This is a genomic window from Streptomyces sp. NPDC058307 (assembly GCF_042880295.1).
Taxonomy (GTDB): Bacteria; Actinomycetota; Actinomycetes; order Streptomycetales; family Streptomycetaceae; genus Streptomyces.
Map to the genome: position 1 here is coordinate 87629 of NZ_JBHVYZ010000017.1, position 50284 is coordinate 137912.

The window sequence follows — 50284 nt, forward strand, 5'->3', positions numbered from 1 at the left end:
GGGTGGTGTGTTTGGGGGGGCACGGCCCGCCACCATGTTGCTTCCGGGCCTGGTTTTGACCGCCTTTGTCGCTACCATGTGTGGGGGCGGGTGGGGTTGGGGGCCCCCCCGGCCGCGGGTACACCATGACCGTCGCAGAATCCCGATCACACTGGCAATGGATTAATCCACCGGTGAATTGGACTAATCGATCACCGGCAGGTCACTGGCAGGTTCACCGGGAGAGCACCGAGAAGACGAACGAGAACTCCGCCGGCTCGGCCCGCAGGTGGTACTGCGGGAGCGGGCCCGGACCGCAGGACGCGGTCCCGATGCCGTGGTGGTCGTGGTCGAGGTTGACCCACACCGTGTCACCGGCCCTCAGATCCGTCAGATGCGTCGCCGCGTCCAGCTGCTCGGTCGTCCAGCGCCGGGCGGTGAAGGAGAACTCCGGGTCGCCCTCGATCCGCAGCCCGCCGAGCTCCACCCAGCGGACGTCGGCGCGGGCGCCGTTCTCCTGCGGGCGCAGATACGGCGTCTGCAGCGCGTCCACCGACGAGTCCCAGCGGCCGACCATCGAGGCCTTCCGGGTGTCCGGGTAGGCCTCGCCGGGCCCGCCGCCGAACCACTTCACCTGGTCGGCCTCGCCAAGTCCGAGCCGGACGCCGAGCCGCGGCAGCGGCACCGTCCACTCGCCTTCCGGGGCCACGGACACCGTCAGCCGCAGCCGGTCGCCGTCGGACGTCCAGCGGTAGACCACACCCAGGCCCACCTCACGGGCCGCGGGTGCCACCCGGGTACGGACCGTCAGCGCGTCCTCACCCAGCTCCACCGAGCCGAGCCGGTGCCGCATCCGGTGCAGACCCAGGGTGCGCCACAGCGCGCTGTACTGGATGCCCGACTGCCACTCGGTGCCGTTGTCGTTGTCGGTCGTCGCCCGCCACACGTCCAGCCGCGGGGCCTCGACGGCGACCTCGCCGATGGCCTTGAGCGCGCCGGTACGGGCGTCGAAGGACGCCGGGCCCAGGGTGATCAGCTTCTCGCCGCGCACCGGCCGGTCGGTGGGCGCGACGGAGGGCCGTACGGGCGCGGTCGCCGGGAACTGGCCCCACGCGACGACGTGGTCCTTCGGCGCCCAGGCCGTGTCGGACGCCAGCAGCGCCCGCACCGTCCACTGCGCCTCCGCACCCTCGTGGGCGGGCGGCTCCGGCAGCTTCAGGTCCGCCGACTCACCGGGTGCCAGCGCCGGCACCGACAGCGTGCCCGCCTCGACCCTCTCGCCGTCCACCTGGTACGACCACTCGAAGGCGAGCTCGGACAGGTCGGCGAAGTCGTACTTGTTGGTGACCCGTACGGTGCCGTCGGCGCCGTCGATGCGGACCGGCTCGACGACCTTCTTGTACTCGATCAGGCCGGGGGAGGGCGTGCGGTCCGGGAAGATCAGGCCGTCGCAGACGAAGTTGCCGTCGTGCAGCTCCTCGCCGAAGTCGCCGCCGTAGGCGTAGCCCAGCTCGGCGTGCTGGACGCCGTGGTCGATCCACTCCCAGATGAAGCCGCCCTGGAGACGGTCGTACTTCTCGAAGAGCTCCTGGTAGTCGGCGAGGCCGCCGGGGCCGTTGCCCATGGCGTGGGCGTACTCGCACTGGATGAAGGGGAGTCCGCGGCGCCCCAGGGTGCCGCCGTCGAGCTCCTTGCCGATCTGCTCGACCTCGGCGTGGTTCGCGTACATCCGCGAGTACACGTCGGTGTCCCGGCAGTTCCAGTCGCCCTCGTAGTGCACCAGGCGCGAGGAGTCACGGCCGTGGATCCACTCGGCCATCGCGGTCAGGCCGCGGCCGGTGCCGGCCTCGTTGCCCAGCGACCAGAAGACGATCGAGGGGTGGTTCTTGTCCCGCTCGACCATGCGGGCCGCGCGGTCCAGGAGGGCCGGGGTCCAGCGGTCGTCGTCGACGGGGTTGTCCCGCCAGTCCTGCTCGGTGAAGCCGTGGGTCTCCAGGTCGCACTCGTCGACGACCCACAGGCCGTACTCGTCGCACAGATCCAGGAAGGCCGGGTGCGGCGGGTAGTGCGAGGTGCGCACGGCGTTGATGTTGTGCCGCTTCATCAGCAGCACGTCCTCGCGCATGGTCTCCAGGTCGAGGGTGCGGCCCTTCTCGGGGTGCCACTCGTGCCGGTTGACGCCCTTGAACAGGACCGCCTTGCCGTTGACCTTGATCAGACCGTCTTCGAGGGCGACCGTACGGAAGCCGATCCTGAGCGGGACCCGCTCGCCCTCGGTGACCAGCTCGCCGTCGTAGAGCCGGGGGCTCTCGGCGCTCCACGGTGCCACCAGGGTGGTGGCGGACTCACCGGTGGCGACATCGATGTCCAGGGCGGGCACGAGCACCCGCCCGTCGACGTCGGAGTCGACACGCAGGGTGCCCTCGCCCGTGAGGTGGTCGTAGGAGGCGTGCACGAAGAAGTCCAGGACAGCGCCCGCCGGGCGGTGCAGCAGGGTCACCTCGCGGAAGATGCCCGGCAGCCACCACTGGTCCTGGTCCTCCAGGTAGGACCCGGCCGACCACTGGTGCACGCGGACCGCGAGGACGTTGCCCTTCGGCTTCAGCAACTGGCCGACGGCGAACTCGTGCGCGAGGCGGGAGCCCTTGAACTCGCCGATGTCCGTGCCGTTGAGCCAGACCCGGGCACAGGACTCGACACCGTCGAAACGGATGACCGCGCCGCCGTCCGAGGGCCAGTCCTCGGGCAGGTCGAAGACGCGCAGGTGGTCGCCGGTCGGGTTCTCGGTGGGGACGTGCGGTGGGTCCACCGGGAACGGGTAGAGGTGGTTGGTGTAGATGGGCAGCCCGAAGGCGCCGTCGCCCTGGAGGACCCAGTGCCCGGGGACCGTGACCTCGGCCCAGCCGTCGGCGTCGTATCCCTCCTCGGCGAAGGAGTCGTCCTCGGCGTCGGCGGTCGCCGAGAGCCTGAAGCGCCAGGCGCCGTCGAGGGACAGGGCCTTCGCGTCGGAGGACGCGTACCAGGCGCGGGGCGGGAGGGCCCCGCTGCCCGGAGAAACGTCCTCTACATAGGCCGTGGTCGTGCGGAAAGACATCGGTCTCCAGGTCCTGAGAGAGAGGTGTCAGCCCTTGATGCCGGTCTGCGCGATCCCCTGGACCAGCCAGCGCTGGAGGAAGAGGAACACGAACACCAGGGGCAGGATGGAAATGGCCGTGGCCATGAAGATCAGGTGGAAGTTGACGGTCTGGTTGGTGATGAACGAGGAGAGCGCCACCTGCACGGTCCACGAGCTGGGGTCCTGCCCGATGACCAGCGGCCACAGGAAGGCGTTCCAGCCGCTGATGAACGTGATCGTGGCGATCGCCGCGAAGAAGTTCAGCGAGTTGGGTACGACGATCCGCCAGTACGCGCCCCAGTAACCGAGCCCGTCCACGCGTGCCGCCTCCTCCAGCTCCTTGGGGAACCCGAGGAAGTACTGCCGGAAAAGGAAGCAGGTGAAACCGCTGAACAGGCCCGGGACGATCATTCCCCGGTAGGTGTCGATCCAGCCGAGGGACGAGACCAGCACGAAGCTGGGCACGAAGGTCACGGCCGTCGGCACCATCAGGGTCGCCAGGACGGCGTAGAAGACCTTGTTGGCGTGCTTGTAGGGGATACGGGCGAGGCCGTATCCCGCCATGGAACAGAACAGCAGGGTGCCGACGGTGCTCAGGACGGCGATCACGGTGGAGTTCCACAGGGAGCGCCCGAACTCGACGGTGGGATCGTCGAAGAGCTCGGAGATGTTGCCCCACTGGAAGGAGGGCAGCACCTTCCAGTTCGGGCCCGTGATCTCCAGGTCGGTGGAGAGCGAGTTGCGGACGATCAGGTAGAAGGGGATCAGGAAGAGAAAGGCAGCGACACTGACGGCGATGTACAGACCGGCGTTGCCGAGGACGCCTCCGCGCTTCCTGCGCTTGCCGGCGTGCGGTGTGGTGGTGGTCATTTCTCCCCCCCTCCGAAGCCCATGATCTTGCCCTGGGCCAGGGTGACGATACAGATCAACAGTGACAGGATGACCGCGCCCGCGCTGCCGGCGCCGTAGTCCTGGTCGGTGCCGAGGGCCGTCTTGTAGAGCTCCATGAGCGGTGTCTGAGCCCAGGTCGCCTTGGTCCCGATGATGTTGTAAAACTCGTCGAACGCCTGGTACGCGGCGATGAGCAGCAGCAGGATCACCGCGGTCGAGGTGGCCCGCAGCTGCGGCAGCGTGATGTACCGGAAGGTCTGCCAGCCCTTCTTGGCGCCGTCGATGGCGGCGGCCTCGTACAGCTCCCCGGGGATGTTCTGCAGCGCCGCCATGAAAAGGATCATGTAGAAGCCGGCCTGGATCCACAGCCGGAGGGTCACGATGACCAGCCAGTACCAGGGCGGTGTCGGGTTGGAGATCCAGGTGGTGTTGTCGACGCCGAACCAGCTCATGACGGTGTTCGCCAGGCCGAAGCGGACGCCGTTGAAGATGGACATCTTCCAGATCAGTGCGGCGGCGACGTAGGAGACGGCGGTCGGCAGGAAGAACACCGACCGGAAGAACGCCCGCATGAACCGCAGCCGGTGCACCAGCATCGCCAGGCCCAGGGACAGGGCCCAGGTGGTCGGCACGATGAACGCGGCGAACACGGAAAACGTCAGCAGCGAGGCAGGGAAGTTGCTGTTGGTCAGGATCTGCTTGTAGTTGTCCAAGCCGATGAAGTGGCTCGGCGTGACGGTGTAGCGGGCGTCGAAGAAGCTGAGCCAGATACTCCATCCGATGGGGACGAAGACGAAGATCACCAGGCCGATGAGGAAGGGCCCGGTGAAGAGCCAGAAGTTCAGCGTGGGGTTTCCCCCCAGGCCCCGCCGCGGCCGGGCCGGGGAGGCCTTGGCCGAGGCGGGCTGGGCGACCCCGCGTGCGGTGGTGGTCGACATGTCGTGGTATCCCCGCCGGTCTATCCGAAGAGCTTCTTGAGCTCGACGTTGACCTTCTTGTCGCAGGCGTCGAGCGCGGCCTCGGGGTTGCCGTTCTTGCGGACGGAGGAAGCGATCACGTCGTTGAAGGCGGTGATCATGGTCTGGTCGAAACCGATGTTGTCGAAGTGGCCGTAGTCGGTGAAGAGCTTGACGCCCTCGGCGGGCAGGCCCGACTTGAGCTTGGTGGCCGACTGGGCTATCGAGGTACGCGGCGGGATGTGGAAGCCGTAGGAGGTGGCCCAGTCCTCCTGGTACTGCTTCTGGTCGATCCACAGCCACTTGACGTATTCCTTGGCCGCCTCGACGTTCTTGCCCTTGGCGTTGACGAAGATCGACCAGCCGCCGTTGTAGACGGACTGCTTGCCGGCGCTGCCGATCTTCGGGAACGGGAAGATCCCGAGGTCGTCGCCGAGCGCCTTCTGCATGGCCGGCATGGACCACATGCCGCCCCACTGGATGGCGCACAGGCCCTGGTTGAGCGAGGAGGGGTCCCAGAAGTCGGTCGGCGCGTCCTGCAGCACATTCCCGCTGGTGAACAGGGTCCGGAGCTTCTTCAGGCCCTCGATGACGCCGTCCGTGTGGTAGGCGATCTGGTTCTTCGCGTCGAGGGTGTCGGCGCCGGCCGACCAGATCAGGTTGTTCTGGATCGCGGTGAAGTCGTTGCCGAGGAAGATGCCCTTGACCTTGCTGGTGGTGAGCTTGGCGGCGGCCTCGATCAGCTCGTCGAGCGTGGTCGGCACGGAGACGTTCGCCTTCTCCAGCATCGACTTGCGGTAGTAGAAGAACTGCGGGTCGTCGATCATCCGGATCCCGTAGATCTTCCCGTCGACCGTGTGGGACTTGATGTCGTTCGGGTTGAAGTCGTCCTTGACCGGGTCGATCAGGTCGGTCAGGTCCGCCACCTGGCCGCTCTTGACGAGCTGGAGCTGCGGGTGGAACTCGAAGACGTCGGGCGCCTTCTTGGTGAGCAGGGCCGCGAAGAGCGCGGACTCGAAGTTGTTGCCCGTGATCCAGTTGGTGCTCACGTCGGCCTTCTTGTACGCGGCCGCGTACTTCTTGATGGCCTGCTCCGTGCCCGCCTCGCCGTAGGCGTGGAAGTACTGGGTGAGCGCGTCGCCCGACCCTCCGCCGCTGCGCCCGGTGTTCCCGCCGCACGCGGCCAGACCGCCGGCGGCGGCCAGACCCATCGCGGCCTGCAGAACGCTTCGACGGTTCCAGTTGGTGTTGCTCATTGCCGACATGCTGACGTCCTTGTCTCGAATACGGCTACGGCTCTGTGCCTTGGCTCTGCGGCTCAGTGCCAGGTGGCTCAAATGGACCTGCGGTGCGGGACGTTAACCTTCGGCTAAGCCTTCGGCAAGGGGTTGGACGAAGTCTGCACGAAGCGTTGTGCGGCGTTCGAGATACCGGACGCCCCGGGGTTGCGGGCCGCCGCACCAGCGGCCCGCAACCCCTTGCGGGGGTGAGGGGTTACTGCTTGGACCAGGCCTGGTTGGTCCCGCCGTTGCAGGTCCACAGGCCGACCTTGCTGCCCTCGGCCGTCGCCTGTCCGCCGACGTCCAGGCAGGTGCCCGACGCCTCGCTGACGACTTGGCCGTTGGAGTTCAGCAACCACTGCTGGCTGCCGTCATGGGTCGCCTCCGGGCTCGTCGTGAGCCCCGAACTCCCCGCCGTCAGATAACCGTTCACGCCCTTCAGGCGGCCCTTCGCGTCGTACGACCACACCTGCTCGGGCCCGCCCGTGCAGCTGCTGATCACCGCACCGGAGGCGTCCGCGGTCAGGCACTTGCCGGACTGCTTGCCCGCCAGCGCGCCCGTGACCGCCGACGTGCCGTGGCCCTTCTGGTCGAGGACGTACGTCGTGATGGACCGGGCCGGCAGGGTCGCCGACGCCGTGCCGCCCTCGACCGAGGGCTTCGCGACGTTCGCCCAGCTCTCGGTCGCCGAGGTCCGCACGGCCTTGCTCGCACGCACCGGCGCCTTGCCGTTGAAGTGCAGCTTCACCGCGGTGTCGGTGGCGTTGTGGTTGTTGACCACGACGACCCACTTGCCGTGGTCGTCATACGTCGACACCTCGACGCCGTCCGGTGTGCCGGTCACGTTGTGGGCGACCGAGCCCGGCCGGACGAACTTGCTGTACTGGCCGAGCGCGTAGTAGCGCTTGGTGAAGTACAGGGTCTGGTTGCCGTTGGTGGCGTAGTTCGGGTCGTAGTAGATCAGGCCGTCGTTCCAGCCCTCACTGTTCTTCGCGAGGGGGTCGGAGCCGATCTGTTCCGACAGGGCGACCCACCACTGGAACGCCGAGTCGTGCGCGGTCGCGAAGTCCTTGTACATGATCCGGGAGAGGTTCAGACCACCCTCGATCGTGGGGTCGTACTCCTGCGCCCAGCCCGTGCCGCCGTTGCCGAAGCAGCAGATCTCCGTGGACCAGGACTGCTTGCCGACCGACCTGGACGTCTCGTAGATCTTCGCCCGCTGGTCGTCGCCCGGGTTGTTGTACGTGTGGTGGGCGAGCCTGTCGACGTACTGGGCGGTGCCCGGCTGCGAGATCCACTGCGGGACCTCGGTGTTGAAGCTCACCGTCGAGCTGGACTCGTCCGCGATGATGCCGGTCTTCTGCTTCCGCGCCTGCTGCTCGGCGCCCAACGCCCGCACGATGTCGTCGCGTTGGTCGACCGGCACCAGCATGCCCTCCTGGCCGCAGTCGCCGAAGCTGTTGGTGGGCTCGTTGAAGGGGCTGATGTAGTCGAACCGCACGCCCTGCCTGGCGAAGTGGTCGGTGACGTCGGCGACGTACTTCGCGTAGTCCTGCTCGTTCTCCGTCTTCAGGTAGCCGCCGCAGCTCTTGGCGTTGGTCTTCCACCGCGCCGGCGCGCTGTTGACGAAGGCGATCAGGTCCTTCACGCCGTACTTGGCGGCCGCGTACAGGAAGGTACGGCCCGCCTTGTCCTTGCTCCAGTCGTACGACCCGTCGTCCTTCAGGAAGTCCTCGGGGGCGCGCGGCGCGTACGTCACGCCGGTGCCGCCCCCGCCGATGTTGTAGCGGTAACTGCTCAGTGCCAGGCCGTCCTTGGAGAACAGCAGCCTGGACACCCGGGCCTGGACCTTCGGGTCGAAGTTCTTCAGGTCGTTGACCCACCAGGCGCCCGAGGCACCGATGTTGTCGATGGTCTGGGCGGCGTGCGGGGACACTTCGGCCACCGTGGGGGTGGAGGCCGACGCGGGCGGAGCGGATATCAGGGGTCCCGCGACAGCGAACGCGGCTGCGGCTGTCAGCAGGGCCGATCTCTTGCGGTGGGGGTTGCCAGCTGCTCTCCGGGGAGCGCGCACGTGGTTTACCTCGATCGTGTGATGGTCGGCTTCTGGGCTTGCGGTGTGCTGGGTCGTTCCGGCTACGGTGATCGTGCGATCTGGGACGCCGGGTACGGCGCCAGCGTGCGGGGCCCCCGTCTCCACCGGAGCGATGGTTCGGGGCCTCCCCGTCGCCTCTGGCCGTACCCAACTGGCCAGGTCGTGAGGGAACTGGCCTCCCGGGATCGGACCACGGACAGGATCCGTGTCGCTGCCTCGGGGACGAGTACGCCGGGGACCAGTGCGCCCAAGACCGTTCGGGGCGTGCGGCAGAGCGGGCTCATTCCTGCTCCGTCCAGAGGAACGGTGAGGCACGTGCATCCCTTCCGTCGTCATGAAGGTGGTGCGGTGTACGGCTCCTAGCGGGGGTCGTGCGCCTTGCTTCTCGCAGGGGTGGTGCGCTTTGTCGCCGATCTCTGCCCGACCGACTGGAGCGCCCCTTCGAGCGCGAACGTCGCCGCGCCCAGGCACGCCGGGTCCGTCGGGATCGGGGAGAGGACGATGTCGGTGGCGGCCATCGGCCGGGGCAGCGCGTGCCGGGCGACGGCCTCGCGCACCTCCGCGACCAGGGGCTCGCCGAGGGCGGACGCGACCCAGCTGCTGAGCACGACCACCTCGGGGTTGAACAGGTTGACCAGGTGCGCGATGGAGGCGCCCAGATAGCGGGCGGTGTGCCGGACGACCTCGACCGCCACCGGGTCCCCGGTGAGCATGCCCCGGGCCAGCGCGTCGATCGTCGCCGTCTGGTCGCCCGGGTGCAGCAGCTCGCTGTCGGGGCTCAGCTCCCGCAGGTTCAGCATGATCCCGGGGGCGCCCACGTACGTCTCCACACAGCCGTGGTTGCCGCAGCGGCACTGGCGTCCGTCCAGGACGATCGTGTTGTGGCCCCACTCGCCGGCGCTGTTGGACACACCGCGGTGCAGCGCGCCGCCCAGCACGAGCCCGGCGCCCACACCGGTCCCGAGGGTGACCACCACGGCGTTCCCGCTGCCGCGCGCGGCCCCGAACCACAGCTCGGCCACGGCCACCGCACGCAGCGGGTTGTCCAGGTAGAGCGGGTAGGCGATGTACTCGGAGAGCAGGTCGAGCAGCGGCACGTCGTGCCAGTCCCAGTTGGGCGCGTACTCCGAGATGCCGGTCGCGCGGTCCACCTGCCCCGGCACGCTCACGCCCACGCCGAGCACCCGGGCGCCCTCGATCCCGGCCTGCGCGACCACCGAGCCGACGGCGGCGGCGACATGGCCGACCACCTGCTCGGGGAGGCTCTCGCCGGGACGGACGTCCTCCTCGGCGCGGGCCAGGACGTTCAGCGCGAGGTCGAACAGCTCGACGTGGACGTACGTCTCGGCGATGTCCACGCCGATCAGCGCGCCCCCCGAGGCGTTGACGGCCACGAGCCCCCGGGGGCGCCCGCCGGCCGACTCCTCGAACCCGACCTCCGTGATCATCCGGAGGTCGAGCAGCTCGCCCACGAGCGTGGCGACGGTGGCCAGGCTCAGCCCGGTGGCCGCCGCCAGCTCCTGCCGGGACGTGGGCGACTCGGCGATGATCTGGCGCAACACCTCGTAGCGGTTCGCGGTGCGGATGTCGCGTGATGTGCGCTTCACCGGGCCTGCCCCATCCCTTCGCTCATGCCGGGACGACAGTGGCACCGGCGCGGCGCAAGGCTATGGGCAGCGGGGGACTTTGTACAAGGGGTTAGGAAAGGGGTTTTATAAAGTCGGTCGGCAGTCAGTCGGCGAGTACGGTCCGGACGAAGGTGTTGGCGAATTTTGCCCCGGGATCCAGCTCACGCGCCAGCTTGCGGAAGTCGCCGAGCCTCGGGTAGCGCTCGCGCAGCAGGTCCGCGGGCGTGGTGAAGACCTTCCCCCAGTGCGGTCGCGCGTCGAAGGGGACCAGCGCCTCCTCCAGCCGGCGCACCACCGGCAGGACGGCCGCGGTGTCCTCGATCCAGGTGAAGTGCAGGGCCACGGTGTCCCGGCCGTAGGAGGGGCTCAGCCACTGCTCGTCGGCGGCCACCGTCCGCACCTCGCAGATCTGGAGCACCCCGGCGACCGTCTCCCGGATGCCGTCCACCGCGTGCAGCGCCTCCACGGCGAGCTCGCGCGGCAGCAGGTACTCCGACTGGAGTTCCGCCCCGCTGCTCGGCGTGAACTCGGCCCGGAAATGCGGCAGCCGGTCGTGCCAGGGCCCCGGCACCCCGAACTGCTCGGTGCAGTTGACCGCGGGCATCCCCGGCACCGGGTGCATCTTCTCGGTGGCGGGCGCGGCCCACGGGAAGTCCGCGAGGGGCTGGTCCGTCCGCCGCTTGACCCAGACCTGCCGGAAGCCCGGCGCCCGCCAGTCGGTGAACAGGCTGACGCTGTACGCCGTCGACATGACCGTCCCGAGGGTCGCCGAGTCCAGCCCGGTGAGCGGGAGTTCGGTGAAGACGTACTGCTCCACGTCGAAGGAGGGCACGAGGTCCAGGGTGAGCGCGATGACGACACCGAGGGCGCCCAGTGAGGTGACCGCGCCGCCGAAGCGGGGGTCGTCCCGGCCGATGGTCAGCACGGAGCCGTCCGCCGTGACCAGCTCCACCTCGCGCACGGCCGAGGAGAGCGGACCGTTGCCGACGCCCGAGCCGTGGGTGCCGGTCGCCACCGAGCCGGCCACCGAGATGTGCGGCAGTGACGCCATGTTGGGCAGCGCGAGGCCGTGGGCGTCCACCGCGCGGGCCAGTTCGGCGTACCGGACGCCGCCCGGGACCCGTACCGTACGGGCCGTGGTGTCCACGTCGATCAGGGGCGGCAGGCCGGCGATCGACAGCAGGACGCCCTCCGGGCCCGGCTCGGCGATCTCGTTGAAGGAGTGCCCGCTGCCCAGCACCCGCACCCGCGCGCTGTCGGCGACCAGGGCGGCGACCTCGTCGAGCGCGTGGGGCCGGTGCAGTTCCTTGGCGGAGTAGGTGATGTTCCCCGCCCAGTTGGTGATCGTCTCCGACATGTCCGTCGTTCCTCCCGGGAGTGCGTATGCGTTGACCCTCTCATTTGTCGGGGCCTACCGTAGAGAGCGGTTTCTGCAACGGTTTCCGTACGTTCCGTAGCTCTGGAGGATCACCATCTTGGCCGAGCGACCCCAGGCGCTGTTCGCCATGACCGCCGAGAACGTGCCGCTCGTCTTCCCGCCCGAGGTGCTGGCGCGGCTCCGGGAGTGCGTGGACATCGATCCCGGGCTGGTGGCCGGGGACCTCACCGATCCGGCCCTCGCGGATGTCCTGGCCCGCACCGAGATCCTCGTGACCGGCTGGGGCTGCCCCCGTCTGGACGCGGCCGTCCTCGACGCGGCCCCGAAACTCCGGGCCGTCCTGCACTCGGCCGGCACGGTCAAGGGATTCGCCACCCCGGAGGTCTGGCGGCGCGGCATCACCGTCTCCTCGGCGGCCGAGGCCAACGCCGTGCCCGTTGCCGAGTACACGCTCGCCGCGATCCTGCTCGCCGGCAAGGACGTCTTCGTGCGCCGCGAGCGGCTGCGTACCGAGGACGCGTCTGCCGGCTGGGGGGTCGTGCCAGGCATCGGCAACCACGGGCGGCGGGTCGGGGTGATCGGGGCGTCCAGGATCGGGCGGAAGGTGATCGAGCTGCTGCGGCCGTTCGACCTCGCAGTGAGCCTGACCGACCCGTACGTCGACGAGAGCGCGGCGGCGGAGCTGGGCGTCCCGCTGCTGCCGCTTGACGACCTCCTGCGCACCTGCGAGATCGTCAGCGTCCACGCCCCGGAGACCGCCGAGACCCGGCACCTCATCGGCCGCCGCGAACTGGCCCTCATGCCGGACGCCGGGGTGCTGATCAACACCGCGCGCGGATCTCTGGTCGACACCGACGCCCTCGTGGACGAGCTCCGCACCGGCCGCCTGAGCGCGATCCTCGACGTCACCGACCCCGAACCCCTGCCCGCCGACTCACCCCTCCACAACCTCCCGAACGCCTTCGTCACCCCACACCTGGCCGGATCCCAGGGCAACGAACTGGCCCGGCTGGGACTGGCCGTCGTGGCGGAGGCGGAGCGGGTGGTGTCCGGGGCGGAAGTGGCCTACCCGGTGGTGTTCGAGGCGCTGGAGCACGGCGCCTGACGGTTCGGTCGCTACGGCGTTGTCGGCTGGGTGGGTAGGGCGGCTACGAGGGGGTTCGGCTGGGTCTGGCGGCGGGGGTGGGTGGCCGTATCGGGTGGTGTTCGAGGCGCTGGAGCGGGGCGTTTGACGGCTCGGTGGGCTGACTGGGCGTGAGGTGTGAGCCCGGCCGCTACGGCATTGGCGGCTGCGCGCGCAGGGCAGCGACGAGTGGGTGTCGTGGGCGGGTGCGGGAGTGGCGTACCCGGTGGTGTTCGAGGCGTTGGAGCGGGGCGTCTGACGCTCGGTGGGCTGTCTGGGGCTGTGAGGTGTGGACCCGTGCCGCTGCGGCATTCGGCTGGGTGAGTAGGGCAGCGACGAGCCGGCGCGGCTGGTCCGGCTGACCTGGCCGGCGCAGGGGTGGCGTACCCGGTGGTGTTCGAGGCGCCGCAGCACCGCGCCCGGGCCCTCGGTAGCCTGCCTCGGCATGAGCCCTGAACCCGTTCCCGCCACCCTCCCGCAGACCGAGTTGACCCGGCACCGACGGCTGCGCGAGCAGGGGAGCCTGGAGCGGGCGGATCTGGACGCCGTCCTCGACGCCGGGTTCGTCTGCCATCTGGGAGTGGTGGTCGAGGGGCGGCCGCTGGTCGTGCCCACGGTGTACGGGCGGGACGAGCGGCAGCTCTATCTGCACGGCTCGGTGGCCAGCCGCAGTCTCGCGGGGGGTACGCCCGTCTGTGTCACGGTCACGCACGTCGACGGGCTGGTCCTCGCGCGGTCCGTCTTCGAGCACGGCGTCAACTACCGCAGCGCCATGATCCACGGCGAGGCCCGCAAGGTGACCGACCCCGAGGAGAAGCTGGCGGGCCTGCGCCGGCTGAGCGAACACGCGACCCCCGGACAGTGGTCGTACGCCCGGCAGCCGAGCCGGAAGGAGCTCGCGGCCACCACGCTGCTCGCGATCGGCCTCGACGAGGCCTCCGTCAAGATCCGCACCGGCGCGCCCGACGACGGCGACGGACCCGACGCCGAACTGGGGCTGTGGGCCGGTGTGCTTCCGCTCACGTCGGTGTGGGGCGCGCCCGTTCCCGACCCGCTACTGCCTCCGGAAACGCCCATACCGTCCCACATCGCTCGCCGTGCGGGGACCCGGCACGGGTGATGCCGGTGCGAGGGCATACCGTGAGGAGTCGGTCGTACGTCTGAGCCGGGAGGAGACACGGGATGGGCAGCCGTACCGCGCTGGTCGAGGATCTGATGGAGAGGTTCCCGCAGGTTCCACGGGAAGCCGTCTTCAAGGAGGACCTGCTGCGCGGTGGCGTGGCCTTCGACCCGTCCGCCCTCAGCGACAACGAGTCGGGTGAGGTGAAGCCGAAGTCGTACTTCATCTTCTCCTTCGACCACGGGACCCTGCCCGAGCTGGGCGAGGCCGCGCTGCGCCGGCCGCCGGAGGAGATCATCCTCACCGGCGGGCCGTACGACCTCAGGCGGACCGTGGTGTCGGTGCGGGTGAACCCCGCCTCGCCCTACCGCGTGGCGGCCGACGACTCCGGCATGCTCGGGCTCTACCTCGACGGCAAGCGGATCGCCGACGTGGGTGTGCCGCCGATGCCGGAGTACTACCGGCACAAGCTCTCCAGCGGGAAGTCCGTCATGGAGGTCGCCCCGACCATCCAGTGGGGCTACCTGGTCTATCTGACCGTCTTCCGGGTGTGCCAGTACTTCGGCGCCAAGGAGGAGTGCCAGTACTGCGACATCAACCACAACTGGCGCCAGCACAAGGCGGCCGGGCGACCGTACACGGGCGTCAAGGACGTGGACGAGGTCCTGGAGGCGCTCGAGATCATCAATCGGTACGACACCGACAAGATCTCCACCGCCTACACGCTCACCGGCGGCGCGATCACCTCGAAGCTCCAGGGCCGGGACGAGGCCGACTTCTACGGCATGTACGCGAAGGCCATCGAGGAGCACTTCCCGGGCCGCTGGATCGGCAAGGTCGTCGCGCAGGCGCTGCCGAAGGACGACGTGCAGCGCTTCAAGGACTATGGCGTGCAGATCTACCACCCCAACTATGAGGTGTGGGACGAGTACCTCTTCAAGATGTACTGCCCGGGCAAGGAGCGGTACGTCGGCCGGGACGTGTGGCACAAGCGGATCCTGGACTCGGCGGAGGTGTTCGGGGCGCGCAACGTCATCCCCAACTTCGTCGCGGGCGTCGAGATGGCGGAGCCCTTCGGCTTCAAGACGGTCGACGAGGCCATCGCGTCCACCACCGAGGGCCTGCGGTTCTTCATGTCGCACGGCATCACGCCCCGCTTCACCACCTGGTGCCCCGAGCCGACGACCCCGCTCGGCAAGGCCAACCCGCACGGCGCGCCGCTGGAGTACCACATCCGGCTGCTCCAGGCCTATCGCCAGACCATGGACGACTTCGGTCTCTCCTCGCCCCCCGGGTACGGCCCGCCCGGACCCGGCCGTGCCGTGTTCTCGGTGAGCTCCTTCATGGACAGCCTTCCGGCGGCCCCGGAACCGGCCGAGGTCTGATCCGCACGACAGCGGCGCCGGCCCCACTTCGGGGCCGGCGCCGGCTTGGCGACCGCCATGGCCGGGCTTCCCTGTTGCGGCTGATTCCTTGTGGCGCGATTGATACGTTTTCGCTTCCCGTCCGTACACAAGGACGCGACTCCGCGCAGCGCCGTGTCGTGGGGGAGTGGACCGAACCGTCGGTAACCGATTTGAATAGCGTGCTTGTCAGTTGTGTGGGAGGCGTGAAAGGCTCCTGTCCTGCCGCGAGGTTCCCCCCAACTCCTTTGCCAGTGTGGCGAGTTGACTTCGCTTTCGATGCAGGAGACCCATGCCCGACCTGCCGACCCCCCAGGACGCCGCCGAGGCCGCGCTGTTCTCCGAGTGCTGGGATGCCGTGCTGTCGTACGCCGATCTGTGCACGGCCGGCTCCACCGCCGCCACTGAACTGGCCACGGAGGCGTTCTCCCTCGGCATGCGCGAGGCCCGCGACGCGGAGGCCGCCGTCCGCGGCGCCGGCCGCCGTCCGGCCCGGCTGCCCCGTATCCCCCTGCTGCTCACCGCCGTTCGCACCACCGCCGCGGACTGGGAGACACAGGGCCTCGGCCACCGCCTCGACCCCGATCTGCGGCTGTGGCTCAACTCCGACAAGGCCGCCCGCTACACCGGCCCGCCGCTGCAGCGCCCCATCGCCCTGCGCGGACTGCGCGATCTGCAGGCGGCGGACGCCGAACTGCTGTGGCTGGCCGAGGTGGAGGCGCTGCCGCTGCCCACGGTGGCCCGCCGGCTCGGCCTCGACCCGGCCACCGTGGGCGACGAACTCGCCCAGGTGCGCGGCCTGTTCCGGGACCGCAGCCACCGCAACCACCTCGACATGCCGATGGACGCGCAGTGCCGCAGTTACGCCCGGCTGCTGGACGCCGTCACCCGCTCCACCTCCGGGGAGACCCCGCCCGACCTCTCCCGCCATCTCGCGCGATGCCGGCAGTGCGCGGAGGCCGCCGCCTGTCTTCGCCTGCACGGCGGCGGCCTGCCCGCGGCCCTCGCGGGCGGGGTGATCGGCTGGGGCGGACTCGCCTACCTGGAGCGCCGCCGCCGGGCCGCCGAGGTACGGCTCGGCGCCGGACGCCCACTGGCCCTGGAGAGCGGGCCCCCGAACCCCGGCGCGCACAAGGCGAAGGCTCTGCGCAACGGGCTCCTCGTCGCCGCGGTCCTGGTCTCCCTGCTCGCCCTCGCGGTGTCGCTGATGCCGGGCGACGACATGAAGAACGGCGCCGCCGGGCCCGGCACCTCGGCCGACGGCCAGCCGGTGGCCAACCCCACCTGGTCCGTCCGCACCGCCACATCGCGGGCGCCCGGCTCGGCGGGGACCTCCAAGACGCCCACGGGGAACCCGTCGGAGTCCACGGGTGCGAAGAATCCCGACCCGGAACCCCAGGGCACCTCATCCGCCGGCGCCGAGGAACCCGAGCCCAGCGAGAGCGTCACGCCGAGCTGCCGGGTCGAGTACTCCCTCGTCAACCAGTGGCCCGACGGCTTCCAGGCCGCCGTCACCGTCACCACCACCGAGGCTCTCGCCGACTGGCGGGTCACCTGGTCCTTCAAGGACGGTCAGAAGGTGACGCAGATGTGGGACGCGGACTACACCCAGAGCGGCGCGAAGGTCACCGCGGGCGCCACCGACTACAACAAGTCGGTCCCCGCGGACGGTTCGCTCTCCTTCGGCTTCCTCGCCTCCTGGCAGAGCAAGAACGCCCCCGCGTACGACTTCTCCCTCAACGGGCGGGAGTGCGCCAAGTCCTGACGACGGATCAGGTCGGCGGGCGGCTGGGTACGGGATCGCCTACTTCGCCGCCCACAGGCCCCTGACGTGCCCGATGTGCCGGGTCATGACCTCGTGGACCGCCCGCTCGTCGCGGGCGACCAGCGCGTCGAGGAGTTCGAGGTGCTCCTCGGCGGAGGCCAGCAGACGGCCGGACTTCACCAGCGGGGTGAGACCGTACAGACGCGACCGCTTGCGGAGGTCGCCGACCACCTCGACCAGGTGGGCGTTGCCCGCGAGGGCGAGCAGGCCGAGGTGGAAGCGGGTGTCGGCCTCGACGTACGCGATGAGGTCACCGGACACCGCCGCCTGGACGATCTCCCGGGCGGCCGGACGCAGCGCCTCCAGGGAGACCGGGTCGGCGGTCGAGGCCAGCTCCACGACGGTCGGGATCTCGACGAGCGAGCGGATGTGGGTGTACTCGTCGAGCTGCTTCTCGGAGACCGCGGTGACCCGGAACCCCTTGTTGGGGACGGTGTCGACCAGGCCCTCCTTGGCGAGGTCGAGCATGGCCTCGCGCACGGGCGTGGCCGACACACCGAAGCGGCCGGCGAGCGCGGGCGCCGAGTACACCTGCCCCGGGAGCAGTTCGCCCGCGATCAGCGCGGCCCGCAGGGCGTCGGCGACCCGCTCCCGGTAGCTGCTCTTCTTGCCGCCGAGGACGGGCAGGGTGGGGGCAGCGGCGGCGGGGGTGCTGGATCGCTGGGCGGCCATGAGGGGGCATCTCCTAGTGGTGCAAGTGCGAGTGCAATGTCACGCGGCACCGGGCGTTTTCCACGCGGCACGGGGCATTATCGTCGACGCGCTCCGGAGGCCGGGACATCGCTCAGGCCTCACAGGACGAATCCCGCCGGGAACGGGTCGGTCGGGTCGAGCAGGTACTGGGCCGTGCCGGTGATCCAGGCGCGCCCGGTGAAGCTGGGCAGGACAGCCGGGCGGCCCGCGACCTCGGTGGTGCCGAGGAGCCGGCCCGTGAACCGCGTCCCGATGAAGGACTCGTTCACGAACTCGGTGTGCAGCGGGAGTTCACCGCGCGCGTGCAACTGGGCCATGCGCGCACTGGTGCCGGTGCCGCAGGGGGAGCGGTCGAACCAGCCGGGGTGGATGGCCATCGCGTGCCGGGAGTGCCGGGCGGTGGCATCGGGCGCGATCAGGTGGACGTGATGACAGCCCCGGATGGACGGATCCTCCGGGTGGACGGGCTCCTCCGCGGCGTTGATCGCCTCCATGAGGGCCAGCCCCGCCTTCAGGATGTCGTCCTTGCGGCCGCGGTCGAAGGGCAGCCCGAACTGCTCCAGCGGCAGGATGGCGTAGAAGTTTCCGCCGTACGCCAGGTCATAGGTCACTGTCCGCCCGTCGGCGAGTGCGATCTCGCGGTCGAGGGCGACGGAGAAGGACGGCACGTTCCGCAGCGTGACGTTCTTCGCCCTGCCGTCCTCCACCGCGACCTCGGCCACGACCAGGCCCGCCGGGGTGTCCAGCCGGATCGTGGTGACCGGCTCGACGACCTCGACCATCCCGGTCTCCACCAGCACGGTCGCCACCCCGATCGTGCCGTGTCCGCACATCGGCAGATAGCCCGAGACCTCGATGTAGACGACACCCCAGTCGCAGTCCGGGCGGGTCGGCGGCTGGAGGATCGCACCGCTCATCGCCGAGTGCCCGCGCGGCTCGTTCATCAGCAGCTGCTTGATGTCGTCGCGGTGCTCACGGAAGTACAGCCGCCGCTCGTTCATGGTCGCGCCGGGGATCGTGCCGATCCCGCCGGTGATCACGCGGGTGGGCATGCCCTCGGTGTGCGAGTCGACGGCGTGCAGGACGAGTTTGCTGCGCATGGTCCGCTCTCCTTGACGAGTTACGCGAGTCCCGCGGCGACGGCCTTCTCCGTGGCGGCCCGCACCAAGGCCTCCTGCTCGGGCAGCAGGGGGACGCGCGGGGGACGCACGGGCCCGCCGTGCCGGCCGACGATGTCCATCGACACCTTGATGGCCTGTACGAACTCGACCTTGGAGTCCCAGCGAAGCAACGGATGCAACTGCTCGTAGAGCGACTTGGCCCGGTCCAGGTCGCCACCGACCGCCGCCCGGTACAACTCGACGCTCGCGGCGGGCAGGGCGTTCGGATAGCCGGCCACCCAGCCCTTGGCCCCCGCGATCGCGAGTTCCAGCAGGACGTCGTCCGCGCCGATCAACAGGTCGAGTTCCGGGGCGAGTTCGGCCAGCTGATAGGCGCGGCGGACGTCACCGGAGAACTCCTTGACCGCCCGGATGTACCCCTCGGCGTGCAGCTTGGCGAGCAGCTCCGGCACCAGGTCGACCTTGGTGTCGATGGGGTTGTTGTACGCCACGACCGGCAGGCCCGCCTTCGCGACCTCGGCGTAGTGCGCGAGCACCGACCGCTCGTCGGCGCGGTAGGCGTTGGGCGGCAGCAGCATCACGGACGCACAGCCCGCGTCCCGTGCCTGCTCGGCCCAGCGGCGGGACTCCGCCGAGCCGTACGCGGCCACCCCCGGCATCACCCGTTCCCCGCCGATCGCGGCCACGGCCGTCTCGACGACCCTGGCCCGCTCCTCGGGGGTGAGCACCTGGTACTCGCCGAGCGAGCCGTTCGGTACGACGCCGTCGCAGCCGTTCTCGACCAGCCAGGCGCAGTGCTCGGCGTACTTGTCGTAGTTCACCGACAGGTCGTCGTTCAGCGGGAGGGCGGTGGCGACGAGGACTCCGCGCCACGGACGAAGGCTGGTGGTCATATGGATCCCATCTCGATAGAGGGTGAGGGGATGACAACCCTCAATAGGGTGTGACATGTCACTGTTCCTCGGTCTCTCCGGCCCGTGCCAGCACGCCCAGCGGCACCGGACGCGCGAACGGTCTGCGGCCCGGCGTCTGCGCGCACCCGGCGACTCCGGCCACCCCGGGCCCGCACACCCGGCCCTGGCACCAGCCCATCCCGGCCCGCGTGAGCAGCTTCACGGTCCGCAGATCACCGGCCCCGAGCTCCCGGACCGCCTCCCGCACCGCACCGGCCGACACCTCTTCGCAACGGCACACCACCGTCTCGTCGGTGACCTGCTCGGCCCAGTGCGCGGGCGGCGCGTACACGGAGTCGACGGCGGCGAAGAAGGCCCGCAGCTTCTCGCGGGCACGTGCGGCGGCCGCCCACTCACCCGGATCCGGTGCCCGCCCGGCCAGCCGTGCCGCGATCGACCGGCCGGCGATGTGCCCCTCGGCGAGCGACAGGGCGGCGCCGCCGATGCCGGTGGTCTCGCCCGCCGCCCACACGCCCGGCACGTCGGTGCGCTGCTCGTCGTCGGCGTACACGTCCGTCCCGTCGACCCGGCAGCCCAGCGCGTCCGCGAGGTCGGTGTGCGGCAGCATGCCGTGGCCCACGGCGAGGGTGTCGCAGACGAACCGCCGTCGAGTGTCCGGGCGCACCCGCCCGTCCCGGTCGAGGGCGGCGATCGTGACCGCCTCCAGCCGCTCGGCGCCGTGCGCCTCCACGACGGTGTGGTGCAGGAGCGTCCGCACCCGGTGACGGAGCAAGCGGCCCGCGTATCCGGCCCCTTCGGCCAGCTTGTCCGGCCGGCCCGCCAGCGCCCGGGACCGCCGTACGAACGACGTCGGGTCGGCCGAGTCCACCAGCGCGGCGATCGTCGCGCCCGCCGCGGCGAGCCCGGTGGCGACGGGCAGCAGCAGTGGTCCGGTCCCGGCTACGACAGCGGTACGGCCGGGCAGCACGAGCCCGCCCTTGAGCATGGCCTGCGCCCCGCCCGCGGTGACGACACCGGGCAGGGTCCAGCCGGGGAAGGGCAGCACCTTCTCGTAGCCGCCGATGGCGAGGAGGACCGCGTCGGCGTGTACCTCGGCTGGTTCCTCCAGAGCGGGGCCGGTGAGCGCATGCACGGTGAGTCCGGCGGCACCCCGGCGCTCGACGAACCAGACGTGATGGTCCGTCAAGTGCCGTACGGTTCCTGCCCGCACGTGGGCATGGAGCCCGCCCCGCAGTCTCTCCCAGGTGCGCCACTGATGGTGCAGTGCCTGTGGGCGACGGGCGCCGAGCCCCGGCGCGGGCTGCCGGTAGAACTGCCCGCCCGCCTCCGCCGCCGAGTCGATCAGCGTGACGTGGACGCCACGGGCGGCCGCCGCGAGCGTGGCCGCGAGCCCGGCCGGGCCCGCGCCGATCACCGCCAGGTGCCGTTCACTCATGGTGGCCCGTCCCCTCCTGCGTGCGGATCGCGTCGCCCGGCCGCAGGGGTGCCAGGCAAGCCCGTTGGTTCGGGCGGTCGTTGACGGTCACCAGGCAGTCGAAGCAGACGCCGATGCCGCAGAAGATCCCGCGCGGGCGGCCCTCGCCCCGGGTGGTGCGCCAGGAGGTGATCCCCGCCGTCCACAGCGCGGCGGCGACGGTCTGGCCGGGCAGGGCCTCGATCTCCCGCCCGTCGAACGTGACGATGAAGGCGGAACCGGGCTCGGCGCCCACCAGTTCCAGCGGATTCACGAGGCCTCCTCGGAGCCGGGCGGAAAGGAGCGGGAGGCGGGGAAACGGTCGGGCCGGAAGGGGGCGAGATCCAGTTCGGGGGCGCTCCCGGCCAGCACCTGGGCGATCAACTGCCCGGTGCCGGTGGCCAGTCCGATGCCCGCGCCCTCGTGCCCGCACGCGTGGAACAGCCCGGGCACCCGCGGATCGGGGCCGATCGCGGGCAGGTGATCGGGCATGTACGGCCGGAAGCCGAGGTACGTCCGCATCGCGCGCACCCGCTCCAGGAAAGGGAACAACCGGGTCGCGCCCGCCGCCAGCGCCCGCAGCGCGGGAAGCGACAACGAGCGGTCGAAGCCCACCCGTTCACGGGTCGCGCCGATCAGGACGGGCCCCGCCGCCGTCCCCTCGACGACCGGCGAGGTCTGCAGAGCCGCCGAGTCGCTGGCCACGTCGGCCACGTAGTCGGCGGCGTACACCTTGTGGCGGACCAGGCGGGGGAGCGGCTCGGTGACGAGGACGAAACCGCGCCGGGGGAGCACGGGGAGGGCCACTCCCGCCAGCGCGGCCAGTTCACCGCCCCAGGTCCCGGCCGCGTTGACGACATGGGGCGCGTGGATGTCACCCCGGTCCGTCCGCACCCCGCCTACGGCACCGCCGGCACCGCGCAGCACCTCGGTCACCGTCGTACCGGTCAACAGGCGGGCACCCGAGGCCCGTACGAGATGGGCGGCGGCCAGCGTCGGCATGACCTGCGCGTCCTGGGGATAGAGCACACCGCCCGCGAGTCCCGTTGCCAAGTGGGGCTCCAGTTCCCGGAGTCGGTCCGCGTCCACCCCTACCGCCTCGACACCCGCCGCCCGTTGCCCGGTCGCGAACCGCTCCAGCGCCGCGAGGCCGTCGGGCGTGGACGCGACGACCACGCCGCCCTTGAGCTCGTACTCGATCGCCTCGCCGACCTCCTGCGCCAGCTCGGTCCACAACCGGCCGGACAGCAGGGCGAGTTCGAGCTCGGGACCCGGCTCCTTGTCGGAGACCAGGAGATTGCCCTCACCGGCGCCGGTCGTGCCGCCGGCCACCGGACCGCGGTCGACGACGATCACGTCGAAGCCCGCCCGGGCGGCGTACAGGGCGCAGGCCGCGCCCACCATCCCGGCACCGACGACCACGACATCGCAGGTCAGTCGCTTGCTCACGCCAGTACTATGTCACATGCCGCTGTTGTGGGGACACCCCAGAGTCGGAGAAACTCATCATGAGCGCGGCACCTCAAAATGAGGGCGTACGGGTGCGGAGGGGTCGCTGGCCAGGGCGTGGGAGCGGTGCCGTGGCAGGACCGCGACGTCGCCGGAGGCGACCGCGCGGCCACGATCGAGTACGGCCAACCGGGGACACTGCCCGTTGAGATTGGCCGGCTCCGCTCCGACCGGGTGATGCGTCGGCCGACACCGCCGCGGGCCTACGATCCCAAGGGTGGTCGACCGCCCAAGCACGACGGCGAGTTCGTCTTCGGTGACCCCACAAGTGCTCGTCGTACATCCGGTCGGACTCTCGGTCGGGAAGCGAGCCGGGTCTCGCTACGGCCGCTCACCCGCCGAAGCTCCCGCGCAGAAGCGGACAACCCGCCTCCTTCGAAGCAGCACGGGACTGATCGTTCTCGAAGACAGCGTCATCTCCTTGGCCTGCACCGGCCCAAATCGCGACGCCTGCCCTCGTTCCTCCCACCGAAGAGACTTTCACGGCCCTGTTCTCGTATAGCTACGGCGAACGGACATGTAGCCCTGGGTGAGGCTCCGGGCTGGACCGGGCGCGAGGAGCGGCGGTGCAGCGAATTACCGGCAGGTTGCCGAACTGGGAAGAGGAACTGGCACGTCGGCCCCCGTTGCTGCACGGCGGCCGACGTCGTCAATCGGGAGGCCGCCGACCCGCACGCCTACCCGCACTACCCGGCGAGCCACTACTACCCGCCCGAGCCCCGCCGCCCGAAGCGGCAGAAGCCGGACTACCGGCGCACCCCGACGGAGGCCGGCGACATTCAGCCTGGCACCTGGACGTCCCGAAGGGCGGCAGCCGACGTGCCAGGTCGGCTATTGGCCTACCCCCGAGGACAGCTGGGGTTGGGGTTGCCCCCGGTGGAGCGAGAACATGAGGGATCCACGGAGATCGCGCCTACGCGCTGGTCACCGGCGGAGGGGGACATGTGGGCCTGCGGCAGCAGCAGGGCTGCGAGGGCGCTGCCCGCGACGGCGACCATCACCGTGGTTGTTCGCGATCGGCTTATGACATTGGGCATGACTTACTCCCGTAAGTATCAGAGGTGGGGGTGATGTGAGACGCAACTCATCTCACTGACCAGCAGGTTCCGCTTCAAATTCGGTGAAGGGTCGCCTGAGCACCGACCCTTCACCGACCCTGCGCCGGGGCCATTCGCGCAGCCGCAGGATTCATCCAGTGCCAGGCTCGTGGCGACCTGCCGCCGTGCACGAGATTAGACCGCTCACTCGATCTTGCCAAGAATGAAAGATTGCCAACTTGGAAAAAATCTGTGAAGGTTCAGACATGAAGAGAGAGCCGAGCCTGCGTGAGCGAAAGAAGCTGGCGACACGTGCGGCGTTGAGCCGTGCGGCCTGGTCCCTGATGGTTGAGCGGGGGCTCGACGCGGCGACCCCGGAGGCGATCGCCGCAGAGGTGAACGTGTCGCCGCGCACGTTTCGCAACTACTTCGCGAGTCGCGAGGAGGCGATCCTCTACAGCCTGGCGCAGACGGGCCCTGGCCTTCTGGACGCCCTGCGCGCCAGGCCCGTCGAGGAACCGCCGTGGGATTCCCTCACCCAGGTGCTCCCGGCCTTCGCCGCGGCATTCGCCGACCAGCGGCACATCATCGGCTCGCTGCTGCGCGTGGTCGACGAGGATCCGTCGATGCGGGCGCAGCACCTGGTCACGTACGAACGTATCGACCGGCAGCTGGCGGAACTCATCGCCGAGCGCATCGGCGCCGAGGTCCGACGGGACTTGACCCCGCGCCTGCTGGCCGCCGCGGCGGCCGCCGTGCTGCAAACGTCCATCGAGATGTGGGCACGAGGCGACCGTGACCTCGCGCTGCCCGATCTTGTCCGCGAGGGCCTTGTGGAGGTGCGCGCCGGCCTTCCTGCCGGTGCCGCAGTGCGGGTCTCCTCACCGTCACCAGCTGGGTGACTGAGCGTTTTCAGCGTTGCCGCTCCAGGGTGAGGATGGCTTGGTGATTGACGTCATTCGATTCGGGCTGCAGCGGGCGCGACGGAAGATCCGCCAGGTCTTGAGCCGGGCGACGCCTCGCTCGACGGGGACTCGTGTCCGGGCGATTGCGCGGTTGACGGTCTTGTGGGTCTCGGTGAGTTCTTGGCGGGGCCGCCGTTTGACGGCGGTGGTCAGCCAGGGGCCGGCGCCCTGGTAGGCGAGGTCGGCCACGAGGGGGACGCCCTGGCGCTCGCAGATCCTGATGATCCGGGGGTGCGGGCCTCTGCTGGTCGAAGGCGCTGGAGGCCTCGACGCTGCTCGATCCCGTCCTGCTGGACGGCACGCCTCTGAAGGTGCCCCAAGCCATGTCGCGCGCCGACAAGGATGAGGTCGGCGCACGTGAACTCGGCATCTCCGTCCGCACCTACCGCTGGGCGGGTCGGGGAGCTGCTGAGACACCTCCAGGCCACCGCCCGCTTCCAAGTGGCCCTAAGTGACAAGGAGTTGGGCCTGATCTGAACTCCCAGCCCGCCCGCCGGGCCTGTCCTCGGCCAGGTCCCTCACCAGCCGCAGCGCACGCGGCTGGATCGAGGGCACCAACCGAGCGGCCCGGCGGGCGTGTTCGGTGCGCGAGCAGAGAAGGTTGCGGGCGAGGGCGTACCGGCCCCGGTCCGGGACCGGTACGAGTTCCTCGAAGAGCTTCACCTCGCCGGAGACCACGCGCCGGATCTCGTGATCGAGGTTCCCGTCCCGGTCGAGGGGCGGACCAGTGCGCCGGTGTCGTCCATCCGCCGGTACCAGTCCCTCATGTCCGCCGACACTGCTGCGCGGAACGACTCGTCGTGCCGGCCGGAGCGAGTTCACGCAACAGCCCGTGGGCGGTTCGCGCGTCGTCGAGCACGAGCAGGGGCAGACGGTGGGGGGCGGGAGCCGGTTCCTACGGGTGGCGACGTCCATCATCACGCGTGACCGTTGATCGACTCTGGCTTCGTGATCTCGCGCCGCACCGGCGGGCACCGTTGGGACGGTTGCCCGGTCAGGATCTCCGGCGCGTGGTCCGCCTGCCGCGCAGGGCGACGGTGCGCGGCGGCGGCTCGGGCGACGCCGGTCCGGTCGGGGCGAGGGTGAGCGCCTCGGCCGTCTGGTCGCCGCCGGGGCCGCCGTCCGCCGCGTCCGTGCCGCGCCCCCGGTCGCGGCGGGCGATCGCCCAGTCGATGGCCACGTGGAGCAGCAGGCACACGGCGCCCCAGAGGGCGATGGTCCCCAGGTGGCCGCCGACGCCGGTGTGGTCGAAGTACACGGTGGCGCGGACCACGTCGACCGCGGCGGGCAGGGGCAGGATGTCCTGCAGGTCGCGGAAGATCCCGGGGACCATGTAGATCGAGATGCCTCCGCCGGAGGCGGGGACCCCGGCCATCAGAGCGATCACCAGCACGGGAATGACGCCGGCGATGCCGAGGGTGCGTGTGAAGACTCCCGTGAACATCGAGATGCTGAAGATCGTCAGTGCTCCGAATCCGATCATCGACCAGGCATGACCGTTGATCGCTCCGATCAGGACGTCGAACAGGAACCACAGCCACACGGACATGCCGACCGCCCAGCCGGCCAGCATCGGCAGGAGCTGCCGAAGCCGTTTGATCTCCGGTGCGCCGCCGCGCATCACCGCCATGATCAGGAAGCCGGACATGATCCAGGACATGGCCGCGTACATGCTGTTGCTGCCGTTGGAGTCGGAGTCGTTCAGCGGCTTCACGTCGGTCAGTTCCAGCTGCGTGTGCCCGCTCGCCGCGATCTGCTGGAACATCCCCCGCAGCGCGCTGTGCTGGCTGGCGCCCGCGGCCGAGGAGGTGTAGAGCGTCGCCGCGCCGTCCTTCGAGGTGGGCAGGACGTACACACCGACGGTCTTGCCCTCGCGTATCTGGTCCGTCGCCTCACCGACGGAGGTGCTGGTGGTCAGGGCGAGCAGGTCGCCCAGACCGTTCTTGAGCCCGTCGGCCGCCTGCGTGGCCTGTTCCTGGGAAGCGCCGACGACCACGACAGGCATGTCCCGGATCTGCGGCTGGTGCATGGAGGCGCTCATCAGGCCGACCACGACGGTGAGGATGGTCAGCGGAAAGGCGGCCACCGCGAAGTACCGGACCCGCTTGGAGCGCACCGGCCCACCGGCCATCGCGGGCAGCGGGGCGTCCGGGGCGTCGGCCGTCGGGCCAGCGGCCCCCTTGCGGCGCTCCACCAGGAAGGCGAGCGCGAGGGCCGCGACGAGCCAGACGCCGAGCGTCAGCAGGTGCGGGCCGACTCCCCGGCCGCCGAAGTAGAAGATCGACCGCAACGCCTCACCCGCGGCAGGCATCGGCAGCACGTCGTGCAGGAAGCCGAAGAACCCGGGCATCGAGTGGATCGACATGGCGAGGTTGGACGAAGGCACCCCGAAGACGACCCACATGAGCATGCCGGGCAGCACCGCCAGCCCGCCGATGACCTTGACCAGCAGCAGCTGACCGAGGGCCACGGCACTCGTCGCGAGCAGGGCGACTCCGACGAATTCCAGATAGTGCCCGTCGATGGCGCCCACGACAGGCCCCAGGATCAGCCAGGTCAGCGTGCTGGTCACCACCGCCCAGCCGGCCAGCAGCGGCAGGAACCTGCGCAAGGCGAGCAGATGGGGCAGGGCCGCCGTCATCCCGCCCAGCGGGACGTACCCGACGAGCATCATCGCGATCGCGGCCAGCAGCATCACGATGCCCGCGCTGTCGCCGGCGGGCAGGGGTGCGACGTCCTCGGCCTTTGTCGTCCAGTCGTGGCCTGCCGCCACCGGGACGAGGAGTTGCTTCACCATTCCCGCCTGTGCGGCTCCGGCCCCCTGGGCCGTGTAGAGGTTCGCCTCGGTGGCGCCGTCCGCGGGAATCTGCAGGACGCCGGCGACCTCACGGTCCTTCAGCAGCTCGAGCGCCTTAGAGCGGTCGGCGACCAGCCGGGCGTCGAGGGCGCCGTCCTGGACGGACGCCAGCTCACCGACGACGGCCTCGGCCACGGCCCCCGAACCGACGACGGCGACCGGCATGTCGCGGGTCTTGGGCGAGTGCATCGTGCCCATGTACGTCGCGTACATCATCGTGACCATGAGGAAAGGAATGACGAAAAGGAAGACGTTTTCGACGATCTTCATCTTCCTGTCCACTTCAGGCGAACCCGGCTCGGGTGAACCCGGCTCGCGCCCGCTCGCCTCGCGAACGGGGGTCGGTGCATTCATGACGTGCTCCAGGTCGATGTCGAGGGGCGAGACTCAGACAGCCCTCTCGCGGTGCACCATACACATAGAGTGCATCATGCACAATGAACGCATGATGCACTCGCTGTGCATGAAGCACCCCTCACGTATCATGCACAGACGCCCGCGCCCCGGTGAGCGGCGCGGAGGCCCGCCCCGGCCACCGGCTCACCCGGCGACAGAAGACAAAGGAGGCGCCAGTGGACGCGCAGCAGGCAGGACAGCGGATCGAACGGGAGCTGCTCATCCTGATCCGGCACATGAACATGACCGCGCCGCGCGGGCCCCGCAAACAGGCCGCACTCGACCGCAGCGCCTACGTCCTTCTCACCCGGATCGAGGCGGAGGGGCGCCCGATGTCGATTCCCGACCTGGTCGAGGCGTTCGGTCTCGCGCCCTCCACCCTCAACCGCCAGACCGCCGCCCTCCTCAGGAACGGCCTGGTCGAGCGCACCATCGACCCGAGCGGGAGCACCACACACAAGTTCCGCATCACCGACGAAGGACTCAGCCGCCTGGTGGCCGAACGTGACACCTCCGCATCCGGCCTGGCCGAGGTCTTCAGGGACTGGACACCGGAGCGCCTGGCACGCTTCACCGACGATCTGGAGCAGTTCAACACCGACGTCGAGCGGCTGACCGGACGACCCTGGCCCCGTACCGGCCACACGACCACCTGACCCTCTTCCGGCCCGGGCGCCAACACGGGCACGAGCCTCGGCCCCTCCCTCGATCCACTCACCGAGACGCGGAACCGGCGACGGTGTCCTGCCCCGATCGGCGACCACCACCGTTTCGAGCACAGAGATCGTCTCAACTGGCTTGATCACTAGGCTAGTAGCCGTGATGGCGATGGTGGAGCGTGTCTGGTGCCGGACGGGTTGGGGGAGTTGATTCAGCGGGTGGTGCCAGCCGCTCCGGTGCGGCCTCAGGGTGGGGGCCGACGTCGGTATGGGGGACCGGCAGGTGTTGGCGGCCATCGTGTTCGTGGCCACGACGGGATGCACGTGGCGTCAACCACCGTCGGGCTTCGGCCCGTCCGGGGCGACCGCGCACCGGCGGTTCGCGGAGTGGAGCCGGGCCCGGGTGTGGGGCAAGCTTCACCGCCTGGTGCTGGATGAGCTCGGCGCCCGCGGCGGGTTGGACTGGTCGCGGTGCGCCATCGACTCGGTGAACATGCGACGCGGCGATCATCTACGTGCTGGTGAGCGGCTGTGCCTGGCGGGCTTTGCCGCCGTGCTTCGGCATATCGAAGTCGACGGCCCACCGCCGGTTTCTGATCTGGTCGCGGGCAGGGGTGTGGGGCCGACTGCACGAGGCGGTCCTGCACCGGCTCGACGACGCCGGCTTCATCGATGTCTCCCGCGTCGTCCTCGACTCAGCCCACGTAAGGGCTAAAAAGGGGGCGAACACACAGGCCCGAGCCCCGTGGACCGGGGCAAGCCGGGTTCCAAGATGCACATCCTGTCGGACGCGAACGGGCTGCCCCTGGTCGTCGGCGTCTCCGCCGCCAACGTCCACGACAGCGAAGGCCTGAAACCCATGGTTGAGGGTCACCAAACGAGACACGACCCCCACAACGGCCGCTACTTCAAGCCCCGACGACTACACGCCGACAAGGCCTACGACATTCCCCAGCTGCGGAAATGGTTACGCGGCAAGCGCATCGGCGTCCGCATCGCCCGCAAGGGCATCGAGTCCAGCGAACGGCTAGGACGCCGACGGTGGGTGATCGAGCGGACGATCTCGTGGCTGTCCGGCTACCGCAGACTCAGCCCTCGCCACGAACGCAATCCCCGCAACTACCTGGCCTTTCCCGGCCTTGCCGCAGCCATCTGCTGCTACAAGCGGTTCGCCCGCCTCACCACATAGGACACCGTCTCAAAGCTCACTATCAGGCGTCTCTATAAGCGCAGGTCAGCGCCACTCTCATTTCCAATGACCCAAACTCGCACTACTACGACATCCGTCAAACTGATAGTGCGCAGGTCAGAGGCCTTGTCAACTCTCGTTTTCAGGGGCCGCTCTCATACGCGGGCCGTCAGTCGATCTCGTCCGGGTCGGCGGACGGGGTCCGGCCCGCCCGGACATCCTCAAGACGTGCCGCGCCCAGCTTCGCCGCCTGCTCGGTGCTGTCGTGGTCGGCCCCGTCGAGGCCGCCGTTGGTGATGCTGATCGCGTCCGTGCCGACCCGCAGGGCCGCGACATCGAGGGTCAGGGTGGCGGACGTGCCGCCCGAGCTGCCCTGGACCGTGACCCGCAGTCCCTGACGGGCGTCGCCCTCCTTGGGCAGGGAGGTCGAGACCACCTGGACCGTGCGCTGCCCGCCCGAACTGTCCTTCGCCGTGAACTGGTCGCACTTGACCGGCAGACTCTTCAGCCAGGCGAAGGACGTGTCCAGGCCCGCCTTGTCATAGGCGGCCACCTGGTACAGCAGCCGGGACGCGCCCTCCTCGAAGCCGGTGAGCGCGGACGCCCCGGACGGCTTGCCCAGGAGGTCGTCGCTGTAGAGCCGGTCGAGGAGCTTCTGGCAGTCCGCGGCGTTCGTCTTGGCGGTGAGGAAGTCGGCGACGTCGACCTTGCCGACCAGCAGGCTGTCGCGCCAGGCGGCCGCGTTCTTGACCTGGTTCCAGTCGTCCTCCAGATCCGCCTCGGTGACCAGCGCGGCCCGCGCCCCGGCCGGGGTGAGAGGGGCCGGGGACGCCTGCGCGAGGGGCGAGGAGGAGATCCGCGTGGTGTCCGCGGTGCTGTCCGCGCGGTCCGGCCCGCTGTCGTCACCGTCCGAACACGCGGCGGTCGTCAACAGGACTCCGGCGGCCAGAGCCGGGGCGAGGACGCGCAGGGGACGGGGCGGGCGGGGCGGACGGTGGCTCATCACGAGGTCTCCTGGAGATGGGGGTCGGTTCCCATGCCACAGCCGCTGCTCCCGGACGACCAGCGCACCGGGCTGTTCGAGTGAGGACGGCGCTCGCATCGGGGTCGTCGGAAAAGCGGTGGCGCCCCCGACGCGGGCGCCTCTAAGGTGAGAGCGCTTCGCACGGCGGCTCACGGCTGCCGTGCCCCACGAGCGAGGAACGAGGGAGGTGTCGACCGATGGCTGTCTTTGCGACGAGCGCTGCCCGCATCCAGATCATCAAGTCCACCTCCGTGGCCGTCGGCTGACACCAACTCCTCGTGCCGGGGCCACCCTTGTGAAGGGTCTCCCTTGACTTCCAGCTCCACCTCTCACGCTTTCTCCGCTCTCGCCCCCTACGGCTGGGACGAGGCATGGGCGGACCTGTTCGCCCCCTACGAGCCCGAGGGGCTCCTGCCCGGACGTGTGGTCCGGGTCGACCGCGGGCAGTGCGACCTCGTCACCGCCGACGGGATGGTGCGGGCGGACACCGCCTTCGTCACCCCGCCCGACCCGATGCGGGTCCTGTGCACCGGTGACTGGGCCGTCGTCGAGCCCGCGGGCAACCCGCGTTACGTACGGACGTATCTGCCGCGCCGTACCGCCTTCGTGCGCTCCACCTCCTCCAAGCGGTCCGAGGCGCAGATCCTCGCGGCCAACGTCGACCACGCGATCGTCGCCGTGTCGCTCGCCGTCGAACTCGACCTCGGCCGCATCGAGCGCTTCCTCGCCCTGGCCTGGGAGTCCGGCGCCCAGCCGGTGGTCGTGCTCACCAAGGCCGACCTCGTGCCGGAGGCGGCGACGCTCGCGCATCTCGTGCAGGACGTCGAGACGGCGGCGCCGGGCGTTCCGGTACTGACCGTCAGCGCGCTGGACGGGGACGGGCTCGACGTACTCGTCGCGGTCGTCTCCGGCGGTACGACCGTGCTGCTCGGGCAGTCCGGCGCGGGAAAGTCGACGCTGGCGAACGTCCTCGTCGGCGAGGACGTGATGGACGTACAGGCCGCGCGGGACGCGGACGGGAAGGGGCGCCACACGACCACGACCCGCAACCTCCTCGCCCTGCCCGGCGGGGGAGTACTGATCGACACGCCCGGCCTCAGGGGTGTCGGCCTGTGGGACGCCGAGACCGGTGTCGGACAGGTCTTCGCCGAGATCGAGGCACTGGCCGGGCAGTGCCGCTTCCACGACTGCGCGCACGAGAGCGAGCCGGGGTGTGCGGTGCTGGCCGCGATCGACTCCGGTGAGCTGCCGGAGCGGCGGCTGGAGAGCTACCGGAAGCTGATCCGGGAGAACCAGCGGATCGTCGCGAAGACGGACGCGCGGCTGCGTGCCGAGATCCGGAAGGACTGGAAGAAGAGGGGAGCGGAGGGGAAGGCGGCGATGGAGGCGAAGCGCGGGTCCTGGCGTTAAGGGGTAGTCGTTCGGCCGCGGGTCGGTGGGGGCTGGTCGCGCAGTTCCCCGCGCCCCTAGGTGGGTACAGCTGGGCAGCGTCCAACCGCACGGTCGGTGGGGAATTGCGCGACCAGCCACGACGGACCCCCACCCGCCCACGGACCTGACGCGGCCCCCCCCATCACCGTGTCCGATTTCCGCCAGCGGCATCCTCGCCCAGGGCGGAAACTGGAACACGTGATGGACGAAGACACCAGGTACGAAGCCGTGCGCAGCCGGGACGCCCGGTTCGACGGGGAGTTCTTCTTCGCCGTCGAGACGACCGGCATCTACTGCCGGCCCAGCTGTCCCGCGGTGACCCCGAAGCGTCACAACGTCCGCTTCTACGCCACGGCCGCCGCCGCGCAGGGCTCCGGATTCCGGGCCTGCCGGCGGTGCCGCCCGGACGCTGTCCCCGGCTCCGCCGACTGGAACGTCCGCGCGGACGTGGTGGGCCGGGCGATGCGCCTGATCGGCGACGGAGTCGTCGACCGGGAGGGCGTCGCCGGGCTCGCCGACCGCCTCGGCTACAGCGCACGCCAGGTCCAGCGCCAGCTCACCGCCGAACTCGGTGCGGGACCCGTCGCCCTCGCCCGCGCCCAGCGCGCCCACACCGCGCGCGTCCTGCTCCAGACCACCGGCCTGCCGGTCACGGAGATCGCGTTCGCCTCGGGCTTCGCCAGCGTGCGGCAGTTCAACGACACGGTCCGCGAGATCTACGCCTCCACCCCCAGCGCACTGCGTGCCGCCGCCCGGACCACCCGCCGCACGGCCACCCCGACAGCGAGCATTCCCCTACGCCTGGCCCACCGCGGCCCCTACCAGTCCGGCGCCGTCCTCGACCTGCTGGAGAGCGAGGCCGTACCTGGCGTCGAAGAGGTGAGCGGGGCACCCGGGCGGCGCACCTACCGCCGTACCCTCCGCCTCCCGCACGGCACCGGCATAGTCGCCGTCCACGAACGGCCCGGCACGACCAGGACCCCCCCCGGCGCCCACCCCGGCGGCTGGCTCGACGCCCAGCTGCACCTCACCGACCCGCGTGACCTGACCACCGCCGTCGGACGGCTGCGGCGCCTCTTCGACCTCGACGCCGATCCCTACGCCGTCGACGAGCGGCTCGGCGCGGACACCCGGCTCGCCCCCCTGGTCGCCGCCCGCCCCGGACTCCGGTCGCCCGGCGCCGCCGACCCCGAGGAGTTCGCCGTACGGGCACTGGTGGGCCGTAGCGAATCCGAACGGCTGGTCCAGCGGTACGGCAAAACCCTGGACGCGCCCTGCGGCAGCCTCACCCACCTCTTCCCCGAGCCCGCGGCCCTCTCCGAGGCGGCCGGCCCCCTGGGCATGCTCGCCACCGCGCTCGCCGACGGCGCCGTACGACTCGATCCGGGCGCCGACCGCGACGAGACGCAGCACACGCTGCTCGCCCTGCCCGGCCTGGACGCCCGTACCGTCGCCGTCATCCGCAGCCGCGCCCTCGGTGACCCCGATGTCGCCCCACCGGGCCTCGACGCCCCCGACACCTGGCGCCCCTGGCGCTCCTACGCCTGGCAACACCTGCGGCTCGCAGGAGAGTTGGAGTAATCATGGCCATCCGCTGGACCCGTCTCGACAGCCCCGTCGGCACCCTGCTCCTGACCGCCGACGAGAGCGGCGCGCTGACCTCGCTGTCCGTTCCGGAGCAGAAGAAGGGCCGTACCGTCCAGGAGGGCTGGGTCCACGACCCCGGCCCCTTCCGGGCTGCCGAGGAGCAGCTCGCCGCCTACTTCGCCGGTGAACTCAAGGAGTTCCAGCTGGAGTTGCGGCCCGAGGGCACCGAGTTCCGGACTCGCGTCTGGGACGCCCTCGACGACGTTCCGTACGGCGCGACCACGACGTACGGCGAGATCGCCGCCCGTGTCGGTGCCTCGCGTGTCGCCGTGCGGGCCGTGGGCGGCGCGATCGGCGCGAACCCGCTGCTGATCCTCCGCCCGTGCCACCGGGTGATCGGCGCGAACGGCCTGCTCACCGGGTACGCGGGCGGCCTGGAGCGCAAGACGGCCCTGCTCACCCTCGAAGGCGCCCTCTAGGACTCCTCCAGCCCCCAGCTGTGGATGCGGCGCGGATGGATGCGGATCAGCTCTTCACTGAAGTGCGGGCCCAGGTCGTGCGGGCCGGTGAGGAGTTCCGCCTCCCCGCGGATGTCGATGCCACGCACCGTCCACGGCTTCAGGCTGACGATGTCGTCGACGACCAGCGCGACCTTCGGGTTCTTCTGGAGGTTGCGCCACTTCTTGGTGCGGCCCATCGCGTAGCCGCCGATCAGGATGGTGCCGTCGTCCTGCGGGAAGAAGCCGACCGGGTTCGCCTGCGGCTGCCCCTGCGGGTCGACGGTGGCGAGCCGCCCCAGCCGCTGGGACTTCAGGTACGCGCGCTCGGCCTCGCTGAATGCGGTCATGCCAGCCAGCCAAACACGCGCGGGCGGCCCGCACATCGGAATCCCGTCCCAGGCTGTCTGGGGCTGCGGTCCTAAGTCAGCTGCCCCACAGCAGTGCCCCCAGCCACGCGCCCATGATCAGCAGACAGGTGAACAGTTCCGCCAGCACGCTGGAGCCGCCCGAGCGCATCGCCGTGCGCAGGGCGGCCCTCGCCTCCCCGTGGCGGCCGAGGCGGAGGCGTTCCGAGACGTAGATGCCGCCCATGAACCCGGGGATCGCGCCGAGCACGGGGATCAGGAAGAAGCCGAGCAACGCGCCCACCCCCGCGTACACCCCCATGCGCGGGGTGGCCCCGCTCTCCCGCACTCGGCGCGACGGCAGCGCCCAGCGCACCACCTGGGAGACGAACAGGGCGACTGTTGCCCCCACCAGGACGCCCCACGCGACCGGCTGCGGATCCTTCAGCGCCCACCACAGGACCGCGGCCCACACGAGCCACGACCCCGGCACCCCGGGCAACAGAACCCCGACCAGGCCGAACAGCATGACCAGGCCGACCAGCAGGAGGTCCCACACTCCCATTCGTCCAGGGTGCAGGAGAGCAGCCGCAAGCGCAGGTCAGCGATGTTCGCCCGGGCCGCCCACCGGGGCGGGTGACTCCGGCGACCTCCTCGGCGACACGAGTTCGACAACTCACTCGACACGCCGTTCGACGCGCGTGGTGGCGCCTGATTTTCGGGATGCCCCGTTTTCATACGGCCCACACGGTGGACAATTACGGGCATGAGCCAGCAGGGGGGAACGCCCACCGGTCACGAGGACGACTGGTGGAGGCAGCTGTACGACTCCACCGACGACACGGGCCCCACACCGGCCCCCGACACCCTGGACGACCGCTTCGCCTCCGCGGCGGGGACGGTACGGGACGGTTCGGGGGGCCCGGCGAGTGCGGCCGACGAGGTCGGTGACGAGGTCGCCGGGTCCGGTACCGGGGTCCCCGCGCCGCGCACGGGCTTCTCCGACGCGACGGCTCCCTCACCCGGCCGGCACGGAGCCCCCTGGGATCCGCCGCCCCCCGACGCGCCCGCGCCCTTCCCACCCGGGCCCGAGCGCGCCCCCGGCGACCAGGGCGGACGTGCGTCCACGGAGACACCTCCGGCCACCACGGTTCCGCCCTCACGCACCCCGACCGAACTCCCCAGCCCCCCGACCGCGGCGCCCCCACCCCCCTCCACCCCACCTCGCCCCGCGGGCCCACCTCCATCACGGCGGGATGCGGGCGACTCGGGTGGGGGCGGTTTCGGCGGACCGGCTCCGCAAGGTGGTCCCGGTGTGGGGCGGGCGCATGATGCCGACCGGACTGTCTCGCCCGGTGCCGGCGACTCGGGAGGGCTGGTGTCGCGAGACGGCCCCGCTGCCGGTCCGGCGCAAGAGGCTGTCGGCCGGGCCGGCTCACCCGACCGTAGCGATTACCGCGAGCCCGGCTTCCGCGGTGGCGGTCCGGGTGCGGGCGGCCCGGATGGTGTGGGCTCGCGTGACGGCGCCTCCCGGGAGGACTCCGTCCCCGGTGCCACGGACGCCGCCGAGCGCACCGAAGACGTGCCGACTTCCGGCCCGCCCGAGCGGCTTCCACGGCCCTCGGAGCGAGGCGGAGCCGGCGCACGGCACGGCGGAGGAGACTGGTGGGCTGCTCCCCCCGGGCCGGATCCCGGCCCCGATACCGACCCCGGCGCCGCCCAGGAGGCCCCCGCAGTCATTCCACCTCGCAACAGCCCTCGCTCTACCCAGCCCAACCCCGCGCCCTCCGCCCCCGGCCAGGACCAACCCGCCCCCGCGCCGCAGTCATCCCGCACCGGCCCCGGCTCCACGCAGGCCAACCCCGCGCCCGAGTCCTCCGCGCCCGGCCAGGACCCACCCACCCCCGCCCCGCAGGCCCCCCGCACCACCACCCACCTGGACCTCCCCTCCCTTCCTCCCGCCCCCGTCGGCTTCGTCGGGTCCGGGCCGCCGACCTACGACGCCGAACCCACCGCCCTCCCGCCCGCCGACCCCGACGAACTCGACGACCTGGTGGCCGACACCGTGCTCGACGGGGCCAGGTACGGGGCCTGCACGCTGCGGGCGGTGTCCGTGCGCGGGGACTCGGCCAGGTTCCGGGGCGAGCCCCGCCGGGACTCCCTGCTCACCGCCCGCTTCGGCACCGGCGACCAGGCGTTGATCCTCGTCGCCATGGCGACCGGCGCCCGCGCCACCCCCGGTGCCCACCGCGCCGCCGCCGAGGCGTGTCACTGGATCGGGCGGGCCATAGGGCGCAGTCATGCCCGGCTCGCGCAGGACATCGGCGCCGCCCGCCGCGGAGACCTGAAGTCAGGGCTGCAGCGGCTCACCGACCGCAGTCTCGGCAAGCTCCGCGCCAGCGCCGTGGAGCAGGGCATCGACCCGGAGGAGTACGCCGCCACCCTGCGCTGTCTGCTCCTGCCCGCCGACCCCCACTGCCGTATCCGCGTCTTCTTCGGCGTCGGCGCGGGCGGCCTGTTCCGTCTCCGCGACGGCCAGTGGCACGACATCGAACCCCGGATCACCGACGTCACCGGCGAACCGGTCGTCGGCTTCGGCTCGCTGCCCCCCGAGACCCCCGACGGCGACCGCCTCACCATGGACCTCGGCATCCCCACACCCCCGAGCCCCTACGAACCCGCCCCCGAGCCGCCCCGCGAAGCCTTCCGCTTCCGCGCCTCCGTCGCCCGCCCGGGTGACACCCTCCTGATGTGCACCGGCGGCCTCGCCGACGCCCTGCGCGGCGAGCCCGAACTGTGCGCGTACCTCACGGGACGGTGGTCAGGACCCCCGCCAGGCCTCGCCGAGTTCCTCGCCGACTCCCAAGTCAGGGTCAAGGGATATGCCGACGACCGTACAGCCGCCGCGGTTTGGGAGGCGTGATCGCGGCCATTGCGGATTGATGGACCCAAGGAGACCGAAGGGGTGCATGGATCCATGGCCAAACAGAACGTCGCCGAACAGTTCGTGGACATCCTCGTCAAGGCGGGGGTGAAGCGCCTCTACGGCGTCGTCGGCGACAGCCTCAACCCCGTCGTGGACGCCGTGCGCCGCAACTCCGCCATCGACTGGGTGCACGTACGGCACGAGGAGACCGCCGCCTTCGCCGCCGGCGCCGAGGCACAGATCACCGGGAAGCTGGCCGCGTGTGCCGGCTCCTGCGGCCCCGGCAACCTGCACCTCATCAACGGCCTCTACGACGCCCACCGCTCCATGGCCCCGGTCCTCGCCCTCGCCTCGCACATCCCCTCCAGCGAGATCGGCCTCGGCTTCTTCCAGGAGACCCATCCCGACCGCCTCTTCCAGGAGTGCAGTCACTACAGCGAGATGATCTCCAGCCCCCAGCAGATGCCGAGGCTGCTGCAGACCGCCATCCAGAACGCCGTCGGCCGCTCCGGCGTCAGCGTCGTCACCCTCCCCGGCGACATCGCCGACCAGCCCGCCCCCGACAAGGCCGCCGAGACCGCCCTCGTCACCTCCCGGCCCAGCGTCCGCCCCGGCGACGCCGAGATCGACAAGCTCGTCGAGATGATTGACCAGGCCGACAAAGTCACCTTGTTCTGCGGCAGCGGCACGGCGGGCGCGCACGCCGAGGTCATGGAGTTCGCGGAGAAGGTCAAGTCCCCGGTGGGGCACGCCCTCAGGGGCAAGGAGTGGATCCAGTACGACAACCCCTTCGACGTCGGCATGAGCGGCCTGCTCGGCTACGGCGCCGCCTACGAGGCGACCCACGAGTGCGACCTGCTGATCCTGCTCGGCACCGACTTCCCGTACAACGCCTTCCTCCCCGACGACGTCAAGATCGCCCAGGTCGACGTGCGCCCCGAGCACCTGGGCCGCCGCTCCAAGCTCGACCTCGCCGTGTGGGGCGATGTGAAGGAGACCCTGCGGTGCCTCACGCCGCGGGTGAAGGAGAAGACGAACCGGCGCTTCCTCGACAAGATGCTCAAGAAGCACGCCGACGCGCTCGAAGGGGTCGTCAAGGCGTACACCCGCAAGGTCGACAAGCACGTCCCGATCCACCCCGAGTACGTGGCCTCCGTACTGGACGAACTCGCCGACGACGACGCGGTGTTCACCGTCGACACCGGCATGTGCAATGTGTGGGCCGCCCGCTACATCTCCCCCAACGGCCGTCGCCGCGTGATCGGTTCGTTCTCGCACGGGTCCATGGCGAACGCGTTGCCCATGGCGATCGGGGCGCAGTTCACCGACCGGAAGCGACAGGTCGTGTCGATGTCCGGGGACGGCGGGTTCTCCATGCTGATGGGCGACTTCCTGACCCTCGTGCAGTACGACCTCCCCGTGAAGGTCGTCCTCTTCAACAACTCCTCGCTCGGCATGGTCGAGTTGGAGATGCTGGTCGCCGGGCTCCCCTCCCACGGCACCACCAACAAGAACCCCGACTTCGCCGCCGTGGCCCGTGCCTGCGGTGCCCACGGGGTGCGCGTCGAGAATCCCAAGGACCTCGCGGGGGCGCTGAAGTCGGCGTTCAAGCACAAGGGCCCGGCCCTCGTCGACATCGTCACCGACCCCAACGCCCTCTCCATCCCGCCGAAGATCAGCAAGGAGATGGTCACCGGCTTCGCCCTGTCCGCCTCGAAGATCGTCCTCGACGGCGGAGTCGGCCGCATGCTCCAGATGGCCCGCTCCAACCTCCGTAACGTGCCCCGCCCCTGAGGAACCCCGGGGCTGCGAGACTGGCCGCATGCCAGACATCGCCTTCACCGACGTCGCGCCCGTCGTCCCGGTCCGGAACCTCGCCGTAGCCCTGGAGCGGTACCGCCGGCTGGGCTTCACCGCGCGTGCCTACGACGGACCGGAGCGGTACGGGTACGTCGAGCGGGGGTCGGTCTCGATGCACCTCAGCGAGTGGTCCGAGCACGACGCGCTGCGCACCGGAGCCGTCGTCTACCTGTACGTGAGCGACGCCGACGCCGTCCATGCCGAGTGGACGGCGTCCGGCGTCGAGGGCCGCTTCGTCGAACCGGCCGACACGCCTTACGGGCTACGGGAGTTCGCCTACGTGGACCCCGACGGCACGGCCCACCGGGTGGGGTCCGCGCTCGGCTCCTAGTGCTGTGACCACGTAGGTTCGCCGGGTTGGCGGTCGCGACAGTTGGATGTGCGGTGACGTCCATTCGACCGGTGGAGGCGTTGATGGCTGAGCCTGTCCGTGTACGCAGACTGACCGACCAGGAGGGGCAGAAGCTGCAGCAGATCGTGCGCCGGGGTAGCACGAGTTCGGTGCGCTACCGGCGCGCGATGATGCTGGTGGCCTCGGCGGGCGGGAACCGGGTGCCGGTGATTGCCCAGCTGGTCCAGGCAGACGAGGACACCGTGCGCGATGTGATCCACCGGTTCAACGAGATCGGCCTGGCCTGCCTGGACCCTCAGTGGGCGGGAGGCCGTCCCTGCCTGCTCAGCCCTGACGACGAGGACTTCGTCATCCGGACGGCCACCACTCGCCCTACCAGGCTCGGCCAGCCCTTCACTCGCTGGTCGATCCGCAAACTCGCTTACCTGCGGAAAGTGCACGGACGCGTCATCCGCGTCGGCCGTGAAGCCTTACGGTGCCTGCTCCTGCGCCGCGGCATCACCTTCCAGCGCACCAAGACCTGGAAGGAATCGCCCGATCCTGATCGCAACGCCAAGCTCAACCGCATTGAGCAGGTGCTGGACCGATTCCCCGACCGAGTCTTCGCCTTCGACGAGTTCGGGCCCTTGGGGATCCGGCCCACCGCGGGCTCCTGCTGGGCGAAGCAGGGCAAGCCCAACCGGCTGCCGGCGACCTACCGCCGCACCCACGGCGTCACCTACTTCCACGGCTGCTACTCCGTCGGGGACGACCGTCTGTGGGGCGTCAACCGCCGTCGCAAAGGCACCGCCAACACCTTGGCGGCGCTGAAGTCGATCCGCGCCGCCCGACCCGACGGCGCCCCGATCTACATCATCCTGGACAACCTCTCCGCCCACACTGGCGCGGACATCCGCCGCTGGGCGAAGAAGCACAAGGTCGAGCTGTGCTTCACCCCGACCTACGCCTCCTGGGCCAACCCCATCGAGGCCTACTTCGGCCCGCTGCGGCAGTTCACCCTGGCCAACCCACACCATCGTAGCCACCCCGCGCAGACCCAGGCACTGCACCGCTACCTGCGCTGGCGCAACGCCAACGTCCTCGCCGCCCAACGCAAAGAACGCGCCCGCGTCCGCAGCGAGAAGGGCATCCGCTGGGGCGGACGCCCTCTGCCCAACGCGGCCTGACCAGGACCCGGGCCGACATCCCCGGCACATCACTAACCGACCCGCTGCATCGCCTTCCGGTGCCGTTCCGCCATCGCGGCCCCGGACTCGCGGCGGGCCATCCTGCGCAGGACCGACGGTGCGAGGAGCAGCCCGGCGACTGCCCAGGCACCCAGCACGCCCGCTGTCTCCAGGTGCCGCCAGGATTCGCCGATCTCGGCGGCGACCGCATCGGCCGGCAGCAGCGCCGAGCGGAGACCGAGGCCGAGCCAGTACACGGGGAAGATCTGCCCGACGATCTGCAGCCACTCGGGCAGCTTCGACAGGGGAAAGTAGATCCCGGAGATCACGACGAGTCCCATCACCGGAAGCATCAGCAACCCGACGGTGCGCGGACTGCCGACGAGTGAGCCGATGACAGCGCCCATCGGCAGGGTGGCCAGGAGACCCAGCGGCACCACCCACACCAGCGTCAGCAACGCTCCGCCACCCTGCCGGGCAACCCCGTCCACCAGGAACACGCCAACGGCAAAGGGGAGTGCCATAGAGGCGAGAGCCGTACCCGACACCATGATGATCTTGCCGACCAGGTGGCCGACCATGCCGTGGGGCACGGCCTTGGCCCGCAGCAGGGTGCCGTCCTCACGCTCGGTCGCGAGCAGCTGCGCCGTAGTCATCATCCCCGTGAACGCGAGCGTCATCCCCAGCATGCTCGGCAGCATGAACGCGCCGGCCGAGATGCCGGCGCCCTTCAGCGGATCGTCCCTGACCAAGAACAGCGGCACGATGAGCAGAACTGTCCAGAGCACGTAACCGAACACGTCCTGGCCGGTGGTGAAAGTCTGTCGAAGTTCCGTCCAGCCGCGCCGCACCCCAACTACCGCCGCGTACCACACCGGACTCATCACGATCCCTCCCCGAAAGCGTGCACCGCCCGCTCATCGGGAACGCTCCCCGCCTCAAGCTCCCGCACCATCGTCAGGTAGGTGTCCTCCAGGCTCGCCCGGCGCACCTCCAGCCCGCCGATCGCCTCGCCATGCTCCTCGAACAGCCGACGAACGAACCGGGTGGGCTCGGCCGTTGCCTCCTCAAAAGGCCGCCCGTCCCGCGTCCAGCGCACAGTGGCCTCGGCCGATGCCTGCCGCGACAGCTCCTCGGCCGAGCCATCGGCCACGATCCGGCCACCGGCCAGAATGAGGATCCGGTCGGCGAGCCTCTCCGCCTCGGCGAGGTCGTGCGTGGTCAGCAGAACAGTGGTGTTCTCGTCCGCCAGCCCGCGTACCAGGCCGTGGAACTCGTTCCTCGCCTCCGGGTCCAGACCAGCCGTCGGCTCGTCCAAAAACAGCACCTCGGGTCTGCCTACGATGCCGATGGCCACGTCGAAACGCCTGCGCTGCCCGCCGGACAGAGTTCCGACCCGTTTGTCCGCCTGCTCGGTCAGACCCACTGCGGCGAGGAGCTCGTCAACATCCCACGGCCGCCGCACGAGGGCGGTGGAGTACGGCGCGTAGTACGCGCCAAGGTGGGCCAGCAGTTCCCGCACCCGCCACTTCCCGTGGTCGCGCCAGGACTGCAACACGATGCCCAGGCGCGCACGCCACCGCTCGTCCCCGCCTGCCGGATCGGTGCCGAGGACGGTCACGTCACCGGCCGAGCGCATCCGGAAACCTTCCAAGACCTCGATCGTCGTCGTCTTGCCCGCGCCGTTCGGGCCGAGCAGCAGGACGACTTCGCCTCGCCGGGCCGTGAAGCCGACACCCTTCAATACGTCCTGGCTGCGGTAGCGCATCCGCAGATCCCGTACGTCGATGACCGTGTCGCTCTCTGGCGGTGGACTGCTCCCAACCCCGGATAAGGCGTGAGCGGTCGTCATCGGTGTTCCCCCGTCCGTCTCGTGGTCCGTTCTCTGGGATCAGGGGCCGGAGGCCGTGCCGACGTCCGTGGTCATGAGACGTGTCGACGGCTGTGGCTGCCGTTTCCACCTGGCAGCAGCGATTCGGGCCCTCCCGGACGAACACATTACCGAACGGTTCAGTTATCTCATCCTGTTCCGCCGGCCCGGCGAACGTTCCCGGTCAGAGCACTATGTGCCGGAGGGCACCCAGGCCCGCTCGCCCGCGTCGTTCGTGCCGTACCAGAGACGGGTCAGGCCCTTGATGCTGGTCGTGCGGAACGGGCGGCCGTGGTCGTCGATGCGGACCGTGCCGGTGCGGCCCTGCGAGGACCAGTCGAGCTCGAGGTACCAGTTGCAGTCGTACGTCTGCGTCGTCGCGGTGACCAGAAGCACCTCCGGGTCCGTGGCGGAGACCCGGTAGGGGAACTGCACCGCGGGGACGGTCTGTCCGGTGTCGTTGCCGGCGACCGCATGGGCGACGGGGCGGTCGATGTCCAGGTTCACGTCGAAGCCGCGCTGGGTGATCCCGCCGCCGCAGCCCTGGTCCATGGCGTAGTCAGTACCGGGTGCCGGGGAGCCGCGGCCGGCGATCCGGACGCGGAGCGCCTCCAGGACGACGGCCGTGGACGAACGTCCCTGCACGGAGATCTGCACCTTCGTCTCCCGCCCGTGGATCGCGCCCTGCGTCGCCGCCCAGATCCCGGCGTCCTGCACGAGCGGGGGCGGGGGAACCTGGGAGGGCGGCTTGTCGATGACGTAGTCGTGACCGCAGCTTCCCTCCCAGATCTGGGAGTTGGCGGTCCAGGTCAGGGGAGTGCCGGTGGAGGTCCCCTGCTGCCCGGCATCCGCGCTCTTCTTCACGGTGCCGCGGCCGTGGGACGCCGAAGCGGAGGGCCGTGCTCCGGTGGTCTGGGCCGAGGGGGAGGCGGACGGGGCGGAGGGACTCGGTGACGGCGATCCGGAACGGCCGGGCAGGCCCGAGGCGGTCGTCCGGGAGGACGGGTCAGGAGCCTGGGCCACCTTGTCCGAGGCGGGACGGCCGGACGGCAGCGCCGAAAGACTGCCCAGAGTGCCGAGAGCGATCACGACGGCGGCCGCGGTGACGAGGAAACGCCGACGCCGGTACCAGGGGCGGGGCGGGGGAGCGGACCCCGTCACCCCCACGGTGTCCGGCTCACCCGCACTCTCCCTGCCGTCCGGTCCCTCGTACGCGCTCCCCGAACCCGGCCCACCGGCCGCGTCCGCGTCCGCGTCCACGTCCGCGCGAGAATCTCCTCCTGCCCCCGCCGGCACGACGAGAGCCTTCGACGACTCCGGCGGCTCCGACAACTCTGGCGGCTCTGTCGGCTCCGCAGTCCGCGGCCGCTGTCTCGCCGCCACCGCCGACAGCCACAGTCGGTGCAGATCCATCCGTTCCTCGGCCGATGCCCCGCACAGCGCCGCGAACCGCTCCGCCGGTGCGAAGTCGACCGGTACGGCGTCGCCCGCGCAGTACCGGTGCAGCGTCGAGGTGTTCATGTCCAGCCGCCGGGCCAGCGAACCGTAGCTGCGGTCCGTGCGCTCCTTCAGCCGCCGCAGCAGAGCCGCGAACTCCTGGACATCGTCCTGTGGTTCCCGTGCGGACAACGATTTCCCCCTTGATCCCGCATCCCAGGCACTCCATATACCTGCACGTCAGACGGCCTGGGATGGTTCCATGCCGACGGATCCGGCGTCCCGTGTTGCATCCGCCCCCCGGGACCGCTGATGCTCTTGGTGTCACACCGACCGGGCCGGACCGACCATCCGGTGTCGTGGTGGCATCCCACATCCATGTACGTATCTCACGGGGGACACTCATGCCCAAGCGCAGTCGAGCAGGCGCGCTCACCGTACTCTCTCTCACCGGCCTCACGCTCGGCGTCACCTTCGCCGTGCAGGCCGCAGCCGCGCCGGCCGCGCCCGGGTTCCTCTCGGCCGCCGACCTCCCGCCGCACCCCTCGTCCGCCTGGACGGCGGGCAAGGTGACCGACGGGGTGCCGGAGGAACTGCAGCTCTGCCTGAAGGACGCGCTGCCGGGCTACGACTCCCGGTACCGCGACTTCCGCACCGACCTGGACACCAGCGCCCGCCAGCTGACGATCGAGGTCGGCACCAAGGCGAAGGCCGCGGCCCTCGCCGCCCGCATGGACAAGGAGATCCGCACCTGCGCGGACCGACTCGAACAGGGCGACCCGGATCTCGAGGCGACGTACAAGGACTACGGCAAGGTCGCGGTCGAGGAGGGCGCCCGGGTGCACGGCCTGCACACGGAGCAGTCGTACGGCGCCACCGACATCCGCCTGCTGTCCGTGGGCCGGGACGACCGGACCGTCACCGTCGTGGAGTGGTCGCAGATGGGCGACTTCACCGACGCCCCGGTGAAGGCCTTCAAGAAGACGACCGCCACCGCGGTGAACAAGCTCCACTGAGCAGCGGGGCCGCCCTCCCGCACGGGGGTCGGGCGGGCGGCCCCGCACACACCACATCACCGGCAAGCAGCCACCAGAAAGAAAACGGGGAACACACATGAACACGACCAAGGCGACCCGCCGCACCACCCTGGCCCTCGGCCTCGCCCTGGCCCTCGGCCTCGGCGTCACCGCCCAGGCCTCCGCCGGAGCACCGCGCAGCGTCAGCGGGAAGCCCTCCGACAACATCACCCGCATCGCCGACTTCTACGGCGCCTACATCGACGCGGTGACCGACGAGGGCAGCGGCGACCTCCAGGACGCGCTCCGCGCGCACTACCTCACCCCGGCCTTCCAGAAGGAACTGAACGCCTGGGAGGAGAAGGAGCACGCCGACGGCGTCCTGCGCGCCCAGAACGTGCCCCTCGCCTGGAAGGTGACCGACAACGGCAGCACCGCCACCCGCACCGAGGCCGTCGTCACCCTCACCTGGAGCGCCGGCCAGACCAGCACCCTTGTCGTCGACATGACCCGTGGCAGCCACCAGATCCTCCACATCGGCGCCAAGGGACTCGCGAGCAAGTAGCGGCGGATTCAGGCCAGTTTCCCGGCTGCCCCAGCTCTTCGCGGGGTACGGCGAGGTCGACAGCGCCGAGTAGGCAGATCGGCCCATGCCGGGCGGTCCCGGCGTCCCGTGACCAGGTGGACCAGGAGTCCTACGGCATCGCGGGCCCGGAGACCGCCCAAGGGAACGGAAGCACCGGCTCGCCCCCGCTCGCCGGCCCCGCTCGTCGGGCGCCGGCGGCGGGGGCGCACGCCGTTCGAGGGGCGCGCCGGCCGTCGTACGGCAGGCTTTTCACCGGGAGCCAGGGCCGGGTACGTGGGCGTCCGGGGCGGGTCCTCGCCCGGCAGCCCTGGCCCGCCCGCTCCTCCCGGCTCTCGGAACCAGCCCACGACCAGGTACTTTCCCGCACCTTCCCGCTCGTGAAGGGCCCGCGCGCCACCCGTGGCGTCCGGCAGGCAGACACCGGTGTGCAGGGCACATGTCACGCGGAGGGGGCAGTGGCACGGGCGCCGCGTGGTGGGTGGCCCGTACGGGCCACCGCGGGGCGCGCACGCGCACGGGAACCGCGCCGTCGTGCGCGGTGGCTCGCGAAGTGCGGTCGGGGATTCGTCCGCGCGGTCGGCGCGGCCGTGGTCGCCACCGCAAACGTGGCCGAACACCTGGTCGTTGACGATTCGACATGACTGCCGCATGAAGTATGGGGCATGGATCCCCGTGAACGTGTTCGAGCAGGAGGGAAACCGACATCGGCACGCGGGCGGGGGTCATGAAGAGGCAGGCACGAGGAGGCGGTCCCACGGCAGCAGGGGCCTTCTCGGCACAGACAGTGGAGGAGAAGGCCGGCAGCGCCCGGGATCAGGCGCAGTCGCCGCAGCTCCGGCGCAGACTGGAGCGGGCGGACCTGGGGGCCGTACCAGAGACACGAAGGGCCTTGCGCGAGTTGTTACGACACTGGGGGAGGCCCGGACGATCCGAGATAGCCGAACTGCTCACCAGCGAACTCGTCACGAACGCACTCGTGCACACCGACCGGGACGCGGTCGTCACCGCCACGGTCGGGCCGCAGGCCCTGAGGGTGGAAGTGCGGGACTTCGTCGCCCGCATACCCCGGGTACGCGTACCCAGCGTCGACGACGGTACGCACGGCAGGGGTCTGGCCCTGGTGCAGTCCCTCGCGGACGCCTGGGGCGTACGGGCACACGGCGTGGGCAAGGCCGTCTGGTTCGAACTCGACGCCGAAGCGGCGTGAACGACGGGGAGGGGGCGTGACCGACACGGTCACGCCCCCTGTCCATGTGCTGCTTCGGCCTCCTGGCCGCCTAACCGAACTGCTGCTCAAGGTCCTTGAGCTTGCGCTCCAGCGAGTCGAGACGCGGGAGGGCCATTGTGTCGTCCTCCGCGGTGAGGTCGACGGAGTGGGACTCGGACGCGCCACGGACGGGCTGCAGCGAGGGGCGCTGGCGTACGGGCAGCGGGTCCGGGGTCGATATCGCGGGCTCCGAGGAGGCACGCTCCAGGGCGGCGGCCTGCGGCTGCTGCTCCAACTGGCGCCCGCCGCCCCGGCCGACGAAGCCGCGGTGACCCCGGCTGATCGCCTTGAGCTGCGCCCGCTCGACCCGCTCCTGCTCACGGCGCCTGAGGCGGGCCGTCTCCTTCTGACGCTTGTCCTCGCGGACCTCGTCGACCGCCTCGTCGAGGCTGCGCACGTTCTCGAGGAGCATCAGCGACCAGGCCTTGTACGTCTCACGCGGCGCCCTCACCCAGCGGACGATGCGGATCTGGGGCAGCGGACGCGGCACCAGGCCCTGCTCGCGCAGTGCGGCCCGGCGGGTCTGCTTCAGCGCGCGGTCGAACAGGACGGCGGCCGAGAGGGACATGCCGGAGAAGAACTGCGGTGCGCCGGCGTGGTCGATGCCCCTGGGCGCGTGCACCCAGTTGAACCAGGCCGCCGCGCCGGCGAACGTCCACACGAGTATCCGGGAGCCGAGGGCCGCGTCACCGTGGCTGGCCTCGCGTACCGCGAGTACGGAGCAGAACATCGCCGCGCCGTCCAGGCCGAACGGCACCAGGTATTCCCAGCCGCCGGTGAGGCCGAGGTTCTGCTGGCCGAAGCCCACCAGACCGTGGAAGGAGAGGGCGGCGGCGACCGCCGCACAGCAGAACAGGAGGACGTAGGAGGCGGTGCCGTATATGGCTTCCTTGCGCCTGCGGCGCTCCTCGGTCCGCTCCCACGAGTCGTCTTTCGCGTGCTCCCCGCCGGACCGCTTGCTCCGCGCGAGCACCGCCACCGCCGCCAGCATGCCCAGGAGCAGTACGGCGCCCGGAAGCAACCAGTTCAGCGATATGTCGGTCAGTCTCATCTGGGGTCCCTTGCATTGGGATAGGGCGTAACGCCCGCCATAGTGGCCCAATCCCAACGGCCCTCAGGCGATTTCGGGGCAAGAGGCCGCCAAGGAAGTGCAAGGGGTTGCCCAGGGCGGCATTCTGCTCGAACTGCCGCGTGAGGGGCGGGAGTTGAGTTCGAATAAGACTACCCGTACGGGTGGTTCCTCGGAAAGTTCCTGCGCCGAGTGAGGAAATTGTGAATTGCCTGTAACCGAACGGGCGTCCCAGTCGGCGTTGATCTTACGGGAGGGGAGGCGGGGGGCTGGCGGCGGGGGTCCCCTGAAGGTCCCTCAACTCGCTGCGACCGCTGTGAGCTTGGCGATCCTGGTCGCGTCGCAGGTGCGCGGACAGGTGGCGCAGGTGTCGTCCGGGTCGAGGGTGTAGTACATGCAGCAGGTCACCCGGTCCCGGGTGCGCAGGGGGCGGCCGGCCGGACCGGTCAGGACACGGAAGGCCGGGGAGCCGGCGTACGGCTTCGTCGTGCCGGGCAGCAGCAGGTCCAGGGAGTGTTCGGCCCGGCGCTTCTCGTGTTCGCCGAGGAGCTCGGCGACGTACCAGATCCCCTCGACGATCTCGTCGGTCACCAGGCCCCACAGGGCCCTGCCGCGGCGGCGCATGCGCGGGCCGAAGGCGGTGAGGAGCGGCTCCATGTGCTCGGCGATCGCGTCCCGCAGCTCGGCGCGCAGCGACTCCTCGTCGGGGACGGGGTACGCGCCGGGGAGTGCCGCCGCCGGGTCGTCCGGGAGGCAGGCGAAGGGGCCCGGGTGGACCGCGAGGGACATCGGGCCCCGGGTGCGGTCGTAGGAGACGTGGGTCACGGGGTAGCGGGGGACCCGGCGGTGCAGGAACCACGGTGCGGTGAAGAGGAGGCAGGCCGGCCAGGCGTAGCGGTGCAGACCGAAACCGGCGATCACGTCCGGGCGGCCCCTCTTGGCGTTGTCCCTCAGGATCTGCGCGTCGTCCCAGGCGAGGAAGGCGTCCAGGGCGGCCGCGTCCTTTGCCAGGGCGGCGGCGGTGACCCAGCCGTCGGTGGCCGGGAGGGGGGTGTCCTGGGGCAGCTCGGTGACCGTCAGTCCCGGGAGCGCCTCGGTCAGGCGGGCGTAGGCGGTGGTGACGGCGGTGACGGCGGTGGCGGAACGGGGGGCGGGTAGCGGTGTGGGCATGCGGGGCCACCGATTCGCAGTCGGTCCGGAACTGAGTGCCTAGAGGTAAGCCTTACCTTACCCAATCAATTCCGGATGTGAAGTGGAGCGATCTACGCCTAAGGTGCTTGACGCATGAGTAACAACCTGCCGTTAATGACCCCAAGTACCGAAACGTCCGGAGGAGTGCCCGTGAAGCAGGCTGCGCAGAGCTCCTTCCGCGTGCCGCCGCAGATACGGGCCTCCGACGCGGGGCGGGCCCGGGTCGAGGCGGGTACGGATTCCGGGGCCCGGGGTGAGCACACGCACAGCGAGGTGCCGATTCCTCGGCCTGTCGTGCAGCGGGCCTCGGTGCGGGGGCAGATCCTCGACGCCTTGCGTACGGCGCTGGTCGCGGGGGAGTTGCGGCCCGGTGAGGTGTACTCGGCACCGGCGCTGGGAGAACGGTTCGGGGTGTCGGCGACGCCCGTGCGGGAGGCCATGCAGCAGCTCGCGCTGGAAGGGGCCGTCGAGGTCGTTCCCAACCGGGGGTTCCGGGTGGTCGAGCGGGGGGCCCGTGAACTGGCCGAGTTGGCCGAGGTGCGGGCGCTGATCGAGGTGCCGGTGGTGTTGCGGCTGGCGCGGAGTGTGCCGGTGGAGCGGTGGGCGGAGTTGCGGCCGGTCGCCGAGGCGACCGTGCGGGCCGCGTCGTCGGGGTGCCCGGCGACGTATGCGGAGGCCGACCGGGTGTTTCACCGTGCGGTGCTTGTGCTGTCGGGCAACGAGCAACTGGTGCAGATCTCGGAGGACTTGCACCGGCGGTCGCAGTGGCCGCTGGTGGGTGGGTCCGCGTCTCGGGGGCGGGCGGATCTGATCGCGGACGCGGTGGAGCATACGGCGCTGCTGGACGCGTTGATCGCGCGGGATCTGGATGTGGTGCGGGGGTTGGTGGGCGGGCATTTCGCCGGGGGCGCGTGAGGGTGAGTGCGGGGTCGGGTGCGGGTTCGGTGGGGGCGGGCGTTTTGCGCAGTTCCCCGCGCCCCTGATGCCTGCGGCGCAGCTGCGGCTCCGGTGGGGGCTTGTGTAGCGCCAGCGGTTTCGTCGTGGGTCGGGGCCGGGGTGGGGGGTGTCCGTC

The 50284-nt window shown here is 70.5% G+C and carries 40 protein-coding genes and 3 pseudogenes; 19 read left to right on the forward strand and 24 right to left on the reverse strand.

All coding sequences use genetic code 11. The annotated features are described in order from the left end of the window. Positions 1-214: 214 nt before the first annotated feature. The 7 genes from ACFVYN_RS15325 to ACFVYN_RS15355 form a co-directional block, all read right to left on the reverse strand. Positions 215-3073: a glycoside hydrolase family 2 TIM barrel-domain containing protein gene (locus tag ACFVYN_RS15325; RefSeq protein WP_389997918.1), complete on the reverse strand. Its 2859-nt coding sequence runs from the start codon at positions 3071-3073 to the stop codon at positions 215-217. Positions 3074-3100: 27 nt separating this feature from the next. After that, positions 3101-3964 carry a carbohydrate ABC transporter permease gene (locus ACFVYN_RS15330; RefSeq protein ID WP_389997920.1) on the reverse strand — a complete coding sequence of 288 codons (864 nt, stop codon included), beginning with the start codon at positions 3962-3964 and terminating at the stop codon, positions 3101-3103. Then, complete coding sequence (locus ACFVYN_RS15335; protein ID WP_389997923.1) at positions 3961-4923, reverse strand: carbohydrate ABC transporter permease; 963 nt, start codon at positions 4921-4923, stop codon at positions 3961-3963. Before ACFVYN_RS15335 ends, ACFVYN_RS15330 begins: the two co-directional genes overlap by 4 nt. Positions 4924-4943: 20 nt before the next feature. Then, positions 4944-6206: an ABC transporter substrate-binding protein gene (locus tag ACFVYN_RS15340; RefSeq protein ID WP_389997926.1), complete on the reverse strand. Its 1263-nt coding sequence runs from the start codon at positions 6204-6206 to the stop codon at positions 4944-4946. 229 nt (positions 6207-6435) lie between these two features. Next, positions 6436-8295, reverse strand: a complete 1860-nt coding sequence (locus ACFVYN_RS15345; protein ID WP_389997929.1) for a glycoside hydrolase — start codon at positions 8293-8295, stop codon at positions 6436-6438. Between the two features lie 380 nt (positions 8296-8675). Next, positions 8676-9923 (reverse strand): ROK family transcriptional regulator, encoded by a 1248-nt coding sequence (locus ACFVYN_RS15350; RefSeq protein ID WP_389997931.1) that lies wholly within the window; start codon positions 9921-9923, stop codon positions 8676-8678. Positions 9924-10047: 124 nt separating this feature from the next. Then, positions 10048-11301, reverse strand: coding sequence for an FAD-binding protein (locus tag ACFVYN_RS15355; RefSeq protein WP_389997934.1), 1254 nt, complete (start codon positions 11299-11301; stop codon positions 10048-10050). Between the two features lie 118 nt (positions 11302-11419). On the opposite strand from ACFVYN_RS15355, the gene ACFVYN_RS15360 reads away from it, so the two are divergent. The 4 genes from ACFVYN_RS15360 to ACFVYN_RS15375 all read left to right on the forward strand — a co-directional run bounded on the left by ACFVYN_RS15360 (position 11420) and on the right by ACFVYN_RS15375 (position 16733). Further along, a complete protein-coding gene (locus tag ACFVYN_RS15360) occupies positions 11420-12427 on the forward strand; it encodes a hydroxyacid dehydrogenase (RefSeq protein WP_389997936.1) in 1008 nt (335 codons plus the stop codon). 463 nt (positions 12428-12890) lie between these two features. Continuing rightward, the gene (locus ACFVYN_RS15365; RefSeq protein WP_389997939.1) at positions 12891-13565 is read left to right on the forward strand and encodes a pyridoxamine 5'-phosphate oxidase family protein; all 675 of its coding nucleotides are present in this window, start codon (positions 12891-12893) and stop codon (positions 13563-13565) included. Between the two features lie 62 nt (positions 13566-13627). After that, positions 13628-14950: a radical SAM protein gene (locus ACFVYN_RS15370; protein ID WP_389997941.1), complete on the forward strand. Its 1323-nt coding sequence runs from the start codon at positions 13628-13630 to the stop codon at positions 14948-14950. A gap of 310 nt (positions 14951-15260) precedes the next feature. After that, positions 15261-16733 carry a cellulose binding domain-containing protein gene (locus ACFVYN_RS15375; RefSeq protein WP_389997944.1) on the forward strand — a complete coding sequence of 491 codons (1473 nt, stop codon included), beginning with the start codon at positions 15261-15263 and terminating at the stop codon, positions 16731-16733. Between the two features lie 39 nt (positions 16734-16772). Here the strand turns inward: ACFVYN_RS15375 and ACFVYN_RS15380 are convergent, their stop codons facing one another. The 6 genes from ACFVYN_RS15380 to ACFVYN_RS15405 all read right to left on the reverse strand — a co-directional run bounded on the left by ACFVYN_RS15380 (position 16773) and on the right by ACFVYN_RS15405 (position 22423). Then, entirely contained in the window at positions 16773-17465 is a 693-nt protein-coding gene (locus ACFVYN_RS15380; protein WP_389997947.1) for a GntR family transcriptional regulator, read from the reverse strand. Positions 17466-17584: 119 nt separating this feature from the next. Beyond that, on the reverse strand, positions 17585-18586 hold the full coding sequence (locus tag ACFVYN_RS15385; protein WP_389997950.1) for a proline racemase family protein: 1002 nt from the start codon (positions 18584-18586) through the stop codon (positions 17585-17587). Positions 18587-18606: 20 nt separating this feature from the next. Continuing rightward, positions 18607-19500 carry a dihydrodipicolinate synthase family protein gene (locus ACFVYN_RS15390; RefSeq protein WP_389997953.1) on the reverse strand — a complete coding sequence of 298 codons (894 nt, stop codon included), beginning with the start codon at positions 19498-19500 and terminating at the stop codon, positions 18607-18609. Between the two features lie 58 nt (positions 19501-19558). Continuing rightward, positions 19559-20956, reverse strand: coding sequence for an FAD-dependent oxidoreductase (locus ACFVYN_RS15395; protein ID WP_389997955.1), 1398 nt, complete (start codon positions 20954-20956; stop codon positions 19559-19561). Beyond that, positions 20949-21248: a (2Fe-2S)-binding protein gene (locus tag ACFVYN_RS15400; protein ID WP_389997958.1), complete on the reverse strand. Its 300-nt coding sequence runs from the start codon at positions 21246-21248 to the stop codon at positions 20949-20951. The genes ACFVYN_RS15395 and ACFVYN_RS15400 overlap by 8 nt, the downstream gene beginning before the upstream one ends. Further along, positions 21245-22423 (reverse strand): NAD(P)/FAD-dependent oxidoreductase, encoded by a 1179-nt coding sequence (locus tag ACFVYN_RS15405; RefSeq protein ID WP_389997961.1) that lies wholly within the window; start codon positions 22421-22423, stop codon positions 21245-21247. Before ACFVYN_RS15405 ends, ACFVYN_RS15400 begins: the two co-directional genes overlap by 4 nt. Before the next feature lie 1363 nt (positions 22424-23786). Here ACFVYN_RS15405 and ACFVYN_RS15410 point away from each other — a divergent pair. After that, the gene (locus ACFVYN_RS15410) at positions 23787-24422 is read left to right on the forward strand and encodes a TetR/AcrR family transcriptional regulator (RefSeq protein ID WP_389997964.1); all 636 of its coding nucleotides are present in this window, start codon (positions 23787-23789) and stop codon (positions 24420-24422) included. 10 nt (positions 24423-24432) lie between these two features. Here the strand turns inward: ACFVYN_RS15410 and ACFVYN_RS15415 are convergent. From ACFVYN_RS15415 to ACFVYN_RS15425, 3 genes and pseudogenes are all read right to left on the reverse strand, one after another. Then, a pseudogene (locus tag ACFVYN_RS15415) lies at positions 24433-24713 on the reverse strand (transposase family protein); the annotation flags it as partial. 219 nt (positions 24714-24932) lie between these two features. Further along, positions 24933-25163 (reverse strand): hypothetical protein, encoded by a 231-nt coding sequence (locus ACFVYN_RS15420; RefSeq protein ID WP_389997967.1) that lies wholly within the window; start codon positions 25161-25163, stop codon positions 24933-24935. Positions 25164-25479: 316 nt separating this feature from the next. Next, on the reverse strand, positions 25480-27612 hold the full coding sequence (locus ACFVYN_RS15425; protein WP_389997969.1) for an ABC transporter permease: 2133 nt from the start codon (positions 27610-27612) through the stop codon (positions 25480-25482). A 302-nt stretch (positions 27613-27914) separates the two neighbouring features. On the opposite strand from ACFVYN_RS15425, the gene ACFVYN_RS15430 reads away from it, so the two are divergent. From ACFVYN_RS15430 to ACFVYN_RS15440, 3 genes and pseudogenes are all read left to right on the forward strand, one after another. Further along, a complete protein-coding gene (locus ACFVYN_RS15430) occupies positions 27915-28394 on the forward strand; it encodes a MarR family winged helix-turn-helix transcriptional regulator (protein WP_389997972.1) in 480 nt (159 codons plus the stop codon). Positions 28395-28580: 186 nt separating this feature from the next. Next, a pseudogene (locus ACFVYN_RS15435) lies at positions 28581-28896 on the forward strand (transposase); the annotation flags it as partial. After that, positions 28889-29586: pseudogene (locus tag ACFVYN_RS15440) on the forward strand (IS5 family transposase); the annotation flags it as partial. The pseudogenes ACFVYN_RS15435 and ACFVYN_RS15440, both read left to right, overlap by 8 nt. A gap of 169 nt (positions 29587-29755) precedes the next feature. Here the strand turns inward: ACFVYN_RS15440 and ACFVYN_RS15445 are convergent. Further along, positions 29756-30589, reverse strand: a complete 834-nt coding sequence (locus ACFVYN_RS15445; RefSeq protein ID WP_389997975.1) for a hypothetical protein — start codon at positions 30587-30589, stop codon at positions 29756-29758. Between the two features lie 330 nt (positions 30590-30919). Between ACFVYN_RS15445 and rsgA the strand changes: the two genes are divergently transcribed. From rsgA to ACFVYN_RS15460, 3 genes are all read left to right on the forward strand, one after another. Then, the gene (gene rsgA, locus ACFVYN_RS15450; RefSeq protein WP_389997978.1) at positions 30920-32020 is read left to right on the forward strand and encodes a ribosome small subunit-dependent GTPase A; all 1101 of its coding nucleotides are present in this window, start codon (positions 30920-30922) and stop codon (positions 32018-32020) included. A 222-nt stretch (positions 32021-32242) separates the two neighbouring features. Next, a complete protein-coding gene (locus tag ACFVYN_RS15455; protein ID WP_389997981.1) occupies positions 32243-33622 on the forward strand; it encodes a DNA-3-methyladenine glycosylase 2 family protein in 1380 nt (459 codons plus the stop codon). 2 nt (positions 33623-33624) lie between these two features. After that, a complete protein-coding gene (locus tag ACFVYN_RS15460; RefSeq protein ID WP_389997983.1) occupies positions 33625-34107 on the forward strand; it encodes a methylated-DNA--[protein]-cysteine S-methyltransferase in 483 nt (160 codons plus the stop codon). Here the strand turns inward: ACFVYN_RS15460 and ACFVYN_RS15465 are convergent. Together ACFVYN_RS15465 and ACFVYN_RS15470 are read right to left on the reverse strand one after the other, a co-directional pair. Further along, positions 34104-34475 carry a PPOX class F420-dependent oxidoreductase gene (locus ACFVYN_RS15465; protein WP_389997986.1) on the reverse strand — a complete coding sequence of 124 codons (372 nt, stop codon included), beginning with the start codon at positions 34473-34475 and terminating at the stop codon, positions 34104-34106. The two genes, ACFVYN_RS15460 and ACFVYN_RS15465, sit on opposite strands and share 4 nt — an antisense overlap. A 76-nt stretch (positions 34476-34551) precedes the next feature. After that, on the reverse strand, positions 34552-35037 hold the full coding sequence (locus ACFVYN_RS15470) for a DUF456 domain-containing protein (RefSeq protein WP_389997989.1): 486 nt from the start codon (positions 35035-35037) through the stop codon (positions 34552-34554). Positions 35038-35979: 942 nt separating this feature from the next. Between ACFVYN_RS15470 and ACFVYN_RS15475 the strand changes: the two genes are divergently transcribed. From ACFVYN_RS15475 to ACFVYN_RS15490, 4 genes are all read left to right on the forward strand, one after another. Then, a complete protein-coding gene (locus tag ACFVYN_RS15475) occupies positions 35980-37395 on the forward strand; it encodes a protein phosphatase 2C domain-containing protein (protein ID WP_389997991.1) in 1416 nt (471 codons plus the stop codon). 54 nt (positions 37396-37449) lie between these two features. Beyond that, positions 37450-39192: a pyruvate dehydrogenase gene (locus ACFVYN_RS15480; protein WP_389997994.1), complete on the forward strand. Its 1743-nt coding sequence runs from the start codon at positions 37450-37452 to the stop codon at positions 39190-39192. Positions 39193-39220: 28 nt separating this feature from the next. After that, entirely contained in the window at positions 39221-39589 is a 369-nt protein-coding gene (locus tag ACFVYN_RS15485) for a bleomycin resistance protein (RefSeq protein ID WP_389997996.1), read from the forward strand. Between the two features lie 83 nt (positions 39590-39672). Next, the gene (locus tag ACFVYN_RS15490) at positions 39673-40776 is read left to right on the forward strand and encodes an IS630 family transposase (RefSeq protein ID WP_389997999.1); all 1104 of its coding nucleotides are present in this window, start codon (positions 39673-39675) and stop codon (positions 40774-40776) included. 32 nt (positions 40777-40808) lie between these two features. Here the strand turns inward: ACFVYN_RS15490 and ACFVYN_RS15495 are convergent, their stop codons facing one another. The 3 genes from ACFVYN_RS15495 to ACFVYN_RS15505 all read right to left on the reverse strand — a co-directional run bounded on the left by ACFVYN_RS15495 (position 40809) and on the right by ACFVYN_RS15505 (position 44275). Further along, entirely contained in the window at positions 40809-41660 is an 852-nt protein-coding gene (locus ACFVYN_RS15495) for an ABC transporter permease (RefSeq protein WP_037691710.1), read from the reverse strand. After that, positions 41660-42628 (reverse strand): ABC transporter ATP-binding protein, encoded by a 969-nt coding sequence (locus ACFVYN_RS15500; RefSeq protein WP_389998002.1) that lies wholly within the window; start codon positions 42626-42628, stop codon positions 41660-41662. The genes ACFVYN_RS15495 and ACFVYN_RS15500 overlap by 1 nt, the downstream gene beginning before the upstream one ends. Positions 42629-42838: 210 nt before the next feature. Then, positions 42839-44275, reverse strand: a complete 1437-nt coding sequence (locus tag ACFVYN_RS15505) for a helix-turn-helix domain-containing protein (protein WP_389998004.1) — start codon at positions 44273-44275, stop codon at positions 42839-42841. 212 nt (positions 44276-44487) lie between these two features. Here ACFVYN_RS15505 and ACFVYN_RS15510 point away from each other — a divergent pair, with 212 nt between their 5' ends. The 3 genes from ACFVYN_RS15510 (at position 44488) to ACFVYN_RS15520 (ending at position 46892) form a co-directional block, all read left to right on the forward strand. After that, positions 44488-45099 (forward strand): hypothetical protein, encoded by a 612-nt coding sequence (locus tag ACFVYN_RS15510; RefSeq protein WP_389998007.1) that lies wholly within the window; start codon positions 44488-44490, stop codon positions 45097-45099. 97 nt (positions 45100-45196) lie between these two features. Then, positions 45197-45664, forward strand: a complete 468-nt coding sequence (locus tag ACFVYN_RS15515; RefSeq protein WP_389998010.1) for a hypothetical protein — start codon at positions 45197-45199, stop codon at positions 45662-45664. Positions 45665-46469: 805 nt separating this feature from the next. Further along, positions 46470-46892 carry an ATP-binding protein gene (locus tag ACFVYN_RS15520; RefSeq protein WP_389998019.1) on the forward strand — a complete coding sequence of 141 codons (423 nt, stop codon included), beginning with the start codon at positions 46470-46472 and terminating at the stop codon, positions 46890-46892. A 70-nt stretch (positions 46893-46962) separates the two neighbouring features. On the opposite strand, the gene ACFVYN_RS15525 is transcribed toward ACFVYN_RS15520, so the two are convergent. Continuing rightward, positions 46963-48003, reverse strand: a complete 1041-nt coding sequence (locus ACFVYN_RS15525; RefSeq protein WP_389998012.1) for a DUF2637 domain-containing protein — start codon at positions 48001-48003, stop codon at positions 46963-46965. 315 nt (positions 48004-48318) lie between these two features. Next, positions 48319-49191: a (2Fe-2S)-binding protein gene (locus ACFVYN_RS15530; protein WP_389998015.1), complete on the reverse strand. Its 873-nt coding sequence runs from the start codon at positions 49189-49191 to the stop codon at positions 48319-48321. Between the two features lie 135 nt (positions 49192-49326). On the opposite strand from ACFVYN_RS15530, the gene ACFVYN_RS15535 reads away from it, so the two are divergent. Then, positions 49327-50127, forward strand: coding sequence for a GntR family transcriptional regulator (locus ACFVYN_RS15535; RefSeq protein WP_389998021.1), 801 nt, complete (start codon positions 49327-49329; stop codon positions 50125-50127). The last annotated feature ends 157 nt before the right edge of the window (positions 50128-50284 follow it).

Bases quoted from the DNA above. Each gene is read 5' to 3' on its own strand.
- ACFVYN_RS15325 (WP_389997918.1), bottom strand. From the start codon at position 3,073: ATGTCTTTCCGCACGACCACGGCCTATGTAGAGGACGTTTCTCCGGGC.
- ACFVYN_RS15330 (WP_389997920.1), bottom strand. From the start codon at position 3,964: ATGACCACCACCACACCGCACGCCGGCAAGCGCAGGAAGCGCGGAGGC.
- ACFVYN_RS15335 (WP_389997923.1), bottom strand. From the start codon at position 4,923: ATGTCGACCACCACCGCACGCGGGGTCGCCCAGCCCGCCTCGGCCAAG.
- ACFVYN_RS15340 (WP_389997926.1), bottom strand. From the start codon at position 6,206: ATGTCGGCAATGAGCAACACCAACTGGAACCGTCGAAGCGTTCTGCAG.
- ACFVYN_RS15355 (WP_389997934.1), bottom strand. From the start codon at position 11,301: ATGTCGGAGACGATCACCAACTGGGCGGGGAACATCACCTACTCCGCC.
- ACFVYN_RS15365 (WP_389997939.1), top strand. From the start codon at position 12,891: ATGAGCCCTGAACCCGTTCCCGCCACCCTCCCGCAGACCGAGTTGACC.
- ACFVYN_RS15370 (WP_389997941.1), top strand. From the start codon at position 13,628: ATGGGCAGCCGTACCGCGCTGGTCGAGGATCTGATGGAGAGGTTCCCG.
- ACFVYN_RS15375 (WP_389997944.1), top strand. From the start codon at position 15,261: ATGCCCGACCTGCCGACCCCCCAGGACGCCGCCGAGGCCGCGCTGTTC.
- ACFVYN_RS15380 (WP_389997947.1), bottom strand. From the start codon at position 17,465: ATGGCCGCCCAGCGATCCAGCACCCCCGCCGCCGCTGCCCCCACCCTG.
- ACFVYN_RS15385 (WP_389997950.1), bottom strand. From the start codon at position 18,586: ATGCGCAGCAAACTCGTCCTGCACGCCGTCGACTCGCACACCGAGGGC.
- ACFVYN_RS15390 (WP_389997953.1), bottom strand. From the start codon at position 19,500: ATGACCACCAGCCTTCGTCCGTGGCGCGGAGTCCTCGTCGCCACCGCC.
- ACFVYN_RS15395 (WP_389997955.1), bottom strand. From the start codon at position 20,956: ATGAGTGAACGGCACCTGGCGGTGATCGGCGCGGGCCCGGCCGGGCTC.
- ACFVYN_RS15410 (WP_389997964.1), top strand. From the start codon at position 23,787: ATGAAGAGAGAGCCGAGCCTGCGTGAGCGAAAGAAGCTGGCGACACGT.
- ACFVYN_RS15425 (WP_389997969.1), bottom strand. From the start codon at position 27,612: ATGAAGATCGTCGAAAACGTCTTCCTTTTCGTCATTCCTTTCCTCATG.
- ACFVYN_RS15445 (WP_389997975.1), bottom strand. From the start codon at position 30,589: ATGAGCCACCGTCCGCCCCGCCCGCCCCGTCCCCTGCGCGTCCTCGCC.
- ACFVYN_RS15455 (WP_389997981.1), top strand. From the start codon at position 32,243: ATGGACGAAGACACCAGGTACGAAGCCGTGCGCAGCCGGGACGCCCGG.
- ACFVYN_RS15460 (WP_389997983.1), top strand. From the start codon at position 33,625: ATGGCCATCCGCTGGACCCGTCTCGACAGCCCCGTCGGCACCCTGCTC.
- ACFVYN_RS15465 (WP_389997986.1), bottom strand. From the start codon at position 34,475: ATGACCGCATTCAGCGAGGCCGAGCGCGCGTACCTGAAGTCCCAGCGG.
- ACFVYN_RS15470 (WP_389997989.1), bottom strand. From the start codon at position 35,037: ATGGGAGTGTGGGACCTCCTGCTGGTCGGCCTGGTCATGCTGTTCGGC.
- ACFVYN_RS15480 (WP_389997994.1), top strand. From the start codon at position 37,450: ATGGCCAAACAGAACGTCGCCGAACAGTTCGTGGACATCCTCGTCAAG.
- ACFVYN_RS15485 (WP_389997996.1), top strand. From the start codon at position 39,221: ATGCCAGACATCGCCTTCACCGACGTCGCGCCCGTCGTCCCGGTCCGG.
- ACFVYN_RS15490 (WP_389997999.1), top strand. From the start codon at position 39,673: ATGGCTGAGCCTGTCCGTGTACGCAGACTGACCGACCAGGAGGGGCAG.
- ACFVYN_RS15495 (WP_037691710.1), bottom strand. From the start codon at position 41,660: ATGAGTCCGGTGTGGTACGCGGCGGTAGTTGGGGTGCGGCGCGGCTGG.
- ACFVYN_RS15500 (WP_389998002.1), bottom strand. From the start codon at position 42,628: ATGACGACCGCTCACGCCTTATCCGGGGTTGGGAGCAGTCCACCGCCA.
- ACFVYN_RS15510 (WP_389998007.1), top strand. From the start codon at position 44,488: ATGCCCAAGCGCAGTCGAGCAGGCGCGCTCACCGTACTCTCTCTCACC.
- ACFVYN_RS15515 (WP_389998010.1), top strand. From the start codon at position 45,197: ATGAACACGACCAAGGCGACCCGCCGCACCACCCTGGCCCTCGGCCTC.
- ACFVYN_RS15525 (WP_389998012.1), bottom strand. From the start codon at position 48,003: ATGAGACTGACCGACATATCGCTGAACTGGTTGCTTCCGGGCGCCGTA.
- ACFVYN_RS15530 (WP_389998015.1), bottom strand. From the start codon at position 49,191: ATGCCCACACCGCTACCCGCCCCCCGTTCCGCCACCGCCGTCACCGCC.
- ACFVYN_RS15535 (WP_389998021.1), top strand. From the start codon at position 49,327: ATGACCCCAAGTACCGAAACGTCCGGAGGAGTGCCCGTGAAGCAGGCT.